The 57,671-nt window shown below is 40.8% G+C and carries 56 protein-coding genes and 1 riboswitch (1 of these 57 running past the window's edge); of the genes, 10 read left to right on the forward strand and 46 right to left on the reverse strand.

Going from position 1 to position 57,671, the window contains the following annotated elements; genetic code table 11:
• Positions 1–104 precede the first annotated feature (104 nt).
• The 5 genes from H0Z31_12145 to H0Z31_12165 all read right to left on the reverse strand — a co-directional run bounded on the left by H0Z31_12145 (position 105) and on the right by H0Z31_12165 (position 4,419).
• Positions 105–953, reverse strand: coding sequence for a sugar phosphate isomerase/epimerase (locus tag H0Z31_12145; GenBank protein ID MBO8178194.1), 849 nt, complete (start codon positions 951–953; stop codon positions 105–107).
• 27 nt (positions 954–980) lie between these two features.
• Entirely contained in the window at positions 981–1,625 is a 645-nt protein-coding gene (locus H0Z31_12150) for an SDR family oxidoreductase (GenBank protein ID MBO8178195.1), read from the reverse strand.
• 30 nt (positions 1,626–1,655) lie between these two features.
• On the reverse strand, positions 1,656–2,600 hold the full coding sequence (locus H0Z31_12155) for an LLM class oxidoreductase (protein MBO8178196.1): 945 nt from the start codon (positions 2,598–2,600) through the stop codon (positions 1,656–1,658).
• Positions 2,601–2,776: 176 nt separating this feature from the next.
• A complete protein-coding gene (gene mnmA / locus H0Z31_12160; protein ID MBO8178197.1) occupies positions 2,777–3,889 on the reverse strand; it encodes a tRNA 2-thiouridine(34) synthase MnmA in 1,113 nt (370 codons plus the stop codon).
• A 101-nt stretch (positions 3,890–3,990) separates the two neighbouring features.
• Positions 3,991–4,419 (reverse strand): Rrf2 family transcriptional regulator, encoded by a 429-nt coding sequence (locus H0Z31_12165; protein ID MBO8178198.1) that lies wholly within the window; start codon positions 4,417–4,419, stop codon positions 3,991–3,993.
• Between the two features lie 202 nt (positions 4,420–4,621).
• Between H0Z31_12165 and H0Z31_12170 the strand changes: the two genes are divergently transcribed.
• From H0Z31_12170 to H0Z31_12180, 3 genes are read left to right on the forward strand one after another with little or no spacing between them, the layout of a single operon-like run.
• Positions 4,622–5,560 (forward strand): MoxR family ATPase, encoded by a 939-nt coding sequence (locus H0Z31_12170; GenBank protein MBO8178199.1) that lies wholly within the window; start codon positions 4,622–4,624, stop codon positions 5,558–5,560.
• A complete protein-coding gene (locus tag H0Z31_12175; protein MBO8178200.1) occupies positions 5,560–6,762 on the forward strand; it encodes a DUF58 domain-containing protein in 1,203 nt (400 codons plus the stop codon). Before H0Z31_12170 ends, H0Z31_12175 begins: the two co-directional genes overlap by 1 nt.
• A complete protein-coding gene (locus tag H0Z31_12180) occupies positions 6,729–7,982 on the forward strand; it encodes a hypothetical protein (GenBank protein MBO8178201.1) in 1,254 nt (417 codons plus the stop codon). The genes H0Z31_12175 and H0Z31_12180 overlap by 34 nt, the downstream gene beginning before the upstream one ends.
• A gap of 46 nt (positions 7,983–8,028) precedes the next feature.
• On the opposite strand, the gene H0Z31_12185 is transcribed toward H0Z31_12180, so the two are convergent.
• From H0Z31_12185 to H0Z31_12200, 4 genes are all read right to left on the reverse strand, one after another.
• A complete protein-coding gene (locus H0Z31_12185; GenBank protein ID MBO8178202.1) occupies positions 8,029–8,823 on the reverse strand; it encodes an SDR family oxidoreductase in 795 nt (264 codons plus the stop codon).
• A 27-nt stretch (positions 8,824–8,850) separates the two neighbouring features.
• A complete protein-coding gene (locus tag H0Z31_12190) occupies positions 8,851–9,153 on the reverse strand; it encodes a hypothetical protein (GenBank protein MBO8178203.1) in 303 nt (100 codons plus the stop codon).
• A gap of 14 nt (positions 9,154–9,167) precedes the next feature.
• The gene (locus H0Z31_12195) at positions 9,168–9,584 is read right to left on the reverse strand and encodes a GNAT family N-acetyltransferase (GenBank protein MBO8178204.1); all 417 of its coding nucleotides are present in this window, start codon (positions 9,582–9,584) and stop codon (positions 9,168–9,170) included.
• 198 nt (positions 9,585–9,782) lie between these two features.
• Positions 9,783–10,418 carry an FMN-dependent NADH-azoreductase gene (locus H0Z31_12200; protein ID MBO8178205.1) on the reverse strand — a complete coding sequence of 212 codons (636 nt, stop codon included), beginning with the start codon at positions 10,416–10,418 and terminating at the stop codon, positions 9,783–9,785.
• Positions 10,419–10,856: 438 nt separating this feature from the next.
• Between H0Z31_12200 and H0Z31_12205 the strand changes: the two genes are divergently transcribed.
• Positions 10,857–11,615: a crotonobetainyl-CoA--carnitine CoA-transferase gene (locus H0Z31_12205; GenBank protein ID MBO8178206.1), complete on the forward strand. Its 759-nt coding sequence runs from the start codon at positions 10,857–10,859 to the stop codon at positions 11,613–11,615.
• An 8-nt stretch (positions 11,616–11,623) separates the two neighbouring features.
• Here H0Z31_12205 and H0Z31_12210 read toward each other — a convergent pair whose 3' ends face one another.
• Positions 11,624–12,499: an alpha/beta hydrolase gene (locus H0Z31_12210; GenBank protein MBO8178207.1), complete on the reverse strand. Its 876-nt coding sequence runs from the start codon at positions 12,497–12,499 to the stop codon at positions 11,624–11,626.
• 554 nt (positions 12,500–13,053) lie between these two features.
• The gene (locus tag H0Z31_12215; GenBank protein MBO8178208.1) at positions 13,054–13,602 is read right to left on the reverse strand and encodes a hypothetical protein; all 549 of its coding nucleotides are present in this window, start codon (positions 13,600–13,602) and stop codon (positions 13,054–13,056) included.
• Positions 13,603–13,976: 374 nt separating this feature from the next.
• Between H0Z31_12215 and H0Z31_12220 the strand changes: the two genes are divergently transcribed.
• On the forward strand, positions 13,977–14,303 hold the full coding sequence (locus H0Z31_12220; protein ID MBO8178209.1) for a YnfA family protein: 327 nt from the start codon (positions 13,977–13,979) through the stop codon (positions 14,301–14,303).
• Positions 14,304–15,488: 1,185 nt separating this feature from the next.
• Here H0Z31_12220 and H0Z31_12225 read toward each other — a convergent pair.
• Positions 15,489–15,815 (reverse strand): hypothetical protein, encoded by a 327-nt coding sequence (locus H0Z31_12225; GenBank protein MBO8178210.1) that lies wholly within the window; start codon positions 15,813–15,815, stop codon positions 15,489–15,491.
• Between H0Z31_12225 and H0Z31_12230 the strand changes: the two genes are divergently transcribed.
• Positions 15,740–16,057, forward strand: a complete 318-nt coding sequence (locus H0Z31_12230) for a hypothetical protein (protein MBO8178211.1) — start codon at positions 15,740–15,742, stop codon at positions 16,055–16,057. The two genes, H0Z31_12225 and H0Z31_12230, sit on opposite strands and share 76 nt — an antisense overlap.
• Before the next feature lie 82 nt (positions 16,058–16,139).
• Here H0Z31_12230 and rlmD read toward each other — a convergent pair whose 3' ends face one another.
• Together rlmD and H0Z31_12240 are read right to left on the reverse strand one after the other, a co-directional pair.
• Positions 16,140–17,504 carry a 23S rRNA (uracil(1939)-C(5))-methyltransferase RlmD gene (gene rlmD, locus H0Z31_12235; protein ID MBO8178212.1) on the reverse strand — a complete coding sequence of 455 codons (1,365 nt, stop codon included), beginning with the start codon at positions 17,502–17,504 and terminating at the stop codon, positions 16,140–16,142.
• Positions 17,505–18,184: 680 nt separating this feature from the next.
• Positions 18,185–19,102, reverse strand: a complete 918-nt coding sequence (locus H0Z31_12240) for a diacylglycerol kinase (GenBank protein MBO8178213.1) — start codon at positions 19,100–19,102, stop codon at positions 18,185–18,187.
• Between the two features lie 242 nt (positions 19,103–19,344).
• Between H0Z31_12240 and H0Z31_12245 the strand changes: the two genes are divergently transcribed.
• A complete protein-coding gene (locus H0Z31_12245; GenBank protein MBO8178214.1) occupies positions 19,345–19,482 on the forward strand; it encodes a hypothetical protein in 138 nt (45 codons plus the stop codon).
• Between the two features lie 201 nt (positions 19,483–19,683).
• On the opposite strand, the gene H0Z31_12250 is transcribed toward H0Z31_12245, so the two are convergent.
• From H0Z31_12250 to aceB, 7 genes are all read right to left on the reverse strand, one after another.
• On the reverse strand, positions 19,684–19,851 hold the full coding sequence (locus tag H0Z31_12250; protein ID MBO8178215.1) for a hypothetical protein: 168 nt from the start codon (positions 19,849–19,851) through the stop codon (positions 19,684–19,686).
• Positions 19,852–20,619: 768 nt separating this feature from the next.
• Positions 20,620–22,050 carry an Asp-tRNA(Asn)/Glu-tRNA(Gln) amidotransferase subunit GatB gene (gene gatB, locus H0Z31_12255; protein MBO8178216.1) on the reverse strand — a complete coding sequence of 477 codons (1,431 nt, stop codon included), beginning with the start codon at positions 22,048–22,050 and terminating at the stop codon, positions 20,620–20,622.
• 13 nt (positions 22,051–22,063) lie between these two features.
• The gene (gatA, locus tag H0Z31_12260; GenBank protein ID MBO8178217.1) at positions 22,064–23,521 is read right to left on the reverse strand and encodes an Asp-tRNA(Asn)/Glu-tRNA(Gln) amidotransferase subunit GatA; all 1,458 of its coding nucleotides are present in this window, start codon (positions 23,519–23,521) and stop codon (positions 22,064–22,066) included.
• Positions 23,522–23,534: 13 nt separating this feature from the next.
• Complete coding sequence (gene gatC / locus H0Z31_12265) at positions 23,535–23,825, reverse strand: Asp-tRNA(Asn)/Glu-tRNA(Gln) amidotransferase subunit GatC (protein ID MBO8178218.1); 291 nt, start codon at positions 23,823–23,825, stop codon at positions 23,535–23,537.
• Between the two features lie 179 nt (positions 23,826–24,004).
• Positions 24,005–24,190, reverse strand: a complete 186-nt coding sequence (locus H0Z31_12270; GenBank protein ID MBO8178219.1) for a hypothetical protein — start codon at positions 24,188–24,190, stop codon at positions 24,005–24,007.
• A gap of 185 nt (positions 24,191–24,375) precedes the next feature.
• The gene (aceA, locus tag H0Z31_12275) at positions 24,376–25,656 is read right to left on the reverse strand and encodes an isocitrate lyase (GenBank protein MBO8178220.1); all 1,281 of its coding nucleotides are present in this window, start codon (positions 25,654–25,656) and stop codon (positions 24,376–24,378) included.
• A 229-nt stretch (positions 25,657–25,885) separates the two neighbouring features.
• Positions 25,886–27,481 (reverse strand): malate synthase A, encoded by a 1,596-nt coding sequence (aceB, locus tag H0Z31_12280; protein MBO8178221.1) that lies wholly within the window; start codon positions 27,479–27,481, stop codon positions 25,886–25,888.
• A gap of 290 nt (positions 27,482–27,771) precedes the next feature.
• Between aceB and H0Z31_12285 the strand changes: the two genes are divergently transcribed.
• On the forward strand, positions 27,772–27,909 hold the full coding sequence (locus H0Z31_12285; protein ID MBO8178222.1) for a hypothetical protein: 138 nt from the start codon (positions 27,772–27,774) through the stop codon (positions 27,907–27,909).
• A gap of 169 nt (positions 27,910–28,078) precedes the next feature.
• On the opposite strand, the gene putP is transcribed toward H0Z31_12285, so the two are convergent.
• The 7 genes from putP to H0Z31_12320 all read right to left on the reverse strand — a co-directional run bounded on the left by putP (position 28,079) and on the right by H0Z31_12320 (position 38,425).
• Entirely contained in the window at positions 28,079–29,530 is a 1,452-nt protein-coding gene (putP, locus tag H0Z31_12290) for a sodium/proline symporter PutP (GenBank protein MBO8178223.1), read from the reverse strand.
• Positions 29,531–30,107: 577 nt separating this feature from the next.
• Positions 30,108–31,652 (reverse strand): L-glutamate gamma-semialdehyde dehydrogenase, encoded by a 1,545-nt coding sequence (gene pruA / locus H0Z31_12295; GenBank protein MBO8178224.1) that lies wholly within the window; start codon positions 31,650–31,652, stop codon positions 30,108–30,110.
• Positions 31,653–32,074: 422 nt separating this feature from the next.
• Complete coding sequence (locus tag H0Z31_12300; GenBank protein MBO8178225.1) at positions 32,075–32,215, reverse strand: hypothetical protein; 141 nt, start codon at positions 32,213–32,215, stop codon at positions 32,075–32,077.
• A 48-nt stretch (positions 32,216–32,263) separates the two neighbouring features.
• Entirely contained in the window at positions 32,264–33,433 is a 1,170-nt protein-coding gene (locus H0Z31_12305; GenBank protein ID MBO8178226.1) for a CamS family sex pheromone protein, read from the reverse strand.
• A 15-nt stretch (positions 33,434–33,448) separates the two neighbouring features.
• Entirely contained in the window at positions 33,449–35,452 is a 2,004-nt protein-coding gene (gene ligA, locus H0Z31_12310; protein MBO8178227.1) for an NAD-dependent DNA ligase LigA, read from the reverse strand.
• Positions 35,453–35,475: 23 nt separating this feature from the next.
• Complete coding sequence (gene pcrA, locus H0Z31_12315; GenBank protein ID MBO8178228.1) at positions 35,476–37,662, reverse strand: DNA helicase PcrA; 2,187 nt, start codon at positions 37,660–37,662, stop codon at positions 35,476–35,478.
• Between the two features lie 70 nt (positions 37,663–37,732).
• Positions 37,733–38,425: a heptaprenylglyceryl phosphate synthase gene (locus H0Z31_12320; protein ID MBO8178229.1), complete on the reverse strand. Its 693-nt coding sequence runs from the start codon at positions 38,423–38,425 to the stop codon at positions 37,733–37,735.
• A 143-nt stretch (positions 38,426–38,568) separates the two neighbouring features.
• Here H0Z31_12320 and H0Z31_12325 point away from each other — a divergent pair, with 143 nt between their 5' ends.
• Positions 38,569–39,105 (forward strand): hypothetical protein, encoded by a 537-nt coding sequence (locus tag H0Z31_12325; GenBank protein MBO8178230.1) that lies wholly within the window; start codon positions 38,569–38,571, stop codon positions 39,103–39,105.
• 115 nt (positions 39,106–39,220) lie between these two features.
• Here H0Z31_12325 and H0Z31_12330 read toward each other — a convergent pair whose 3' ends face one another.
• The 3 genes from H0Z31_12330 to H0Z31_12340 are packed head-to-tail and all read right to left on the reverse strand — an operon-like array spanning position 39,221 to position 42,394.
• Positions 39,221–39,538 carry a hypothetical protein gene (locus H0Z31_12330; GenBank protein MBO8178231.1) on the reverse strand — a complete coding sequence of 106 codons (318 nt, stop codon included), beginning with the start codon at positions 39,536–39,538 and terminating at the stop codon, positions 39,221–39,223.
• Positions 39,539–39,555: 17 nt separating this feature from the next.
• Entirely contained in the window at positions 39,556–40,617 is a 1,062-nt protein-coding gene (locus H0Z31_12335) for a DUF3048 domain-containing protein (GenBank protein ID MBO8178232.1), read from the reverse strand.
• Positions 40,618–40,651: 34 nt separating this feature from the next.
• Positions 40,652–42,394 (reverse strand): adenine deaminase, encoded by a 1,743-nt coding sequence (locus H0Z31_12340; protein MBO8178233.1) that lies wholly within the window; start codon positions 42,392–42,394, stop codon positions 40,652–40,654.
• A gap of 120 nt (positions 42,395–42,514) precedes the next feature.
• Here H0Z31_12340 and H0Z31_12345 point away from each other — a divergent pair, with 120 nt between their 5' ends.
• The gene (locus H0Z31_12345; protein ID MBO8178234.1) at positions 42,515–42,790 is read left to right on the forward strand and encodes a DUF2892 domain-containing protein; all 276 of its coding nucleotides are present in this window, start codon (positions 42,515–42,517) and stop codon (positions 42,788–42,790) included.
• Positions 42,791–42,927: 137 nt separating this feature from the next.
• On the opposite strand, the gene purD is transcribed toward H0Z31_12345, so the two are convergent.
• The 15 genes from purD to H0Z31_12420 form a co-directional block, all read right to left on the reverse strand.
• Positions 42,928–44,226, reverse strand: a complete 1,299-nt coding sequence (gene purD, locus H0Z31_12350) for a phosphoribosylamine--glycine ligase (GenBank protein MBO8178235.1) — start codon at positions 44,224–44,226, stop codon at positions 42,928–42,930.
• An 18-nt stretch (positions 44,227–44,244) separates the two neighbouring features.
• Positions 44,245–45,777, reverse strand: coding sequence for a bifunctional phosphoribosylaminoimidazolecarboxamide formyltransferase/IMP cyclohydrolase (gene purH, locus H0Z31_12355; protein MBO8178236.1), 1,533 nt, complete (start codon positions 45,775–45,777; stop codon positions 44,245–44,247).
• Positions 45,778–46,493: 716 nt separating this feature from the next.
• On the reverse strand, positions 46,494–46,700 hold the full coding sequence (locus tag H0Z31_12360) for a hypothetical protein (protein MBO8178237.1): 207 nt from the start codon (positions 46,698–46,700) through the stop codon (positions 46,494–46,496).
• Positions 46,701–46,843: 143 nt separating this feature from the next.
• Positions 46,844–47,410, reverse strand: a complete 567-nt coding sequence (gene purN, locus H0Z31_12365; GenBank protein ID MBO8178238.1) for a phosphoribosylglycinamide formyltransferase — start codon at positions 47,408–47,410, stop codon at positions 46,844–46,846.
• Between the two features lie 123 nt (positions 47,411–47,533).
• Positions 47,534–48,559, reverse strand: coding sequence for a phosphoribosylformylglycinamidine cyclo-ligase (locus H0Z31_12370; protein MBO8178239.1), 1,026 nt, complete (start codon positions 48,557–48,559; stop codon positions 47,534–47,536).
• Between the two features lie 15 nt (positions 48,560–48,574).
• Positions 48,575–49,987, reverse strand: a complete 1,413-nt coding sequence (locus H0Z31_12375) for an amidophosphoribosyltransferase (GenBank protein MBO8178240.1) — start codon at positions 49,985–49,987, stop codon at positions 48,575–48,577.
• Complete coding sequence (purL, locus tag H0Z31_12380) at positions 49,972–52,197, reverse strand: phosphoribosylformylglycinamidine synthase subunit PurL (protein MBO8178241.1); 2,226 nt, start codon at positions 52,195–52,197, stop codon at positions 49,972–49,974. The genes H0Z31_12375 and purL overlap by 16 nt, the downstream gene beginning before the upstream one ends.
• Complete coding sequence (gene purQ / locus H0Z31_12385) at positions 52,181–52,867, reverse strand: phosphoribosylformylglycinamidine synthase subunit PurQ (GenBank protein ID MBO8178242.1); 687 nt, start codon at positions 52,865–52,867, stop codon at positions 52,181–52,183. Before purQ ends, purL begins: the two co-directional genes overlap by 17 nt.
• Positions 52,864–53,118 (reverse strand): phosphoribosylformylglycinamidine synthase subunit PurS, encoded by a 255-nt coding sequence (gene purS / locus H0Z31_12390; protein ID MBO8178243.1) that lies wholly within the window; start codon positions 53,116–53,118, stop codon positions 52,864–52,866. The genes purQ and purS overlap by 4 nt, the downstream gene beginning before the upstream one ends.
• Entirely contained in the window at positions 53,106–53,831 is a 726-nt protein-coding gene (locus H0Z31_12395) for a phosphoribosylaminoimidazolesuccinocarboxamide synthase (GenBank protein ID MBO8178244.1), read from the reverse strand. The genes purS and H0Z31_12395 overlap by 13 nt, the downstream gene beginning before the upstream one ends.
• Before the next feature lie 85 nt (positions 53,832–53,916).
• Positions 53,917–55,215, reverse strand: a complete 1,299-nt coding sequence (purB, locus tag H0Z31_12400; protein MBO8178245.1) for an adenylosuccinate lyase — start codon at positions 55,213–55,215, stop codon at positions 53,917–53,919.
• Complete coding sequence (gene purK / locus H0Z31_12405; GenBank protein MBO8178246.1) at positions 55,212–56,369, reverse strand: 5-(carboxyamino)imidazole ribonucleotide synthase; 1,158 nt, start codon at positions 56,367–56,369, stop codon at positions 55,212–55,214. The genes purB and purK overlap by 4 nt, the downstream gene beginning before the upstream one ends.
• A complete protein-coding gene (purE, locus tag H0Z31_12410) occupies positions 56,353–56,841 on the reverse strand; it encodes a 5-(carboxyamino)imidazole ribonucleotide mutase (GenBank protein ID MBO8178247.1) in 489 nt (162 codons plus the stop codon). Before purE ends, purK begins: the two co-directional genes overlap by 17 nt.
• Before the next feature lie 117 nt (positions 56,842–56,958).
• Positions 56,959–57,060: riboswitch (purine riboswitch) on the reverse strand.
• Positions 57,061–57,138: 78 nt separating this feature from the next.
• Positions 57,139–57,336, reverse strand: a complete 198-nt coding sequence (locus H0Z31_12415; GenBank protein ID MBO8178248.1) for an NETI motif-containing protein — start codon at positions 57,334–57,336, stop codon at positions 57,139–57,141.
• Positions 57,323–57,671 carry the 3' portion of a DUF2179 domain-containing protein gene (locus tag H0Z31_12420; protein ID MBO8178249.1) on the reverse strand. It continues 182 nt past the right edge of the window, so only the last 349 of its 531 coding nucleotides appear in the window; its start codon lies beyond the right edge, outside the window — the gene reads right to left on this strand; its stop codon occupies positions 57,323–57,325. The genes H0Z31_12415 and H0Z31_12420 overlap by 14 nt, the downstream gene beginning before the upstream one ends.

A 57,671-nucleotide genomic window follows, 5' to 3' on the forward strand; every position in this document is an offset into this window, starting at 1 on the left:
CCATAAAAATCACCCCTTAAAGTAAATGTTGCCCATTAGGGGGTTTTTCAACCTCTACTTTAAGGGGTGCAGTTCATGAACGAGCAGGATGTTTTTATCTTTAGCTATGGAGTTAATTTTAAATCGGCCCAATGTGGGTGGGCTTCTAGTCGACGTTCCATATCTCGGAACGCTTGAAGTGATCGACTTAGCTTACTAAAAGCGTCGCCGCCTTCACTCCAACCTTGGTAACCAATCATTCCCTTATAACCAATCTTTTTTAGCTCTCCAAGTAAGGCAAAATTATCTAACTCTCCGGCATCCAATGGTTCAATCGTGGCGACTCCACCAAAACCGTGTGGATTGCGACGGCTACCAGAAATGTTCACTTGTTTTAAATAAGGAGATACCTTTCTAAGTATTCCTGATAAATCGGTTCCATCGACAGCGTACCAATGGTAGCCACAAAAGACGATGCCGAGATGAGGATGGTTAAGACGCTTACAAAGTCTGACTGCATCTTCATGGCGTTCAACCCAGAAAGATAGGTGGGTGTAAAGTAAAATATCAATGTTTCTTCGTTCGGCAATCTCTAGCGCTTTTTCTAACCACTTCGCGGCGATGTCGTCCCCTTTAGGATCTGAAGGACGGATATGATGTCCGACGGATTGAATCGCGAGTTCAACCGTCGAACATCCCTCCATTATCTCCAACATTTTTAAAATTCCTTTATTTCTTGGATGATCTTCACCTAGTGAAAGGTCTAACACAACGTACACGCCAGCGACGTCTAGACCATATTTTTCCTTTACGTTTTTCAGCTTTTCTACATCTCGCCACCGTTCTCCGTGCCAGACAGATAAATGGGTCGCGTCATACCCAATCTCCTTCAACATTTCACATCGAGCTTCAAAGCTATAAATGCCCATTGAGTTATAGAAAGCAAAATCCATTGCATAAAATGGGTATGCCATATTGTAAAGTTCTCCCTTCTACTGTACTTACAGCGATTTTAACGCTTCAGCAATCTCTGTATCCCCTGACATTAAATCGAATGCTTTTTTATACGTATTTGGTTCATCAAGAGCTTGAACGATTGTTCTTGCTACGTCTTCGCGTGGAATGCTGCCGCTTTTTAAGTTCTCGGCTGCGGTAACGAAGCCTGTTCCTTTTTCATCGCGTAGATAACCAGGACGAATAATCGTATAATTTAATCCGCTATTTATTAACATACGGTCAGCATAATGTTTAGCGACATAATACGGTTTAAGGTTTTCAGGCCAGTTTTCGCGGTTGTGGGCTTGGAATGTGCTTACAATAACAAATCGGTTCACACCTGCTTTTTCAGCAGCTTCCATTGCTTTTACAGCACCGTCTAAATCGACAAGCAATGTTTTATCTGCTCCTGTGTGTCCACCTGAACCAGCGGAGAATACGATTGCGTCACAACCTTTCGCTGCTTCGGCAATTTCATCGACCGTACCTTCTAGATCAGCGAGTACCGCTTCAATTCCTTTTTGCTGAAAAGCCTCAAGTTGTTCTTGTTTTCGAACCATCGCCCGAACCGTGTGTGTTTCATGTGCATGAAGCATGTCCACCACTTGTTGACCTACTTTTCCGTTGGCGCCAATGACTAATACGTTCATCCTTATCCGTCCTTTCTTGTTTTAATAACATCATGATAATGCTGGAAAATGTGGAAGCACATATTCACCTAATTCTTCAATTACTTCTTCTACTGGACGTTGACCATATTTTAAGTTGATGATGACATGGTTTACACCCGCATCTTGTAACGCTTCAAGAAATTCGATCACGAAATTTCGTCCCGTACGGAATCCAAGATGAATTGGAATTGGGACATGATCTGGATCTTCCGCTAAATCAATATATAGTGATTGGGTAAATGGCTTAAATTCGTCTGTTAACGAGCGCCAGTTGTCGATTAATGCTTTTTGGAATTTAAGCCCACGTGGATAGTAAATCCATCCATCACTATGTTCAGCAATCCATTCAGGCGACTGTCCGCTATGACCTGTCACCATCATTGGAATGTCTGACAATTTCGGTTTTGGTAAAATATCTCCGTTTGTTAGATGCACTCGTGGAGAGTCAATAGCAGGAAAATGCTCTTTCCATGATTTTTTTATGACATCAAACGCTTCTCGAAATAGTTCGCCACGATCTTCTGGATTCACAGAGAATGCTGGAAACTCAATTGGACGGTCACCTGTTGCCACACCGAGAATGAGTCGTTCACCAGATAATCTGTCAACAGAAGCTGCTGCTTTTGCCACATGAAGAGGGTGGCGCAACGTTAAAATAATACTTCCCGTTCCTAACGCAATTTTTTCTGTGTGGGCCGCAACATACCCTAAATACGTAAACGGATCATACATTTGCCCCACATCACCGAAATTCGGATCGCGTAATGGCACATCTCTTACAAATAAGGAAGCGAAATTAAGCTCTTCAGCTCGTTTTGCTAACTTCATTTGCTTTTCTATATTCATCTCAGGGACGTCCCCCATATACGATTCAATCGGGAAGAACAACCCTACTGTTAGTTTGTTTTCTTGATACATACGTGAATACCCTTTATGGTTTTTAAATTTTTCCATTGTTACCCCTCCCTAAGAAAAATTAAGTCATAATATTTTTGTTATGCCTCACCTGAAAGCTTTAACGATAATAATGTTAAATAAATGGTATACCCAATCACCGATACATTTCGTCCTGTTAAACATTATTTATTTTTTGTAAAAAACAACTTTATATGATTTCCATAACTATCTTGTTATGATGCGACAGAGGCAATGGCTGCATCGTCTTTCATCACTTTGTCAATAATGGCACTGCCAAGACAAACCTCACCGTCATAAAATACGGCTACTTGTCCTGGAGTAACAGCTTTAACCGGTTTTTCGAATTCTACAAAGGCAGTTTGATCCGGACGAATATGGACACGTACCTTCTGATCTTCTTGACGGTAACGGAATTTAGCTGTACATACAAACGTACCCGGACGAGCCTCCCGATTGATTAAGTTCACATGAGTGGCAATAAGACCGGTGGAGAACAATGCCGGATGGTCTTTTCCTTGAGCAACGAGTAACACATTGTTTTCTAAATCTTTATCGACGACATACCAAGGTTCACCAGTTCCTTTGCCACCGATGCCAAGTCCTTTCCGTTGACCAATGGTGTAATACATTAACCCATCATGAGTACCTAGTACTTCCCCATCGAGGGAACGAATTTCTCCGGGCTTTGCCGGTAAAAAATTCTTTAAAAAGCTTTTGAAATTTCTTTCTCCGATAAAACAGATTCCAGTACTATCTTTTTTATTGGCGGTAATAAGGTTCAATTCTTGAGCGATTTTTCGTACTTCATCCTTCGTTAAATCTCCTAGTGGAAATAGAACTTTGGACAAATGGTCTGCCGTTAATTGGCTAAGAAAATACGTTTGATCTTTATTGGAGTCTTTTCCACGTAGTAAGGTGATTTGACCATTTTCTCTATTGATTCTTGCGTAATGACCAGTCGCGATATAATCAGCATCTAGAGAAAGAGCGTAGTCAACGAAGGCTTTAAATTTAATTTCGGTATTACATAACACATCTGGGTTAGGTGTTCGACCTCGTTTTAGCTCATCCATAAAGTACGTAAACACACGGTCCCAATATTCTTTTTCAAAGTTCACACTGTAGTAAGGAATTCCGAGTTGATTCGCTACTCTTCTTACATCTTCATAATCTTCCGCTGCTGTACATACACCGTCATCATTGGTGTCATCCCAGTTTTTCATAAAGACACCGATGACGTCGTACCCTTCTTTTTTCAATAGGTAAGCTGCCACAGAGGAATCTACCCCACCAGACATTCCGACCACAACTCGTTTTTTCTTCATTCCTATTCACCTCCATAACTGAAATATATTTTGTTACAGTTTTATTTAAAAAAATTTACTGAGCACAACTAACACAAACCAGCATCAGCTGTGCCTTTTGACTAGTCTTCGCTATGAGATTCACTTTGATTGATCTCATCAATAATATCTTGTATGGTCACACCTTTTAAATAGTTTAAAAAGTGCTCTTCTGCATGATGAAAAACGCGAATGAGTATATCTGATAAGTGTTTACCTATAAGACAATTTTCGTTGGAATCAGGGCATTTCGGCACCAGCGTCTCTTCACTGGTAATTTTATATATTTTGTCTAACGTAATATGCTCAGGTTTAGCGTTTAAAGAAAAGCCGCCTTTCGCCCCTTCTTTTGATGTGATAATATTTTCTTTCCTTAATACACTCAAAATTTTTCTTAATCTTACTGGGTGGACCGAAACACTTTGGGAGATATCTTCACTGGTCACTCGTTGGTTTTGCTTTTGGGCTAAATACGCAACGCAGTGAACAGCAATCGAAAAATCGCTATTCATTTGGACCTGCCTCCTAAATGTAATAATAAATATTACAGTTTGTGTTGTCAACTTAAAAAATTATCTATAAATTTTTATTTTAAGGTTCATTTTAACATAATAAACATCAACCTTTATAAACAAACTAAATGCTTTAATTTTACGATTAATACAAATTTTGCTAATATTTAAATATAAATGATGAATAAGGAGCGTCTGGTGTATGTCACTGATCCATAAAATAAAAGCCGAAATGAACAAAGTGTTAGTCGGCAAAGAAAGAGAAATCGAACTGTTACTCATTGCCTTACTCCAAAATGGGCATGTGTTAATGGAGAGTGTGCCCGGGACTGGAAAAACGTTATTAGCAAAAACGTTTGCCCAATGCATTGAAGGCAAATTTAAGCGAATTCAATTTACTCCAGATGTGCTTCCATCTGATGTAACAGGCGTACAATTTTTTAATCCAAAAACATCTGAATTTGAGTTCCGCCCTGGACCGGTTTTAACGAATGTCCTTTTAGCAGATGAAATTAACCGAGCCACCCCTAGAACCCAATCCAGTTTGTTAGAAGTAATGGAAGAAAGGCAATTTACGATAGATGGCGAAACAATAACGTTAGATCCGCCTTTTATTACAATTGCTACCCAAAACCCTGTTGAATCCCAACAAGGAACATTTCCTCTTCCTGCTGCACAATTAGACCGTTTTTTATTTAAAGTACCGTTTTCTTATCCGGAATTTGACGAAGAGCGGTTGATTTTAAAAAGATTTACAAAACAAAATCCGCTTTCCGACGTGGTACCTGTCATTTCATTAAAAGAAATTAACGAACTGTCTAAGCAAGTAAAAGACGTACATGTTTCTGCTGATATAGAAACTTACATTTTAACCGTCACTCGCTATACCCGCGAGTACAAACATATAGAAGTAGGAGCTAGTCCAAGGGCCACTCTCGCCTTATTAAGAGCTGCCCAAGGTATAGCGTTTATTCAAAGTAGAGACTATGTCACTCCAGAAGACGTGAAAATGATGATCCCATATGTCATTTCCCACCGAATTCAATTAACCCCGGAAGCGTCATTAATCAAAACAAACGAACAGGTTATGGAAGAGTTGTTAGAAGAAGTGGATCTCCCAGTAGAATCGAGGGTGAACTAATGCGATGGAAAAGAGAGATTATCGATGATTACTATTTCCATATCTTATCCTTCCTTTTATTTTCAATCGTAGCAACCGCCGGTTTTTTGGTAGCCAATTACATCATTTTTACAATAGGTGTGATAGGAATTACATATTTCTTTATGCACAATTGGTATTTCAAACATGTTGGTAACAAACTCTATTTTGATAACCAAAAGGAGAACATTCGTCTGCTTGTTGATGAAGAAGGCTACTTACGGCTTTCATTTCGCAATGAAGGCGTAGCCATTTTAGGGGCAACGATAAGACTGACACTAAAAGATGTCATTCGACCGACGAAAATGAGTGCGGACCAATATGTTTCTGGAACGATTGAAGTACCCGTTCCCTTTAGCCTTTTGAAAAAAGAAGAAACGGTTATTAAAATACCGATTTTAGGAGTCAAAAGAGGGACGACAAGAATTTTAGAACTTCAAATAAATATTCCTCATTTATTTGGGAGCGGGGAAGTGATTTTGACGTATTCCGATATCATTCAAACACAAATTTATGTGTTTCCGTCTCCAGCTCCTTTTCCAGCTCGTATCGAAAAAAAAGCCATCGGTTTAGGAGAACATCCAACAATAAACTCGCTCTTTGTTGACCGGTTTCAACCGATTGGCACTAGAGATTATATTCGAGGTGACCGTTTTCAAGATATACACTGGAAAACATCCGCTAGAAGGCAAGAATTACAAACGAAAGTGTTTGCCCCTTCGACAAAAATGGAATGGATGTTTGCCATTAACTTATCGGATGGGCGGCACGGCGTAACTAGTCAATTAGAAGACTATATTAAATATACAACCTATTTGATGCAGCAAGCATTGGATAAAAATATATCGTTTTCACTCGTGGTAAATGTTCGTTCGTTTGGCTCAACTCCGTTTTTGTACTTACCTTCAGGGTCTGGCCCGAAGCATTTACAAAAAGCGCTCGAACTTCTATCGATACCATCTAACAACAGTATGACGATTCGATTTTCAATCGTCCTTCAATATGCGTTATTACATCAATTAGTTCCTGCTGTTTTCGTCCAAGCAGGAAAAACAACCGATGAAGATGAGAAGATTCTCTACCAATATAACCATCGAGGAGTCCAGATTTTAACATTACAAGCATTTGAAGATCAAGGAGCAATAGTACCATGGCAACGTTCTTTAAAAATCGCTTCCTCATAAATCTTTTACACATAATTTTAGATATCCTATTCCTATTTGTTACTTTCTCTTATATCGTGAACTACGATCAGCTAATCAACCAATACTTCCCTTTTTCTGTTCTACTTCTAATAGGCTCATCCATTTTTATTGCGTATTCCTTGATTACACGGTCAATGAAGCACTATTTGTTAGTTATTATTTATCTCATCCTACTGTTTGTAGGAATCGCAATATTTTTCACTCATTGGTTGATAACATTGGTTACCCTTATTTTTCTCGTTTGGCGAATAAACAGTTATTTTCAACTAGAGGCAAAGTTGTTTGAAGTAAATGGTGGGTACACACTGCTATTTTACTTAAATCTTGTCGTGGCGATTATAGTCACGGTCTATAAAAATCAAGATCATCTTCTTGCATTATTGTTATTACTTTTTATTTTTCAACTGACCATTATTTCTATAGGCACTATGGTGCAGCGGTTGTTACTGAGTGAAAAGCCACTTTCAAAACTGAAAAAACGAAATGCCTTATCCCTGCTTCTTTTTGGCGGATTCTTTACTTTAGGGGTTGGGCTTTTCATCTTAACTTCTCCGCTAATAAAGTCTGTGTTCATCAAGTTTTTCAGAAAAATATTGCTCGTCATTTCCTATGCAGTAGAAATAATCATTACTTTTATTATTTCTCTTTTACCGAAAGAAAAAATGCAAAGAAACTTAGAGTCACTGAAACTAAAATTACAAGAAGATAACGTGCTTCGACCAGAACAATTTGTCCATCATGAAACGGTCTCCTTTCCGATCGTTGAAATCTTCATTGCGCTACTCGTTGTTGGTATTATCGTGTATTTGATGAAAAAGAGAACGTCTGAACTTATATTTGAAGAAGAAACAACCCTGGTTTCTAGTCAAACCACTAAAAGCATAAACGATTCCCAGCACCCGATCAATCGCTCCATCGTAGAATATTCAATTAGTGTCGGCGAAGTTCGTGAACAAGTGCTGGCATTGGAACAGCTATCCATGAAAGAAGGCCAAGGCCGGAAAAAATTCGAATCCATTCGCGACTGGTTCGAACGAATTGGACTAAACGAAACAGAAGACTTCTTTGAAACGTATGAAAAAGTACGTTATGGAGATGAACTGATACCGATGGAAATGATTGAACAATTCAAAAAACGAGTGAAAGCACTGAAGGATGAGCACTTCTTGGAGCCACAAAAGAATAAGAGGGGAAAGTAGACAAACAGGGTTAGTTCCTTTTCGAGGAACTAACCCTGTTTTTTGATTATAAAATGGATCGCAAAATACCTCCGTCTACCCGTTGTGCAGTACCTGTGATCGGTGAAGCCTGTTCGGAAGCTAAGAATACCACTAGATTCGCTACCTCTTTTGTAGTTGCAAAACGTTTAATTAAAGAGGTTGGTAAGTGTTTCTCAAACAGCTCTTGCTCAAACTGTTCTGTGCTTTTACCTGCTTCTTGAGCTCGATCTGTCATAAAACTTTCCACTTTTTCTGTCTTTGTAGGACCTGGAAGAAACGCATTCACAGTGACTCCGCTTCCAGCTACACTTTCCGCTAATCCCCGTGAAAAGGCTAACAGAGCTGCTTTTGTCGCACCATAGTGGACCATTTCTCCCGAGAAAAAACCGGAAGTGGCACTTGCATTATTGATGACTCTCCCCCATCCTCTTTTCACCATTTCTTTTACATAATGACGACTTAAACGAACAGCGCTCATCAAATTCACCTGAATATATGTATCCCATTCTTCGTCTGTAATGTCAAAAAAAGGTTTCGGTTCAAATATTCCTATGTTATTTACGAGAATATCTGTTTCCGGCCAACATTCGATCATTTTATTGATCCCTTGAGGGCTACTAAGATCAGCCGCTACCCCACTGACGTCAGCCTCTGGAAGTTCTTTTATCAACTTATGCAAAGCTTTTGTCACACTTTGTTCCGTACGACCATTGATAAGAACCGAGCAGCCTGCTTGAGCAAGCGCTTCTGCAATCGCATAACCAATGCCTGAAGTCGATCCCGTAATAACCGCTTTTTTTCCTTTAAGATTTACTATCATAGTTCCTCCTTAATTAACTTGACGATTTTATTGATTCATCAACGCTACCCGAAACGGGAACAATTCCGCTGTCATGATTCCTTCTTTCACAGCTGGATCGTTCTTCATGATCTGATCCGCTTCTTCTAGGCTTTCCACTTCCAAAATAACAATTCCAAAAGGGTCGTAGTTGAGCGTCCTCCCTGCCATGATTACTTTGTTTTCCTTTAACAAGTTTTGCAAGTATGAAAAATGGGTCGAAACAATCGTATTCTCTTTATCGGTCCAATTGTTTTCATCTAAAAGCTTAGGGATGAGTTGTAATTTGTACAGGAACTGCTTAGTTTCCATCTTCGTCCTCCTATCTACCTTGTTTTACGCATAAAATAAAGTTCGCCTAATTCTTCCGTAAAGCCCCATTTCTGATAAAAAGGGATCATCTCCGGCCGACAATACAATTCAAAATGCATTACGTCTTTTAACAAAGGATGATGAAGCACAGAATCCATTAATATACGTCCTAGTTTTTTACCACGATAGCTCTCCTTCACGATGACATCTAGAATCAACGCTTTATAGACATAGTCTGTTAGTACCCTCGTAAAAGCAACCAACTCTTTCGTTTGAAGTTCACATAAACCAATCGTGATATCGGAATTCTCTACCATTCGCTGAACTTCTGACCATTTCCGTTCTTTGGTCCACCATTCTTTTTGGTACAACTGATGTAAACAGCGAATTTGCTCGTTTGTTAGTTTCTCCACTACTTCAAACTCCATTATGTAGGGCCTCCAATTTGTTTGATAAAACCTTATTAATTATTCGATTTTTTTACAATATTACCTTCTGTAAAAGGTTATTTATGAGGTAAAAAATAAAAATGCAGGAACTTGATTAAGCTCCTGCATGGTTCATACACTCGAAGTAGTTGAATGAATAAAAAAAGAGCCTGCATCCTTGTTGGCTCTTTTAGAAAAATGTTAAAACGTATGAGCAACATCTTTTGCTCGTGCAATGGCGTTTTCTTTAATTTCTTGTGCTTTATCAGGCATTGCAGCATGTCCTTCAACAAATAAACCTTCAAAAGAAGGAACTCCAAAGAATTGCATGATGATCCCTAGATAACGATGCCCCATTTCCATTTGAGCTCCTGGACCTTCTGAATAAATGCCTCCACTCGCTTGAATATGTAAGGCTTTTTTATCAGTTAATAGCCCTACTGGTCCTTGGTCGGTGTATTTAAAGGTTTTACCTGCAACTGCAACAGCATCAATATATGCTTTCATGACAGGCGGAAATGAAAAATTCCACATAGGTGTAACAAAAATATACTTGTCCCCAGAAATAAATTGGTCACATAACTCTGAAAGCCGACCAACTTTCGCTTTTTCCTCTGCTGAAAGTTCCTCAAATCCTTTCCCAGATTGAAGTTTCCCCCAACCACTAAATACATCAACATCAATTTGAGGAATATCTTCTCTATATAGGTCAATATGCACTATTTCGTGATCTGGATTAACTTTTTTGTATGTGTCGATAAAGGCTTTTCCTACCGCCATACTGTATGATTGAGTTTCATCATGCGGATGAGCTGTGATATACAATACTTTTGTCATTTTTACCTCTCCTTTTATAAAATGCAGCCATTTTAGTTTGTGAGTTAAACCAAAATTCATACAAATATCTTTAGTTCAGCTGATTGTAATTATGAGACAAACCCGTTTATCCTAAATTGGTACAACCGTAATTCTTGATTAACCATTTAAGAGAAGAACTGCTACAACGTTTTGAAAAAAAGATTAAAAAAAGCAGATGGAAGACCAGAAATCTTTTTCAGATCCGGTCCCATCTGCTTAATTTTTCCTGAAGAAAATTTTTGCTACACACTCTCATGTATTTAATTCTCTAACGAACCAATATCCATTTTTGATAATCTTAGTGCCCCTGACTAAATTGGTCGTTATTTACTTTTTTAAAAAAATGTAACAATATACCCGGTTCCTAATATAATGAATTGCAATCCAAACCAAATAAGAAAAGAGGTAATGTGAAAAATGTCTAAAAAAGAAATTAAACTGAAATCACATCAATCTGGAGAAGAAAAGGATTATAGAAGTCAGATATTAGACTTATTTAAATCATCACCTATTCCTGAAAATGAACTGTTAGATAACTTAGTACTATTCCAAAAAAGACAATCTATTTCAGACTTGTTATTTAAACATGAATTGTATCAAAAGATCCTTGATGTGAATGGAGTTATTATGGAGTTTGGCGTTCGCTGGGGGAAAAATCTAGCTTTATTTGAGTCTTTAAGAGGTATTTATGAGCCATATAATTACAGTAGAAAAATAATTGGTTTTGACACTTTTAGTGGTTTTCCTTCTGTTCATAAAAAAGATGGAAGCGACGATATTGTAGAAGTAGGAGCATACACAGTTACGGAAGGTTACGAAAATTATTTAGAAGCAGTTCTGGATTATCATGAAAAGGAAAGTCCACTTTCTCATATTAAGAAGTTTGAGTTAGTGAAAGGTGATGCGACGTTAACATTAGAAAAATATTTAAAAGAAAATCCTCAAACAATTATTGCTTTAGCTTATTTTGATTTTGATATATATGAGCCAACCAAAAAATGCCTGGAATTAATTAGAAATCACCTCACGAAAGGTAGTATTATTGGATTTGATGAATTGAATCATCCTGTTTTTCCAGGTGAAACGATTGCTTTAAAAGAAGCTTTAGGATTAGATAATTACAGAATTATGCGAACACCTTTCTCACCGTACGGTTCTTATTTAGTGGTAGAATAATGAAGACTTCACTGACTCAATTGCGATACCTTCTGATGTTGTAAAAATCTCAGCATTTCCTGCTCAACTTTCCAATAATGTTCACTAAACCAAATGAAATGACTTTCCGCTTCTGTTGTATATAATATTGAATTCCTTATGTTATTTTTCGCATATTCCGCATGTGAAAAGTCATTTGCTTTGTCATATTTGCTATGAATAATAAGAGTTGGCGCTTCAACTTGTTTGAGATCACCACTTACATGAGTTAAATCATGAATAAATCCTTGCCTTGACCTCAGTGTGCTAACATATGCAATCATTGCTTTTTTCTGAACGTCTGTCATACCCTCAAGGACAACTTTTGGGTGTAACGTTGATAATTTGAAAAGTATCAGCTTTAGTGCAGCGTTCGGCGCAATTTTTTGTAAAAAAAAGCGAACCATTTTCCACATGTATTTTTCTAGTCTCGTTCCATAGATTATTTTTTCCAGCTTCATATTGTTAGGTTCCAGCCCATCTTTCGTTAGTGCACATTGTAAAATGAGTTTATCGACACGATCACGGTAACGGCTGGCAAGTTGCAGCGCCGCTCTCGATCCAGTGGATATACCAACAACATGAACTTGCTGTATACCTAACTGATCTAACAAATCAATCAGAGCATCTGAAAAAGACTCAGCTCTTTCTCCAGTTGACAGAGGTGTATGTCCATAACCAGGTCTTGAAGGAACTAACACTTGGTAACCATTGTGTAAAAAGAAACGTGGCATTAACTCTCCTTCAACCGTTGTTTCACAATGGCAATGTCCACCATGCAAAATTAATACCGTCTCTCCCTTTTGGTCATTCTCAAATAACCGATATTCAATTGCTCCTAATTTCGTTTGACACATCTTCTTCATCACAACACATCCTTAAATGACTATGTTTTCGTAAAAGCTAAACGTACCCCTCTTTATTTCTACTGCTCTCAGCCACATTTTTCGTAGAGGAAGGGACGTAATACATTATTATGCAAGTGAAACAAATATGGAGTTAAACCTTTTATTTATTAATGAATTGGGTGAAAGGGTCATAAAAAGAACTTTGCCTTGAAACGGATTGACGTGTTACTTACGGTTACCGGATTTCCTAGTATCGTTACTGGAAATCCGGTAATTCTTTTTTCATGATCGTAATCGATTACATAAGTTTTAGAACGTTTTTTTGATTAAAGATGAACCTAATGGAAGTGGAGCGTGAGCGTGAAAATAAAAGGATAAAAGAGGAAAACATACGTGTAAGGGAATTGTATGAGCATATTTGATGATAAAAAAAGACCGACACTCGTACGTTTGTCGGTCGTTTCCGTAGCATGCTTATTTACTATCGAATCCCGTTACCCGATAAAGCAATGGATGGTATCTTACGTTGATGAGAGTGCTAATAATCAATCATAGCAAGCGTATAGGGGACTTTAACAGCTTTTGATTTTCTGATAAAGCTCCTGAACGGTCAAGTCGCCAAATTCCGAAAATCCAAATTCTTCGAGTGCCATTGTTTTTTGATTAATTACCGGATACAATCCCTGCCATACACCGACCAGCGTATACATATTCTTTCCGGGAACTTTTTTTAAAAAACAAACGTATTCGCCTTCAGCGATAGGTCCAGAGTAAATTTTATTCAAAGGATCCGTTGGCAACGGGAGTGGCTCGACACCCGTTGTTAACACGCGAACTAAAGCGCCTGTGTTTCCTTTCAAAGCCATTCTGGCATGAAAGGACTGTACGTAATTGACCAGTTTCTTTTCGTTTACCATGTGCGATGTCGGATAATCCTTAAGGGGAGAGTCAAATCTACCGTAAACAATTACATCTGATTGCTTCACCAACTCCTTCGAACTTGTCACTTTTGTAGTATCCACTTTCAAATCAGCGATGTTAACCGAAGCTGCGGATACCAGCGTGCTAAACGAGACGAAAAGAGCCAATACGACAGCCACGACTTTAAATGATGCTTTCATATTCTCACCTCGGTATTAATTGAAATATTCCACTTCAGTCGAAATAGGGAATTGAACAAATTTAGTTTCAAAATTATTTGTAATTTTATTCCTGCTTTCTCTGAATTACATAATTTTACCAACAACCTTCCCCATTCAGCTCAGTAATTTTTTTCAAATGATCCAAAGCTCCTCGTTGTAGACAACTGGCTAAAAACATAAAAAAAGGAAGAAATGGATGTAATCATCATGACTGTGATCCATTTCTTGCCTAAAAATTGATTCCACAAGTGTTAAGTTAACAGTACAAGTGCATTGGTTCTTAGTTCTAACCGCTTAATGTTCTAAAATTTATTGTACAATAGAGTAACTACAATAAATACTGGGGGGTTAATATGTTCTTAGCAATCATTTTATTTTTACTAGCAGGGTTAGCTGAAATAGGTGGCGGTTACTTAGTTTGGTTATGGTTAAGAGAGTCCAAACCATACTGGTACGGTATCGTTGGGAGTATGATTTTAATATCTTATGGAGTCATTCCAACTCTCCAAAACTTCCCTCATTTCGGTAGGATTTACGCTGCTTACGGTGGTGTATTTATCATACTTGCAATATTTTGGGGATGGGTAGTTGATAAAAAAACCCCTGATATGTACGACTGGATTGGAGCATTAGTATGTTTATTAGGTGTATCCATCATGTTGTGGGCACCTAGACACTAAGTCCCAATTTTTTTGACAGCGTTAATGCTGTCTTTTTTATCTACTACCTAGTAAAAGTCCTGTTATTTGTTTACAAACCAAAAAATTCTGAAATTATATCTGTACGTCAAACCTCTTCTAAAACTCCTTTTATCTTTTCTTTTAAAGGCAACTTCTTTGAAGATGAAGAAATTTTAAATTAAGTTCTCCAAAGGTTTATTAACAAAATAGAAACTGAAGGGGCGAAAGATAAAAAATATACTACAATCTCCCCCTTTATATCCTCTTAAATTTATACAGTTTCATCAACTGTATTTTTCAAAATTATCTGCGGGAAACACTCCAAATGTTTTTTGATTTACCTCACAATAAATAATTTACAATCTGGACAATTGGGGTTGGAATACAACCGTTTCATATAACGGTAACAATACTTTAATTTTTGATCATTACTTTAGATATTTGATGTGGATTTGTTAGCCTGTTATCATCTGGAGCAATATAATAAGTCATAAATAATTCTACTCCGTCTTTATCATATTTTTTATAAAACAGAATAAAATTTAATTCCTTATCAAAATGGAAGATTATTAAATTCTGATTTTTTTCTATCATATATATACTAAATTTTTTTCATATTCCTAAAAATAAAAACATTGACACCAACATAAACAAGTATACGTTATCGTAGATAAAAATAAATTTTACCCTTTATTTTTTTCTTTTGGTCTCCATTTTAAATTTGGTTTTTTACCCCAAATTCTATCAAGTCCCCAATACGCTTCATATTTTCTAGTATATATTGTTTCATTAATAGTTAAATCATCTGTAAACCATAGTACATCAATTAAAGCCCATTAACATTAAAATGATATGTATGGTGCCACTTTGCAATCTGTTGTTCCATGTTGATTAACAATCTCATCTCTCCTTTATTAATAAATTAAAGAGAAGATATATAAAAGTGCAACCCTTGTAGAGTTGCACGATAGACATTAATTAATTTTATTAATAAAAAAGTTAATAAATAAATAGAAGATTATCGAGGATATCACAATAAATATAGAGAACACTGAAAAAATAGTTAATTTTTGCTCAACATTATAATCTTCAGTGATGACAAAAATTAATGTGCTTATAATACTAATAATAATATAAATTAAGATACCCAACTTTAATATTTTACTTTTTTTCATTTTACACCTTTTATTTAACTTTAATATAAACACCTAATCCAGCTGGTCCAAGACCAATAAATCCACCTGTTTTTTTCTCTAAATTTAACTCGGCACCATAACTACCAAGTGCAGCTTCGAATCCAGTTTCGAATGTTATACCGTTAAAAGTAAAATCTTTATTAACATTATACTTAACTATTGCAGCCTTTGCACCAACTTTAATACCTTTATTAAATTCTAGTGCAAGATCAGCTGTACCAAGTTGAACACTCCCATTAGCTGCCCCTTTTTTTCCGCTTTCATCGGATAAAACGAGTCTTAGGAAAACATCAATTAAACAAAATAACTGCAGCACAATGTCAAGAGTTTATAAATAAATTGCTAGATGAAGGACTTTCAGAAAGATACATTGAATACATTGAATACATTTATACCGTTTTATATGGCGCTTTGCAAAAAGCTATCGAATGGGATTTAATTATCTGTAATCCTAAAAGAAGTCCAAGTCCGTTTAGGGCATTCGAGCATCAAAACCACTGGGGATATTTATGCTCATGTAACAGATCAAATGAAAGAATTAACAGCACAAAAATTTAACGAATATATGCAAAAAAGAGGCTAGAAATATAAATGTGGTCAATTTGTGGTCAAATTGACTCTAGCCTCCCTGAAATTCTTGTTATTTCAAGCTTAAAAGCGCCACACACTCCACATGCGTCGTATGCGGGAACATATCCACTGGCTGAACTTCTAGCGTTTGGTAGCCGCCGTCTTCGAGGATGCGTAAGTCGCGGGCGAGCGTCGCCGGGTTACAAGAGACATAAACAACGCGTTTTGGTTTCATGGCGATGATCGTTTCTAATAGCGAAGCGTCGCAGCCTTTGCGAGGCGGGTCGACGACGATACAGTCGGCTTGGATGCCTCGTTCGTACCACTGTGGAATGACGGTCTCGGCTTCGCCAACCGCAAATTCGACGTTATGAATGTTATTGAGTTCGGCGTTTCGTTTCGCATCTTCGATGGCTTCAGGAACGATTTCGACACCGTATACTTTTTTTGCTTTTTGAGCTAAAAAGAGCGAAATCGTACCGATGCCACAATACGCATCGATAACCGTTTCTTCCCCAGTTAGGTCCGCATATTCCAACGCTTTTTCGTAAAGTACTTTTGTTTGTTCTGGGTTTACTTGATAGAATGAACGGGCAGATATTGCAAATTTGATATTACCGATGTAGTCGTAAATGTATTCCGTCCCCCATAATACCTTCGTTTTGTCTCCTAAAATGACGTTTGTCCGCTTTGGATTGACGTTTTGAATAATCGATTTGACGTTTGGAATGTTCTCCACAATTTCTTGAACAATTTTCTTTTTAAACGGTAAGTCGTCGGTTCGAGTGACTAGAACAACCATGACGTCCTTCGTTGTGTGTCCATAACGAGCCATAATGTGGCGAATCGTTCCTTTATGCGTTTTCTCGTTGTACGCTGGAATCCCATACTTTTCACAAATCTTTTTTACTGTTTGTACCACGACATCGTTCATTTCTTGCTGGATCAAACATGCTTCCATATCGATAATGTCGTGCGAACGTTTTTGATAAAACCCAGCGACAAGTCCCCCTTCTCTTTCCCCAACAGGGACTTGAGCTTTATTTCGATATCGCCACGGATCGTTCATGCCGAGCACTGGATGAACAACGACGTCTTCAATTTTGCCGATACGCTGTAACACTTCCCGCACGTGCTTTTCCTTTGCTTTCAGTTGTCCGTCATACGACAAGTGCTGTAATTGACAACCACCACATTGTTTGTAGATGGCGCATGATGGCTCCATTCGCTCTGGGCTCGGTTCATATAATTCGATGAGTCGACCATATCCGTACCCTTTGTTCACTTTTACGACTTTCACTTTCGCTTTTTCACCAGGCAGACCGTTCGGAACAAATAACGGGTACCCATCCACTTTCGCGACACCATTTCCATCGTGGGTTAAGTCTTCAAATGTGACATCGTAATATTCATTTTTTTTCACAGGTGCAACCATATCTTTTGGCATCGTGATAACCTTCCTTTTTTAATCAAACGTTTGTTTAAATAAAAGGCAATGTTAAATTTCATTGGTGATTTTTAGCAAGTTGTTCACACGGCGGCGACTCCAGCGGGAACAAGAAGCCGCAAAAACCCTTACTTGAGCGTAGCGAGGGAAGCGGCTTGCCCGCGGAAAGCGTCCGCCACAAGCGTAATGTATAAATATTAACAGCATCATTTAACAGACATTCATGTCAATTGTTTTTGGCACATCGATGAATGAAATAGCAGTAAAAATTATCCACAGTTATTTTAGGGTAAAGCCAGATAAAAAGAAGCTTGATCCCAGATAGAATCGAGGCTAGTTTAGTTAATCAAATGTTTGTATAAAAATCGTAGCTGTCTTTTGCTCTTTTTACAAATCGCTTGACCAAACAATCAAATTCACTTGGATTTATCGGATGAAGATTTTTTATACAAACGTATACTTACACACGAGAAACGTTTAAACAATCATTCATCAAACGTTTGTTTACTTTCTCTAGTGGTTGAAAACGGTGTGAACTCTTGTATTTTCGAACTAAATAAACGTTTGTTTAAAATCGACCATATTGTAACATAACGGACGCCTAAAGGCGAAGGAACAGTTGATTCATAAAATAAACCTTTCTGAACAAATCAGAAAGGCCTCATAAGCTATTCTGTAACACGGTCTTCTGGTCGGATTTGGTCGATTGGGACAAACACTTCGAGATGACGGTATAAGTTTTCAAATTCAGCTGGAAGTAGTCCGCCGAATTCGCCGTCAATATTAAGCTGTACTTTTTCTTTTGAATACACTTTAATATGGTTCGCTTTCGTGTAAATGACGTGCGGATCATTGATATGTTCGCCGCGAATGGCGGATGAGGCAATCCGAATAAATTCCGCTAAGTTCGTTTTCTTTAAAATTAATAACGAGAACAAGCCGTCGTTAATCGACGCATCCGGAGCTAATTTTTCAAAACCGCCGACTGAATTTGTTAAGCCGACGAGGAACAGCATCACTTCGCCTTCATAAAGCTTGCCATCATACTCAATCGTCACTTCGGTCGCTCGAATGGACGGCAGCATTTCAATTCCTTTTAAATAATAAGCGAGTTGACCGAGCATCGTTTTTAACTTACTCGGCACTTCATACGTTAGTTCCGTTAAGCGTCCGCCCCCGGCGATATTAATAAAATACCGGTCATTCATGCGTCCAATATCCACAGGGATGGTGTCGCCTTTAACGATAATATCCGTTGCTGCCTCAATATCACGCGGAATGTGGAGCGCTCGTGCAAAATCGTTAGTCGTGCCGACAGGAATGACCCCTAATTTCGGACGATAGTCTTGTTCGGCTAGACCATTGACCACTTCATTGATTGTTCCATCTCCTCCGGCAGCAATAACAATATCATAGCGACGCTCAACGGCAATTTTCGCTGCCTTCGTTGCGTCCCCCGCTCCAGTCGTAGCATGGGCAGACGTCTCGTAACCGGCTTGTTCTAACTTTTGGAGCACTTCTGGCAGATGCTTTTTAAACAACTCACGGCCTGACGTTGGATTATATATAATTCGCGCTCTTTTCATACCCCATCATCCTATTCTCGTGCTTATTCCACTTTATACATATTACAAAATTCTTCCATCATCATCAATTTTTTTGAAAATTTCACACTAAAAACAGGAAAAACTGGCTAATGCCAGCTTCAACAACCTATATCATCATTCTTTATTTTTCCCTACCCTATCATACCTCTTTTTGTGAAAAAAATCTATTGTCATACTCCATTGTATGAGAGGGTTGTTCATTTTATGAAAGGCTATGTTATATGTCATTGTTGATTTTTAGCAAGTTGTTCACACGGCGGCGACTCCAGCGGGAACAAGAAGCCGCAAGACCCTTACTTGAGCGTAGCGAGGGAAGCGGCTTGCACCTTGCCCGCGGAAAGCGTCCGCCACAAGCGTAATGTATAAATATCAACAGTATCGCTTAACAGAGTCTTATGAAAAAACAACCGTATGAAGTGAGAGCGTCCGTGCTAAGATAAATGTTTGAACATAAAGGGAAGGCAAGAGGTTTATCGTTCGGCTATCTCACTTCATCTTGAATTAAAATTCTGCTTTTTTACTCTTCTACTTTTTAACAATTGTACTTCAAATCTAAAACATTACATAATTTCCGAGTCACATTGGCACTTTGGTGATTGATGAAAGTACGGAAGACGACAGTATAAAGGTTTTTTTCTCATTTGTTGTTGGTGATATCTCCATCCATTTCGATTAATGTCATCCATTTTTTGTTCATATTCTTTCATATACGAATACAAATTAAACATTTAAAACCCTCCTTCCTTCCAATGTCTTCTCACTTGTATCTTATTACCAGCGCTCTTTTGTCGCACCGGTGAATAGAAGGAAGAAAGGCTACTGCTTTCGATTGAAATTCCACTTTAGTAAAATCATCCTTAAACTGATGACAGTCCATCTCTTGGCCCCTTTTTAGAAAAAAAAGGCGTCCCTTTAAAAAGAGGACACCTTTAAAAGATATTTATATTCCACTTGGTCTGGAACCAAATACTAATATTCAGAAAAATTTTGAATTGTCGCTGCTACATTTGTATTCTTAAAATCCCACTACGTTCAGATAAAATGGTGGTAAAGGATGTTTGTCATTGTTACGTATGACATATTTATATCCCACTAAGTTTAGATAGAACCCTATTTTTTAGAAAAGCTCTAATAATAATGCTAGTATCCAAAATTAAGATTTGCTGCACTTTTTTGAATTAGTCAGGATAATCCTTTTAGCAACTTTCTCATACTTGATAATTACTTTCGTTTCTACTTTACCATAAAATACTACTTCTAACATAGTAGAAAACAGTAATTTGAAGAGATGCTTGTCTTCAACGTTTAGAATGTTCCACTTTTAATAAGCCAAACACAATAAAATGATTTGTCGGCTGATAGAATGGAAAAAGTATATCCATTAGCTCAGATAGAAATTACTATTAAAAAGGCTGACCCATAAGTGTCCGAGCTCACGTCAGTTCTACTGCATTGTGAGGTTGAACACTTTGATTTTGGGTCAGCTTTCTTTATGATTATCGTTTATTCATTTCCTCAATAAGTAGCTTGTTTACCATTGGCGGGTTTGCTTGGCCTTTTGTGGCTTTCATGACTTGTCCGACTAGGAAGCCAAGGGCACGGTCTTTTCCGTTTTTGAAGTCTTCGATCGATTGTGGGTTCGCATCCAATACTTCAAGAACGATTTTGCGAAGAGCGCCTTCGTCGGAAATTTGGACGAGACCTTTTTCTTTAACGATTGTTTCTGGGTCTCCGCCTTTTTCGACAAGCTCTTTAAACACTTTCTTCGCGATTTTAGATGAAATCGTTCCTTTTTCAATCAGCTTAATAAGTCCTGCTAAGTTCTCTGGTGTTAAGGCGATTTCGTGAAGCTCTTTTTGCTCCGCGTTTAAGTATGCAGATACTTCACCCATGAGCCAGTTCGATGCTTGTTTCGGATCGGCTCCTTTTTCGACCGTCGCTTCAAAGAAATCGGACATTTCTTTTGTCAGTGTTAAAATTTTCGCGTCATACGCTGGTAAGCCAAGCTCTTCGATGTAACGTTTTTGACGTTGGTCTGGAAGTTCTGGAATTTCGGCACGAACGCGTTCTTTCCATTCGTCGTCAATGTGAAGCGCTACTAAGTCAGGCTCTGGGAAGTAGCGATAGTCTTCGCTTCCTTCTTTCACACGCATTAAAATCGTTTTACCAGTTGCTTCGTCAAAGCGGCGCGTTTCTTGGCGAATGACGCCACCGGATAATAAGATTTGTTCTTGGCGCTTTTGCTCGTATTCTAATCCTTTACGAACAAAGTTAAAGGAGTTTAAGTTTTTTAATTCGGTTTTTGTACCGAATGTTTCTTGACCGATTGGGCGAAGCGAGATGTTCGCGTCACAGCGAAGGGATCCTTCTTCCATCTTACAATCGGACACACCCGTATATTGAATGATCGATTTTAATTTTTCTAAGTACGCGTACGCTTCTTCAGGTGTACGGATGTCTGGTTCGGAGACGATCTCAATGAGCGGTGTTCCTTGACGGTTAAAGTCAACAAGAGAATATCCTTCGCCAGAGTGTGTTAATTTACCCGCATCTTCTTCCAAATGAAGGCGCGTAATGCCGATTCTCTTTTTCTTTCCGTTCACTTCGATCTCGATCCAACCGTTTTTACCAATTGGTTGGTCGTATTGAGAGATTTGGTACGCTTTCGGGTTATCTGGATAGAAATAGTTTTTACGGTCGAATTTCGTATCCGTTGCGATTTCACAGTTGAGCGCCATCGCTGCTTTCATCGCGTACTCCACCGCTTTTTTATTTAACACTGGCAACACGCCAGGATAACCAAGGTCGATTACGTTTGTATTGGTGTTAGGTTCCGCTCCGAAATGGGCTGGAGCAGGTGAGAAAATTTTCGACTCAGTTTTTAACTCGACGTGGACTTCAAGTCCGATGACCGTTTCAAAGTTCATTCGTTTTCACCCCTTACAGCTCTGGTTTTTGTTTATGGTAGTCAGTCGCTTGCTCAAACGCATGAGCTACACGATATACCGTGCTTTCGTCGAAGTGTTTACCAATAATTTGTAAGCCTAATGGTAATCCGTTTGCAAAGCCGCATGGAATCGAAATCCCTGGAACTCCCGCTAAGTTCACTGGGATCGTTAATATATCGTTCGCGTACATCGTTAATGGATCATCGATTTTTTCGCCAATTTTGAACGCTGGTGTTGGCGTGGTTGGTCCAATAATGACATCGTATTTTTCAAATACATCTTCAAAGTCTTTTTTAATGAGGGTACGTACTTGCTGCGCTTTTTTATAGTAAGCATCATAGTAACCAGAGCTTAATGCAAACGTACCAAGCATAATCCGACGTTTCACTTCATCGCCGAATCCTTCTGCACGAGTTTTCTTGTAAAGGTCGATTAAGTTTTCTGCATCTTTTGCTCGGTAACCGTATCGAATACCGTCAAAGCGAGCTAAGTTCGCAGACGCTTCCGATGATGCTAATAAGTAATATGTAGCTACACCGTATTTCGAATGTGGAAGCGATACCTCTTCCCAAGTTGCTCCAAGTCCTTCTAACACTTTTAACGCGTTTAATACCGCTTGACGAGCCTCTTCGCTAACCCCTTCACCAAGGTATTCTTTTGGTACGGCAATTTTTAAACCTTTAATATCACCAGTTAATGCACTGACGTAATCAGGCACGTCAATGTTTGCAGAAGTGGAATCGTTCGGATCGAGTCCAGCAATTGCTTGAAGTAAGTAGGCGTTATCTTCAACAGTACGAGTAATTGGTCCGATTTGGTCTAAAGAAGAAGCAAAAGCGACAAGTCCGAAACGAGATACGCGTCCGTATGTAGGTTTTAAACCAACGACACCACAGAAAGCTGCTGGTTGGCGGATGGAACCACCTGTGTCGGAACCTAGGGCAAACGGAACTTCTCCCGCAGCCACCGCTGCAGCTGATCCTCCGGAAGAACCACCTGGTACCGTTTCTAAATTCCAAGGGTTATGCGTTTTATGGAAGCCAGAGTTTTCCGTGGAGGAACCCATAGCGAATTCGTCCATGTTTAACTTACCGATTGTAATCGTTTCGGCTTCATGGAGTTTATTCATTACCGTAGCATCGTAAATCGGGTCAAAGTTTTCTAAAATTTTACTTGCACAAGTGGTGCGTAACCCTTTTGTCACGATGTTATCTTTAATACCGATTGGCATACCGAACAGCAAACCTTTAGGCTCGTCGGTTGCTAATTTTTCATCTAATTGCTTCGCTTTTTCGCGTGCGCGTTCTTCGTCTAACGTAAGAAACGCCTTTACTTTATCTTCTACTTCATGAATGCGTTTATATGATTCATCGACTAAGTCAGATACGGAGATTTCTTTTTTAACTAAGCGTTCATGAAGCTCTGAAACTTTATAATCGAAAAGAGACATCCAGTTTCCCTCCTTACTCTAAAACTGATGGAACCTTTATTTGGCCATCTTGATGGTCTGGTGCGTTCTTTAATACTTCTTCACGTGGTAAACCTGGTTGTGGTACGTCTTCACGCATCACGTTTTTCATATCAAGCACGTGAGAAGTTGGTGGAACATTGGTTGTATCTAATTCATTTAATTGCTCAGCAAACGTAATGATCGCATCTAGCTGTTGCTGGAACTTCGCAGCTTCTTCTTCCGTAATTGCTAAGCGCGCAAGATGGGCGACGTGTTTTACTTGGTCTAATGAAATTCTGGACATGTGCTTCACCTCCGATTTTGGTTCGAACAATAACAATATTATTGATAATATCAAAACAACGCGCTTGTAGGCAATAAACCTTCCCTTCCATCATTGCCATAACCATGTTTATTTTATCACATGTGTACATAGATTGGATGAACGAATCGTTCATGCTTGAACAAGAGAATGAGCATATTTTATTTAGAGTTCTCCCAGCTTTTATTTGCAGTTGGAACCGAATTTTTTGCAGTTTCTACATCAGCTTTTGCACTTTTCACCGTTTCTTTTGCGGTTTCTACATCGGCTTTTGCACTTTTCACCGTTTCTTTTGCAGTTTTTTCGTCGGCTTTTGCACTTTCTGTTACTTGGTTCAGTTTCAGCATTGTGCTTGTACTTTACACGACCTGGTTTACACTTTCGGACATTTGGCTTGCACTTTCCGCCACCTGGCTTGCACTTTCGGACATTTGGCTTGCACTTTCCCGCCACCCGGTTTACAGTTTTCTATTCCAAATACAAAAAGCCCTTCGATTTGAAAAATCAAAGGGCTTTTGTCATCTTAATGAACTTAGACCTCTACAAATTGCTCTTCTTCGGTAGAGCCTTTCAGAGCCGTTGTCGATGAAGTGCCACCCGAAATGACCATCGATACTTCATCAAAATAGCCAGTTCCAACTTCACGCTGATGCTTCGTTGCCGTGTAACCGTATTTTTCGCTCGCAAATTCGGCTTGCTGTAATTCGGAGTAGGCAGCCATCCCTTGTTCTTTGTATTTGCGGGCTAATTCGAACATGCTGTAGTTGAGAGCATGGAATCCTGCAAGAGTAACAAATTGGAATTTGTAGCCCATCTTTCCGAGTTCTTGTTGGAATTTAGCAATCGTTTCGTCGTCTAATTTCTTTTTCCAGTTAAATGAAGGCGAGCAGTTATAGGCTAACAGTTTGCCAGGGAACTTTTCATGAATCGCTTCAGCGAACGCTTTCGCTTCTTCGAGATTTGGTTCGGATGTCTCACACCAAATTAAATCGGCATATGGCGCGTATGCTAATCCTCGGGCAATCGCTTGGTCTAAGCCAGCTTTTGTGCGGTAAAAGCCTTCTGGTGTCCGCTCACCCGTAATAAACGGTGCATCGTATGGGTCAATATCGCTCGTAATTAAGCTAGCAGCATTTGCATCCGTGCGGGCAATTAATACGGTTGGAACTCCCATCACATCCGCAGCGAGACGTGCCGAAATTAAGTTTTTCACCGCTGTTTGTGTCGGAAGCAACACTTTTCCTCCGAGATGCCCACATTTTTTCTCCGAAGATAGTTGGTCTTCAAAATGAACACCGGCCGCTCCTGCTTCGATCATCGCTTTCATTAATTCAAAGACGTTTAATTGTCCGCCAAACCCAGCTTCTGCATCTGCAACAATTGGCGCGAACCAATCGACGGAGTTATCCCCTTCTAAATGGTGAATTTGATCGGCACGCTGCAACGCTTGGTTAATACGCTTCACAACGTGAGGAACACTGTTTGCCGGATACAAGCTTTGGTCCGGATACATTTGCCCAGCTAAGTTTGCATCGGCTGCAACTTGCCATCCGCTTAAATAAATGGCTTTAAGACCTGCTTTGACTTGCTGCACCGCCTGATTTCCTGTTAACGCTCCAAGGGCATTAATGTAATCTTCTTCATGAAGCAGCTTCCACAGTTTTTCCGCTCCTCTTTTCGCGAGCGTATATTCAATATCAATGGACCCCCGTAATTTGATCACATCTTCTGCTGTATACGGACGCGTAATTCCTTTCCACCGTTCTTCCATCTCCCACTGTTCTTGTAATTTTTGAATACGTTCGTCTTTCATTGTTCATTCTCCCTTCAAATTTCATATTTTTATAGTTAAAAATGGGTTTATGATACGTATTTCATGGTGTAGTGATCTATTGGTGAAGATTGAATGCAGTTCTGAGGAGTGTATTGTAGGAATTATCAGTTTATTTACCAAAGCAGCACTTTACTTGCTCGAAATCACAATTTTTTTCTTCTGACCCCCGTGAAAGGAACACCCAACCTCTATTAACCAGGCCCATCTTTTATAAAATTTCGTAACCTGGTATTGTTAAAAAGTCGACAAAATCATCATTTAAAATGAGTTCGTCAAACAGTTTACTCGCCTCTTCAAAACGCCCTTTTTCATACGCTTCATCGCCAATTTCTTGCCGAATCTTTGCAAGTTCTTCTTCTTTCCATTGCTGGTACAGTTCTTTCGTTACTTTTCGTCCATCATTGAGCGTTCCTTTTGGATGGCGAATCCATTGCCATAGTTGAGCCCGAGAGATTTCTGCTGTTGCCGCATCTTCCATTAAGTTGTGAATCGGTACGGCCCCTCTTCCAGAAAGCCAAGCGGCAATATAACGAATTCCAACATCAATATTTAAACGAACGCCTTGTTCGGTAATTTCGCCCTTAGGTACTTCAAGTAAGTCTTCCTCTGTTACTTCTAAGTCTTCCAGCCGTTTCGTCCGGATTTGGTTAGGCTCTTTCATTTCTTTATTAAATACATCCATCGCCACAGGAACTAAGGCCGGATGGGCGACCCATGTGCCGTCGTGACCATCACGTGCTTCCCGCTCTTTATCCAAACGTACCTTTTCAAAAGCGATGCGATTTTTTTCTTCATCCCCTTTAACCGGAATTTGGGCGGCCATTCCCCCAATCGCCGGTGCTTGCCGACGATGGCATGTTTTAATTGTTAGTAATGAGTACGCACGCATAAACGGTACGGTCATCGTCACTTGCGAACGGTCTGGTAATAACACATCTGGTTGATTTCGCAATTTCTTTAAGTAACTAAAAATATAGTCCCAGCGACCACAGTTAAGTCCGGCAGAATGTTCTTTTAGTTCGTACAAGATTTCGTCCATTTCAAAAGCCGCCATAATCGTTTCAATCAGCACCGTCGCTTTGATCGTACCTCGTGGAAGACCAATGTACTTTTGCGCATACAAAAACACATCGTTCCACCAACGAGCTTCTAGATGACTTTCTAGCTTCGGTAAGTAAAAATAAGGACCAGACCCCTTTTCTATAAGCCGGCGGGCATTATGGAAAAAGTACAATCCAAAATCTACTAAACTAGCGGATATCGGCTGTCTGTCAACGGTGATATGTTTTTCTTCTAAATGTAAGCCGCGCGGACGAACGACTAATACCGCAGGATTGTCATTGAGTTTGTACACTTTCCCTTGCTCGTTCGTAAACGAAATCGTCCCCTCAACGGCATCACGTAAGTTTACTTGCCCTTGGATAATGTTTGACCATGTTGGTGATGTCGCATCTTCAAAACAAGCCATAAACACTTTGGCCCCAGAGTTAAGAGCATTTATAATCATTTTCCGGTCAACTGGACCGGTAATTTCCACTCGTCGATCTTTTAAATCTTCAGGTAACGGTGAAATCACCCAATCGCTTTTTCGAATCGACTCTGTTTCTGGTAAAAAACGTGGAAGCTCTCCTCGATGGATGGCCTCTTGTCGTTCCTTTCGCCGTTGTAACAGTTCTTTTCTTTGTGGACCAAATCGACGTTCCAGTTGTTCGATAAATTGCAGCGCCTCATCTGTTAAAATACTTTCATAACCTGCTTTATTGTCTGCTTCAATATGAATACCTGCCGTTTCCGATAATTTCATAACTCCACCCCTTTGCCTTTGTTATAAAACAGCTTTATTAAATTTATTAGTATTATATAACAGAACAACAAAAAGTGAAATAATTTTTCAGAATTTTCGTTCGACAAATTCTGCGTGTCCTATAGTTTAAGAGAAAAGACACCTTTGATATACCAGTTGTACTCGTAAGTAATTGCACGGACGGTACTAGAAAGAGCCGTATTTCTATAAGAAGCAAATAGAATACGCTAACAGAATAGCCAGTTTTGAATTTCCATCCATTTAACCATTTAAATTTTAGGCTATGTTATATGTCATTGTTGATTTTTAGCAAGTTATTCACACGGTGGCGATCCCAGCGGGAACAAGAAGCCGCAAGACCCTTACTTGAGCGTAGCGAGGGAAGCGGCTTGCAACTTGCCCGCGGAAAGCGTCCGCCACAAGCGTAATGTATAAATAACAACAGTATCGTTTAACAGACACCCATGCCAATATAAAATTGGCACATGATATTTGAAATAACAGCAAAAGTTATCCATAGGTATTTCAGGGTAGAGCCAAATTTTAAAATATAAAAAAACGCTTGGACAGTTAAAAAACTATCCAAGCGTTATTTCATTATGCTTTTGCTTTTTCAAATTCTTCTTGGATTTCTTCCGAAGGTGCTTCTGTTAGTAAGCTGAAAATAATGATCGCTAGTGTACATACAATGAATCCTGGAACAATTTCATATAGGTCATATAAGCCGCCTTCAAGCTGTTTCCAAATCACAACGGTGGCCGAACCTGATACTAATCCTGCTAGTGCCCCCCAGCGATTCATCCGCTTCCAGAATAGGGATAAAATAATGACAGGTCCAAAGGCCGCTCCGAATCCACCCCAAGCATAGCTGACAAGGTCAAGGACGGAGCTGTCTGGGTTGCTCGCTAACACAATCGCAATTAACGCAATAACAACTACCGAAATCCGTCCAACCCATACTAATTCTTTTTCGGATGCATTTTTTCGGAAAATCGCTTTATAAAAGTCTTCAGCAATCGCACTAGAAGATACGAGTAACTGTGAGTCAATCGTACTCATAATTGCTGATAAAATCGCGGCTAGTAAAATACCAGCTACCCATGGTTGAAATAGCACTTGAGTAAAGTCCATAAAGACGGTTTCTGCGTCTGCTAATGGCTTGTCAGCAAAATAGGCGATACCGGCAAAACCAGTAAATACAGCTCCTAATAAACCGAAAATCATCCACACCATACCGATTAATCGAGCCGTTGGCACATCTTTTTTAGACTTTAGTGCCATAAAGCGAGTAATAATGTGCGGTTGACCAAAGTAACCTAATCCCCAAGCCATGGACGAAATAATTCCCATTGCTGTCATACCTGCAAAAACGTCTAACGCTTCTGGATTCACGGAAGCTACTTTTTCCACTACAACTCCAAATCCACCAAGCTCCACAATGGCAGCTATCGGAACAATGAGGAGAGCCGCAAACATTAATAATCCTTGGAAAAAGTCGGTCCAGCTTACCGCTAGAAACCCACCTAAAAATGTATAAGAAATAATGACGATTGCACCAATCCAAAGAGCGGCTGTGTAATCAAGACCAAACGAGTTTTCGAATAATTTTCCTCCCGCAACCATTCCGGAAGAGGTATAGAACGTAAAGAATAATAAAATAACAAAGGCAGAAATAATTCGTATTAATTTTGAATCATCACGGAAACGGTTTTCGAGATAATCAGGAATCGTTAGTGAGTTTTTCGCTACTTCCGTATACGTACGAAGACGCTTCGCTACAAACTGCCAGTTTAGATAGGCACCAAGGGAAAGACCGATACAGATCCAAATCGAATTTAATCCAGCTGCATACGCTGCCCCAGGCAGTCCTAACAGCAACCAACCACTCATATCTGATGCCCCAGCGCTTAACGCGGCAACTCCAGGGCCGAGACTACGTCCACCAAGAATATAATCAGATAAGTTCGAAGTCATTCGATAAAACCATAAACCGATGGCCAACATAGCGGCTAAATAAACAATAAATGTGACAAGCGTTGCTGTTGACATCATACCCTATTGTTCGCTCCTTTCCGTGAAGTACGTCACGACACTAAGCAAAATAATGCCTAGCATTGGGCCAAACACCCAAAATAACGTAGATGCTGATAACATCTTCCCACCCCCATGAATATTTTGTAAACCCTTGTATGGAGTTCCAATATTTTGCATAAAATTTGTATATTCAACCTTTCGATTGAAAGGGTTTACAACATCGATATTATAGAATTTCAAAACTAATTTTATTCATTGTATACTAGTAAAATAATATATAATTATTCAATTACTCTTATATTATAATCGAAATCGGAATGAATAAAAATATTTTGTTAGCATTTTCGAAAAAATTTTTTGTAACTTTTTAATTTTACAATATTTTTATAATAAAATTATTGAATCGAATATAAATTGTTTATCTTATACTTAACCTCTAGGTAGAGAAATTGTTTGTAAAAGTTTCATATAGGTCGCACGTATTGAGGAAACTTGTTCGCTAAGGAGTTGGAAAGTGCTTAGTATTCGATAGGAATGTGTTTTACACAAAAGGGACAGCCCTCGTACAAAGACTGTCCCTATCAAACCTTGATTAAAGCATTTCCGAAGTTGTCTTCGCTTGCATGTGTAAGATTAAGTAGTCTGGGCCACCGGCTTTGGAGTCTGTACCGGACATATTGAAGCCACCGAACGGTTGGTAACCAACGATGGCACCTGTACAACCGCGGTTGAAGTAAAGGTTTCCGACATGGAAGTCTTCACGTGCTTTTTCGATGTTTGCACGGTTGTTGGAGATTACTGCTCCTGTTAAGCCGTATTCGGTGTTGTTCGCAATGTCAATCGCATGATCGAAGTCTTTCGCTTTTGTAAAGGCCACGACTGGTCCGAAAATTTCTTCTTGCATGATGCGCGCCTCAGGATCCACATCCGCAAAGACCGTTGGCTGGATAAAGTAACCTTTTGAGTCGTCCCCTTCGCCACCTGTCATGAGTTTGCCTTCTTGTTTTCCAATTTCAATGTAGTTCATGATTTTGTTGAAGGCGCTTTGGTCGATGACTGGACCCATGAATGTGCTTTGTTCTGCTGGGTTTCCGACTTTTAGTTCTTTTGTTAATTCGACGACGCGGTTTAATACTTGATCGTACACGTCTTCGACGATGACCGCACGAGAGCATGCGGAACATTTTTGTCCAGAGAAGCCAAACGCTGACGCTACGATGGATTGAGCTGCTAATTCTAGATCCGCGTCTTTGTCGACAACGATTGTGTCTTTTCCGCCCATTTCCGCAATAACGCGTTTTAACCAAATTTGGCCTGGGTTCACTTTCGCTGCACGCTCGTAAATGCGAATACCAACATCACGAGAACCGGTGAAACTGATGAAACGAGTTTTCGGATGATCCACTAAGTAGTCCCCGACTTCGGCCCCGCTACCTGGGATGAAGTTTAGAACACCTGCAGGAAGACCTGCTTCTTCTAATACTTCGACAAATTTATAAGCGACAACCGGAGTGGCACTTGCTGGTTTTAATAGCACAGTGTTACCTGTCACAAGGGATGCCACTGTGGTACCGGCCATGATCGCAAACGGGAAGTTCCATGGGGAAATGACCACACCGACACCTAATGGAATGTAATTAAATCGGTTAAATTCACCCGGACGGCTTTCCACTGGAATTCCGTCTTTTAATTTCAACATTTGACGACCGTAATACTCCATGAAGTCAATCGCTTCCGCTGTATCGGCATCGGCTTCTTTCCATGGCTTACCTGCTTCTTTTACAAGTAAAGCAGAAAACTCATGCTTGCGACGACGAACGAGCGCAGCCGCTTTAAATAAAATATCTGCACGCACTTCTGGTTTTACTTTTTTCCATGTTTGGAACGTTTCGTACGCCACGTTCATCGCTTTTTCCGCGAGTTCTTTGTTCGCTTTAGAAACGCGACCGATCACTTCTTCTTTGTTCGCTGGGTTGATCGAAACGATTTTGTCTTCTGTTGTCACGCGCTCGCCACCGATGACTAGCGGATAATCTTGACCTAAATAACTTTCAACAAGCTTTAATCCTTCCTGGAACGCTCGCTTATTCTCTTCTTTCGAAAAGTCCGTAAACGGTTCGTGTTTGTACGGGATCATCCCATTCCCTCCTATTCAGTAAACGTTTTCAATACATTTTTCATTCTATCATGGATTGTTTTTGTTCATCAATTTTCGAAAGATTGGCATTTTTATAGCAAAAATCCGGTACTGACTTCCGGGGAGTCAGTACCGGTTTTTCCTTTGATGTTGCGAAGAGATGTGCCTATCGGTCCGCTTTTGTGTCCTATGTGCCAATCTAGATGTCTTATAAGCCTTTTTCATCTTCTAAATGCGCCAATTCCAATATCCTATGTACCAAACCCGTATGCTAATGATACCTGAAAACCAACACTTTTTCTTTATCAGCAAGGCTCTACCCTGAAATAACTGTGGATAACTTTTGCTGTTATTTCATTTATCGATGTGCCAATTATTATTGGCATGGGTGTCTGTTAAACACTCATGTTGATATTTATACATTATGCTTGTGGCTGACGCTTTCTGGCGGGCAAGCCGCAAGCCGCTTCCCTCGCTACGCTCAAGTAAGGGTCTTGCCTGGCTTCTTGTCCCCGCTGGAGTCGCCGCCGTGTGAATAACTTGCTAAAAATCAACAATGACATATAACAGAGCCTTCTCAAAAAAAGATGACCGCATTATGCAGCCATCTTTTAATCGTATATGTGTACAAACGGTTCATTTTCGTTTGGTTTGCGGACTATTAAGGCTTCAGGCCCTGTAACAGACGTTACATTGACTTCAACATTCAAATATGGCGGAAAATGGTCCATCACGAGGCCGGTGACGTATTGCGTAAAGCCAATGGTTTCGCCTTTTCCGTAAAACTGAATCGGAATTTCAATTTTTAAATCTTGAAGTTGGTCATTGACATAAAAACCACGACCAACGACTCCGTTGTAATTCGGGAAGTATTCTTCTACGTCATCTTTAAAATTCACAAAAATCGTATAGTCTTCTCTTTTCTCTTTTTCTGCTTCTGAAGATGGGAATAAATAATATTTTTCGTTAACTTCTTCCCACTTATCAATCTTCGAACTGTTATTCGATACGTACGTATAGGCAAAAAAGTTACCAGGTACGACGGAATTTTTTCCTTTTTGTTCGTATAAAGCAATCACAATTGGAATATTAGATAAACCGTCCATTTGACGAAGGCGTTTGAGGACTTCGTCTGCTATTTTCTTTCCTTGTTCGACTACTTTTTCATGGGGAATGTCGACGGTAAACGTTGGTCCATATTGAATTTCTTGATAATAATGGACCGAGTTTAACGCAAGACCAATAACCACTCCACCTAACTTGACGGTATCTTCATCGCTTTTGATTAAATAATTATGCTCTAATATATGAGCTAAATAGATTGGATTTTTTTCATTCTGCTCAGCAATGGTCCCTTTTCCGTCATTCGGAGGGTTTAACCCAAGATTTTTTTCTGGATCTATTTTTTTCGCTTTTAGTTCCTGCTCTGTATATTTTCGATTTAACCAGGCGTTGATAGTTGAACGGTCTAAATATTGTCCCTCTTGGAAAAAGTAATCTTCCGTCGAGAATACATTTTGCGCAATTCTCATTAGCCCTGTTTCAAACTCGGCTATATCGTAACGAGTATTTAAGTTTCCAACAACGACCCCACGAGATTGACTCGGTTTAAATGGTAAAATCGTCCGATAATATTGATTAGAAATATTGTAATTCGGGATTATCGCTGTTTCTTTTGTTTTATCTTCTTCCTGAATCACTTCGTCTTGCTTTTCAAACTTAGGAGCACAGCCTCCTAAAAGAAGAAGGGAGACTAGTGCACCGTAAATGAAACGCTTCATGTGTACCTGCACCTCTTATCGGTTAAGTTCTTCGAGCAGCTTCTCCTCATCCCAAACTTCAATGCCGAGTTCTTGTGCTTTTTTCAATTTCGAACCGGCATCGGCACCAGCGATGACAAAGTCGGTTTTTTTGCTCACACTGCTGGCTACTTTTCCACCTAATGCCTCAATTTTTTCTTTGGCTTCGTTTCTTGTTAACTGTTCGAGCTTTCCTGTTAATACGACGGTTTTTCCAGCAAATACGGATTCCACTTCACCTGCTTGCACCGGTTTTGGTCCGGTGTACGTCATGTTGACCCCAGCGGACTGGAGCTTTTCGATCAATTGTTTTGCTTCTGGTTGGGCAAAGTACGTCACAATTGAATCCGCCATTTTCTCCCCAATTTCATGGATAGCTGTTAATTCTTCAAATGTCGTATTCATGAGACGGTCCATTGTTTCAAAGTGTTGCGCTAACGTTTTTGCCGCTTTAGCTCCAACGTGACGAATACCAAGACCAAACAAGAGCCGCTCCAGTGAATTGTTTTTGGATGCTTCAATGGCGTTGATTAAATTGGTCGCCGATTTTTCTCCCATTCGTTCAAGCCCGAGCAGCTGTTCTTTTTTCAAGTAGTAAAGGTCCGCCACATCGTGAATAAGCTGTTCTTTAAAAAGAAGCGCAATGACTTTTTCACCAAGGCCGTCGATATTCATCGCATTCCGTGAAACGAAATGGATGAGGCCTTCCCGAATTTGGGCCGGACATTTTGGATTTATACACCGCAGCGCGACTTCCCCGTCTAAACGAACCAGCTCGCTGTCACACTCCGGACAATGTGTGGGCATGTGAAATTCTTGTTCGTTTCCTGTCCGTTTTTCCGTTAACACATTAACGACTTCCGGGATAATATCGCCTGCTTTTTTGACCACGACATGGTCGCCGATTTTAATATCTTTTTCGCGAATTAAATCTTCGTTGTGTAGCGAAGCTCGTTGTACGGTAGTACCAGCTACGCGAACGGGCGCTAAAATCGCGGTTGGAGTAATGACCCCTGTCCGACCGACGCTAAGTTCAATGTCTAAAAGTTGCGTCACCACTTCTTCGGCAGGGAATTTGTACGCAATAGCCCAACGCGGACTTTTCGCCGTTGTACCGAGCTGTTGCTGCTGCTCTAAAGAGTCAACTTTAATAACAATGCCATCAATGTCATACGGTAAGTGAGGTCGCTTTTCTAACCAGCTATCCACATACTCAAGTACTTCATCAATATTCGCGCACACTTTCCGCTCTTTATTCGTTTTAAAGCCGAGTTCTTCTAATAAGTCCAATCCTTCGCTATGGGAGGTGACTCCAGTATCCCCGACATCAGCTATTGAGTAAAGGAAGATATCTAAGTTACGAGAAGCCGCGATTTTCGGATCGAGCTGTCGTAATGAACCAGCCGCCGCGTTTCTCGGATTCGCAAACGGCTCTTCCCCTTTCGCCCGCTTTTGTTCGTTTAATACTTCAAACGAATGTTTCGGCATAAAAGCTTCACCGCGGACTTCAATGGTAACATCACGTTTGAGGCGAAGAGGAATGGACTTAATCGTTTTTAAGTTTTCCGTAATATCCTCCCCTGTCGTTCCGTCACCTCGTGTCGCTCCTTGAACGAACACCCCGTTTTCATAGCGAAGTGAAACGGCAAGTCCGTCGATTTTTAATTCACAAACATAGCGAACGTTGCCGACCGCTTGCCGAACGCGTCGATCAAAATCGCGTAAATCTGCTTCGTTAAACGCATTACCGAGGCTTAGCATCGGGATTTTATGCTCCACTTTTTTAAACGCGTCTAATGGTTCCCCTCCTACTCGCTGGGACGGAGAGTCCGGCGTTTTTAATTCTGGATACTGCTTTTCGATGTCGATCAGTTCTTGTAACAGACGATCGTATTCTGCATCCGGAACAGAAGGTCGGTCTAACACATAATATTCATAATTGTACTGGTTTAATAATTCGTGTAGTTCCCGTACACGTTGTTCAGCTTGTTGACGATCCATTCGAATCTTCTGCCTCGCTTTCTTTATACTTTCTCGATTGGGGCAAATTTCGCTAACAGACGTTTAATTCCAAGACCAGGGAAAGCAATATCTAATTCCAGTCCCTCACCTTCACCTTTCACGCTTACAACCGTACCGACGCCCCATTTTTTATGTTCGGCTTTATCTCCGACTTTCCACTCTTGTTCCTCGCCACCTGTAGGGCGTAACACTGGTCGTCTCGTTTGCATGCGTGGAGACCCAAATGAAGAGGAGCGTTGTTCTTCCCCGACACGCTCAATGAGCTCCTCAGGAATTTCATCGATAAAACGAGAAACTGGGTTCATATTCGTTCGTCCGAAAAGGGTGCGCATTTCCGCATTCGTTAAGTACAGTTCTTCTTCTGCACGCGTAATTCCAACATAGGCTAAACGGCGCTCTTCTTCCATTTCCTCTTCTTCCATTAGGGAACGGCTATGTGGGAACACGCCTTCTTCCATACCCATTAAAAACACAACCGGAAACTCTAATCCCTTCGCTGCATGCAGCGTCATTAAAATCACGGCATCGGATGAATCTTCTTCTTTTCCAAGCTCGTCAATATCGGCAATGAGCGCTAAATCCGTTAAAAAGGCGATTAAGCTTTTATCTTCGTTGTTTTCTTCAAAGTTTTTCGTGACGGATAAAAACTCTTCAATGTTTTCTAAGCGGCTTTGTGATTCCAATGATTTTTCTTGAATGAGCATCTCCCGATAGCCAGACTTGTCTAACAAGTCGTCGACAAGCTCCGTGACCGATAAATACTCTTGCATTTGCGTAAAACTTTGAATGAAGTCGCGAAACTCAATCACCGCTTTTGTAATTTTCGGGCTTAACCCGATAAAGTCCGCTTCTCCTATCGCTTGGAAAAGAGAAATGTCATGCTCTTGGGCGTAGCGGGCAATTTTATCGAACGAAGTCGACCCAATTCCGCGCTTCGGAACATTGATAATCCGTTGTAAGCTAATATCGTCATCTGGGTTCGCTACTAATCGTAAGTACGCCAAAATATCTTTAATTTCTTTCCGGTCGTAGAATTTAATTCCACCAACGATGGAGTATTCGAGGTTCGATTTTAAGAGCACTTCCTCCATGACCCGTGACTGGGCGTTCGTTCGGTACAAGATAGCGATATCAGATAATTTTCGTTTCCCGCTGTCTACAAGCTCCTTAATTTTCTTCGCGACAAATTGCGCTTCGTCTTGCTCATTGTGCGCTCGGTAGTATACAATTTTTTGACCTTCCGGATTTTCCGTCCATAAATTTTTCGGTTTACGATTAACATTGTTTTTAATCACTTCGTTTGCTGCATGAAGAATCCGTTTGGTCGAACGATAGTTTTGCTCGAGTAAAATGACGTTTGCATGGGCATAGTCTTTTTCAAAGGATAAAATGTTAGAAATATCAGCGCCACGCCAACGGTAAATCGATTGATCCGAATCCCCCACCACGCATAAGTTTTGGAAGCGAGATGCGAGCATTTTGACCAACATATATTGCGCTCGGTTTGTATCTTGGTACTCATCGACGTGAATATATTGGAACTTGCGCTGATAGTACTCCAATACTTCCGGCACGCGTTGGAACAAGTGAATCGTCGTCATAATTAAGTCATCAAAATCGAGTGCATGGTTTTTGCGCAGCCGTTTTTGATACTCCGTATACACATCGCTCACAATCGTGTCATAATAGCTTCCCGCTTGCTTAGCAAACTCTTCTGGGGTCATAAGCTCGTTTTTGGCACTGCTAATCGTTCCAAGAATCGTTCGTGGGTCAAATTTTTTCGGATCAATATTTTTGTCTTTTAAAATCCCTTTAATGACAGACTGTTGGTCGGTCGTATCTAAAATCGTAAAGTTGCGATTAATCCCTATACGGTCAATATCGCGACGTAAAATGCGTACACACATAGAGTGGAACGTCGAAATCCAAATTTCTTCCGCTGCTCCACCTAAAAGGGCTGCAATCCGCTCTTTCATCTCCCGGGCCGCTTTATTCGTAAACGTAATAGCTAAAATGTTGTACGGATTGACCCCTTTTTCAACCATTAAGTAGGCAATCCGATGGGTTAGCACACGCGTTTTTCCACTTCCTGCCCCTGCCATAATTAATAGCGGTCCTTCTGTCGTTTTGACCGCCTGTTGTTGCTGTGGGTTTAAACCGTTCAACAGTCGTTCAGTAAGAAATTGCATGAATGGTACACCACCTATACAGAACATTTGTTCTTATTATAAACGATATGTCTTGTACATTTCATGATTTTTAATCCATTGATTTTACGGCTTTGACCGTTGCTAACGCTTGGTCTAAATCTTCGTACACCACGTTTCCAACGACAACGACATCCGCATATTGGGCCATTTCTTCAGCTTGTTCCGGTCCTTTTATGCCGCCACCGTAAAATAAGGTAGTTTCAGTCAACGTTTGTTTCACTTCTTTTACAAGCTCGACATCACCGTAAGAGCCGCTATATTCTAAATAAAATATCGGCATCCGGAACATTTTTTCCGCCATCATCGCGTAGCCAAGGACATCTTCCTTAGTGAGTTCCGTGTTTGCGCCTGTTAATTGGGCTGCTTTACATTGTTCATTTAAAATACAATAACCTTCTACAACAATTTCATCCCAGTTCATTAATTCTCCGTACTCTTTGATAGCCGCATGGTGCAGCCCTTTAAACCATTCGGAACGATCCGTGTTTAAAACCGTTGGGATAAAATAAAAATCAAACCCTGGGGTAATGGATTCGATATTGGATACTTCTAACACACAAGGTACCGTATAGCGACGAATCCGAGCCATTAAATCAAGCACGTTCTCTAACGTTACACCATCTGAACCGCCAACTACTATCGCGTCGGTTCCTGACTCGCACACTTTTTCTAAAGCTTCATCTGAAATGGATTTATTTGGATCGAGTTTAAAAACATGCTTCCACTCGCGAATATCGTACATACCTTTGTCCTCCATTACTTTTTTCCATTACACCATTATAGCATTTGTTGACCTGTTCAAAAAGAAACGATAGGAACACTATGAAAAATGGATGTAACTTCCTTTATTCACTTCCGTCTATCTCTATAAGGAAGGTGAAGAAATTGAAAAAATGGTTGATTGTTGTTTTGGTCACTTTCGGTTTAGTTGGATGCCGTTTTTCTTCTGAACCTGTTGTAAAATCAACTGATGCTGATCCTATAGTCATTCAAGATACGATAAACGGGTTAAATTTTTATGTTGAACTTAATAAAGATACGTTTTCTAAAGGGGAAGAAATTCGTGTCAAGGCAAAAGTGACAAACGAGCGGGGAACTACACTCACTCATGTCATTGGAAGTTCGTCATGCCCGACCCCAATAAAAATCCTTATTACCAAACCAGATGAAGGGTACCAATTACTTGAGAAAGGAACTGAAAATTTGGTATGTACGGATGATTACGGTTGGGGTCCTTTTAAACCTAATGAAACCTTAGAAATGGATGCTGTTTACGTTCAAAAAATAAGAAATTCTCCTTCAAAAAAAGAGGCACCACGAGGAACATATGAAGTCAAGGTACTCGTAACAGAGATTCTTGATGTTTCTTCTTTGGAAATTACCCCTATTGCGATAAATACAACGATATCTCTTGTAGAGTAAATGTACATCATATTTTTTACTTCGGATGGAAGCGTAAATTATCTATTGTGTACTTTAATGAAAGGTGAGAATCTATGAAGAAAACAGGTGCTTCTTAGTGAAGCACCTGTTTTTCTTATTCTTCGGTTTTTTCTTCTTTGTTTTCTTTTTCCAAACGATCTAGAACAAGGGCATAGGCATCATTTCCGTAGTTGAGACAACGTTTGACACGAGAGATGGTTGCCGTGCTAGCCCCTGTTTCGGTTTCAATTTTATGATAGGTGTTCCCTTCACGTAGCATGCGAGCTACTTCTAATCGTTGGGACAACGATTGGATTTCATTCACTGTGCATAAATCGTCAAAAAAGCGATAGCATTCTTCTAAATCTTTTAAGGAAAGAATTGCTTTAAATAATTGGTCTAATTCTCTCCCACGTAATTTGTCTATTTGCATCACACATACTCCTCTTTTTAATTGGTTTCAATCGTCTCATACGATACAAAGTCTATTAATGATGGAACGATATGAATCCACGTCTTACCAGGGGCAAATGCCACCTTTTGACCGTTACGTACTGGTACAATTCGTCCTTCATCGTTCATCCATTGAACTTTTTCTAACACCCCTTCGCGAATGAGAAGGGCATTTCCTCCCGAAAATAAGTTAATATCACGACGGCCGGCATTGTCAACTACTTTATGATCTGTTTCGATAATAAAAATATTGTCAATTAATACCGGTTCATTTGTCTCTCGGTCGGCTGTTAACACCCCATCAGATATTCGCGTATATTTTCCCATTTCTTGATTATACTCATACACGCTCGTAAACGTTGGGTTTTTATAATAGGAAACCATCACAGACGGAGCCGGTTGTCCAGTTAGTGTCTCTACTTCTTCTTCCGTTAAATATGGTAAAGCCTCTGGGCTGCGATTTAAATCGAATTGTAATTTCGTTGCTCCTTTGACGATACTGTCATACGTAATGTATGAATTGTGCGGTGCTACTCGTGAGGAGTCACGTTTAAAAAGCGTTCCATCGTATTGTATACCATTCATGTTGTCGATGTATCCACTTTCGAGCATTTGACGCGCTTCAGGGCTATAGCCGTGTGCAATATATATACTGTCGTATCCTTTGGCCAGCTCAATGAAATAATCGCGTGAGCTACGGACAGGTCCAAATTTTTCCGGCATTTCGCTTTGGTAAATGGCTAAAAAACGAGTTACGTCTCCTTCCGCTAATACCTCGTAGACGATGTCGGCTTTATGTAAGCCTGTTTGCGGCCTGGCTTTCGGATGATTGTTAATCGTCACGGCAATGGAGCGTTGCGCTATTTCTTCCTTTGCTGGTAACCCTGTTAAAGGGTAAACATAGGTCACTTCTTGTTTAACGGCTTCAACATTTGTCGTATCTTGCTCCTCGGTTTCTTCTACTGGCTCTGTTGTCACCGTTGTCGGCTCTTGTTCATCACTACACCCGACTAATAACGTAGCGACTACGGTCGTAGCCATCATTTTTTTCACCCACATGATTGACACCTCTATTTTCTTTCTCTTTATCATTTTAACGCATTATAGAAGGAAAGAGAACTGTCTTTTTCATTACGTCATACATGCCCATTGGTGTCACTCGGATATACGGCAAATGCGTGGAAGAAAAGAACAACAAGTTATAAATAGGATCTTCATGTTGATAGCCTCGTTCTTTCAAAAGCTTCACAAGTTGTTTTGTCTGTTGAATAACCTCTTCCATCCTTTGATCGGACATGACCCCACCAAGCGGAAGCGAAATTTCATGAACAATCTTTCCGTGCTCTGCTAAAACGATGCCCCCTCCCATTTCTTTCATTCGGTTAAACGCAAGAAGAATATCTTCTTTTCGCTTTCCCAGAATAATCAGGTCACCTGAATTTGAATACGAAGATACAAATCCACTCACTGAAGTGGCAAATCCTTTCACAAGCGTATTGACATGCCATTTTCCATGTCTGTCAACTAGCATTAAAAAGCTTTCGTCATGCTCCATCGATAATTCATCACCTGTGGCATCTAGCGAAATCGAGTACGGTTTGGTGATGACGGAATTGACCATTTCAATTCCAAACGGCATCGAAAAATGTAGGTCGTCATAGGATAGTTCCCAATCAAGCGAGAGCTCTTTCAAGCCGATGTTCTGCCACTCTAAATCTGGCCATTCGCCACATGGGGCTCCGTTTCGTTTCACCCAGTGCCCTTTTGCTAATACATGCACAGGTGTTGGCAACTCTTCACTCTCTAGAAAATTAATATGAGCAATTCGCCCAGTAGCAATCATTCCGTACCAATGATCGATTCCGTAATAGCGGGCCACATTATATGAAGCCATTAAATACGCATCCATTGGATCTACTCCATGTTCAATGGCAATAGCAATCATTTTGTCCAGCAAGCCTTGCTCGTAAAAAATCGGAGTAGAGCCATCGGTCGTAAACATGATGGAGCTATAGTCTTCAATCGGATATTGCTTCATTTCTTCTAATAACTTTGGTAAATCAGGGCGAATCGAGGAATATCGCAACGATACGGTATACCCTTGCATTAATCGTTTCCATACGTCTTCTCCTGTCATCGCTTCATGATCCGCATCGGCACCGAACAGCATCATTTTAGCTAACGTCGTTTCAGAGGCACCCGGAAAGTGACCTTCGATTCGTTTTCGAAGACGTTTTGCTTCCTGTAACCAAAGAAGCATTAAGTCGTCACCTGCCAACAAGCGTGGCCAACCAGTAAGCTCGCCCCCTTGAAGGACAAGGTCATGCTCAAGCCAAGACTTGATGTCATGGTGATTAAAAACTTGATCCTCTTCTTGTAAAACGGTCTGTGGGTCAAAACGGCACCACCAATACATCGATACTGGTAACTGTTTTAATTCTTCTAACAAAGAAAACGCTTTCTTTTTTCCGGATAATAAAAACAACATTAAGTTGTCATTGATGAGGGTCGTTGTCCCCGTTTGCGACGCATATCGGGCTAACGATTGGGGATTATATAACTGAAACGGATGGGCATGTGGCTCAATATAACCCGGGACTAAAACGTACGATTGGCAATCGACAACCTCCGTCGATTCCAAATTACTTGGAAGTTCGTTCCCAACATACACAATCCGATCCTGGTAAATCCAAATATGTCCATTCACCCATTGCTTTAATTTTGCATGTAAAAAACGGGCATTTTTTAACAATAAAGATGGGGACTTTTTCCCTTCAATGACTTCGATTTGTTCACGAATTTGTTTCGATTTCCATTTCAGTTGACGTTCTGGCATAAAGACATTCCCCCTAAAGGAAGGTACACAATCGTTTTTTACTATCCTACCATATTTTGTGTTTTAACGCATGAAAGTAGCTTGAATTTTTTATAAAAAATTTGTAAGGAGGAAGAATTCATGAAAGTAAAGCAGAATATTGGAATATTAAACGCTCTATGTCGTATAACGGCTGGACTTACCATTTTATCATGGGCCACCGCGAAAATGGTGAAGCGACCATGGCGAGACGGGTATCATCTTTTAATCGCGATGTTAGGTGCCATGAAGGTTGGAGAAGGTATATTAAAATATTGTCCACTAACTGCACTATATGAAACCTATCAGCCAGCATCGAATACGAAAAAAGAACACAACGAAGAAGCTGTGCCTGAAGCACCATTTAATCCTTCGTAAATTGTAGATGTAAAAAATTAAAAAAGGTCAGACAAGTGTCTGACCCCACCTTTATAAAAAGGGAGATGATGTGATGTTTTTAGAATATGTGACCGATATGTCCTATGTGCTTATCTCATTAATTGGTGGGATTATCGCTATTTTGTACGTATATATCCGTCGTTCGAGAAAGAACCGAACATAATCCCTTTGTTGCCGATATCTCGGCGGAAAAAGACGTTATCTTGGGCAACTTTTTCTAATTCTTGATAAACCTTTTGTTGAGCTTCAGCAATTGTTGTCCCTTTTCCAGCGACTAAATACAAACGTCCTCCGTTGGCTACCCAATTGTCGTGTACATCTTTTTTCGTCCCTGCATGGAACAAATCTACGGTTGTGGAGATGTCTTCTAATCCAACCAGCGGAAATTCTTTTTCATATGAACCAGGATATCCTTTTGCAGCGACAACAACCCCAACAACTGCTTGTTTCTCCCATTCGATGGTGACCGGCTTGTTTTCTAACACATGCATGATGACTTCCACTAAATCGGATTTCATTCGCGGTAACACCACTTGTGTTTCTGGGTCTCCGAAACGAGCATTAAATTCGATAACTTTTGGACCATCCGCCGTATTCATTAACCCCGCATACAAAATACCTGTAAAAGGTCGTCCTTCTTTAACAAGTGCTTGAGCCGTTGGCAGTAAAATATCATTTATGGCGGCGTCCACAACCGATTCCAGAATGTGTGGGACAGGAGAATAAGCACCCATTCCTCCCGTATTCGGACCTTCATCGTGATCAAACGCTCGTTTATGGTCTTGGGCAATCACCATTGGATACACCGCTTCTCCGTGGACAAATGCCATGAGGGAAAATTCTTCTCCTTGTAAAAACTCCTCGATAACGACGCGAGTAGAGGCATCACCAAATTTTCCATGAATCATCATTTCTTCTAAGGCTTTATACGCTTCTTCTTCCGTCATCGCCACGACGACACCTTTTCCGGCAGCAAGTCCATCCGCTTTAATCACAATCGGCGCACCGTGTTGTTTTATATAATTTTTTGCTTCTTCAAAGTGGTCAAACGTTTCATACTTCGCCGTCGGGATGTTGTATTTTTTCATTAACGCTTTTGCAAACGACTTACTACCTTCAATGAGAGCGGCTTCTTTTGTCGGACCAAAAACACGGATACCCGCTTGTTGGAATTGGTTAACAATCCCCTCCAATAGTGGATTTTCTGGACCGACGATGACTAACTCGATATGCTGTTCTTTGGCAAATTGGATAAGCTGTTCATGCGCTGTTTCTTCAATCGGAACTAACGTCGCATCAAGCCCAATTCCCGCATTTCCTGGCGCGCAAAAGACCGTGTCGACGTTCGGACTTTCGTTTAATTTTTTACAAATCGCATGCTCACGGCCGCCTCTTCCAATGACTAATACGTTCATGGATATCCCCCTCATTTATTAGTGTTTAAAGTGGCGCACCCCGGTAAAGACCATTGCAATGCCATACTCATCCGCCTTTTTAATAGAGTCTTCGTCGCGGATGGAACCACCAGGTTGGATAATTGCCGTAATACCTGCTTTCGCTGCTGCTTCGACCGTATCGTCCATTGGGAAAAATGCGTCCGAAGCTAAAATGGCTCCTTTCGCCAGTTCGCCTGCTTGTTCAAGGGCAATGCGGGCCGCTCCTACCCGATTCATTTGTCCTGCTCCCACTCCAAGCGTCCGCTCGCTATTCGCCACCACAATCGCATTCGATTTCACATGTTTGACAACTTTCCAGCCAAGCTTTAGCGCTTCCCACTCTTCTTCGGTCGGCTCACGTTTCGTCGGAATGTGAATGTTGGCATCTTCTAACGTATAGGCATCCATATCTTGCACTAATAAGCCCCCTTCAATGGAAGTGAGCATCGGCTCTTTTTTTGCTTTCAAATCAAAGTCCACCGTTAGTAGGCGTAAGTTTTTCTTTGATGTAAGAATGGTAAGTGCATCTTCGGTAAAGTATGGTGCAATAATAATTTCCAAAAAGATTTCATGTAGTTTTTCAGCGGTTTGGCGATCCACTTCACGGTTAAAGGCAACGATTCCACCAAAGATGGACACCGGATCCGCTTCATACGCACGAACAAACGCTTCAAAGCTATTTTCACCAATGCCTACGCCGCATGGATTCATATGCTTCACCGCGACGGCTGCTGGTTCTTTAAATTCTTTAACAATTTGTAGCGCGGCATCTGCGTCATGAATGTTATTGTAGGATAATTCTTTTCCGTGAAGCTGTTTGGCACGAGCAATGGAAAAAGAAGAGCCTAGAGGTTTTTTATAAAACGCTGCTTTTTGATGCGGATTTTCTCCGTAGCGTAGCGTTTGCTTTAATTCATACGTAAACGTTAGCGATTCTGGATTTTCTTCTCCGACTAGCTCGGTCATATATTGAGCAATCATCGCATCGTAGGCAGCGGTGTGACGGAATACTTTCGCAGCAAGGGCTTTACGAGTAGATAACGACACCGAACCATGCTCATCAAGTTCTTGAATGACTTGTTGATAATCGTTAGCGTCTACGACAACCGTTACATGGGCATGGTTTTTCGCCGCTGCCCTAAGCATCGTTGGGCCGCCAATATCGATATTTTCAATTGCTTCTGCTTCGGTTACATCTGGTTTCGCAATCGTTTGTTGAAACGGATAAAGGTTCACGCACACTAACTCAATCGGTGTAATATTTTGTTGTTCTAATTGTTCAAGGTGCGTTTCATTATCGAGTTTCGCTAGCAATCCTCCGTGAATGGCTGGATGTAACGTTTTGACCCGTCCTTCTAAAATTTCAGGGAATCCCGTCACCTCTTGAACACCGATCACCGGGACTCCGTTTTCTTCTAACATCTTTTTCGTTCCACCTGTCGAAATAATTTCAAACCCAAGACGAACGAGTTGCTTAGCGAAATCGATGACACCCGTTTTGTCTGACACACTAATTAACGCTCGTTTCATATCGTATTCCTCCCATGACTGTTTGTTTGACTGATTCATTGGGATGGTTCCTCATCTTCATTTCGATTGTCCTGAATGCAAAATTGACCATAAATCGGATTTTTGCTCATATTCTTGATGGTTTCCCTTAAATTGAAGATTTTTGCTCATAATTTTGTTATTTTTTCCCGCAAACCTAAAATGTTTGCTCGTAAACTAGGTGTTTTTCCCATAATAAATACGTTTTTTTCCGTAAACCTAGAATGTTTGCTCTTAAACTCGTTGTTTTCCCATAAAACTAAATTTTTCGCTCATAAATTCGGTTTTTTTCCGTAAACCTAGAATGTTTGCTCTTAAACTCGTGTTTTCCGGTAAACCTAAATGTTTGCTCATAATTTCGTTATTTTTTCCCGCAAACCTAAAATGTTTTCTCGTAAACTAGGTGTTTTTCCCATAATAAATTCGTTTTTTTCCGTAAACTTAGAATGTTTACTCTTAAACTAGGTGTTTTCCCATAAACTTATTTTTTGCTCATAAATTCGGTTTTTTTCCGTAAACCTAGAATGTTTGCTCTTAAACTCGTTGTTTTCCGGTAAACCTAAATGTTTGCTCATAATTTCGTTATTTTTTCCCACAACCCTAAAATGTTTGCTCGTAAATACTTATTTTTTCCCATAAACTTAAATTTTTTGCCCATAATTTCGTTATTTTTTCCCACAACCCTAGAATGTTTGCTCTTAAACTCGTTGTTTTCCCATAAAACTAAATTTTTTGCCCATAATTTCGTTATTTTTTCCCACAACCCTAGAATGTTTGTTCATATACTCGTTGTTTTCCCGTAAACCTAAATGTTTGCTCATAATTTCGTTATTTTTTCCCGCAACACTAAAATGTTTGCTCATAATTTCGTTATTTTTTCCCGCAACACTAAAATGTTTGCTCATAAACTAGGTGTTTTTCCCATAAAACTAAATATTTTTCTCATAAATTAATTATTTTTTCCCATAACCCTAAAATGTTTGCTCGTAAATACTTATTTTTTCCATAAACCTCCAAGTTTGCTCTTAACCTTGAAGGTTTTCGAACGTCACCTTGAAAATAGTTGTTGTAACACTTGCGGATACAACTCATGTTCAATGGCGTGAATTTTCTTGGCTAATGTCTCCCGTGTTTCCCCTTTGTCAATGTTGATCGCACGTTGGGCAATGATCGGCCCCGTGTCCATCCCTTCATCGACGTAATGAATGGTCACGCCGCTGACCTTTACGCCCGCTTCAAGCGCTTGACCGATCGCATCTTTACCAGGAAACGCCGGTAACAAGGATGGGTGAATATTCACAATCTGCTCTGGATACGCCTGTAAAAGAGTCGGTCCAATTAAGCGCATATATCCGGCGAGTACGAGAAATTCGACTTGCTCCTGACGTAATCGCTCCAAAATTTCGGATTCAAATGCCGCCTTACTTTCGTATTGTTTAGGCGAAAAAACAAATGTCTCAATTCCTTCTCGCTGTGCCCGTTCTATCACATACGCTGCTGGTTGATCACAAACTAATAATCTTACATCCGCTTGCAATGTTCCTTCTTTCACTGCATCGACAATCGCTTGAAAGTTACTTCCACTTCCCGATGCAAAGATGGCGATTTTTTTCATCGTCCGCCTCCAAGTTAAAAAGTTTATCCCGTTCTAACGAGTACTAAGACTCCCACTTCAATACTTAGGTCAGTAAGAACCCGATTCGTTCAACTAACCATCAGTACTGAAGGAATTTTCACTTTATCGTATTTCTACTCCATTACCTTCGATGACTCGTCCAATCACATATGCTTGCTCCCCTTGTTCATAGAAGAACGATAAAAGTTCATCCACCTCTTGTTCTTCCACGGCAAGCACCATACCAATCCCCATGTTAAAAATGTTGTACATTTCATCGTGCGGAATTTGTCCGTACTTTTCGATCAATTGGAAAATTGGTAACACCGGCCACGTTCTTTTTTCAATCTGGGCTCCACACCCATCCGGCAACATACGTGGAACGTTTTCAACAAAGCCACCCCCGGTGATATGGGCCATCCCTTTAATCCGGAATTTCTTTAGCACAGCTAAAATCGGCTTTACATAAATTTTTGTCGGTGTTAACAAAGCATCCCCAAGTGTTGTTCCTAGTTCATCCACATGTTTATCAAGCGTGTAGTGATGGTCGTTTAGAAATACTTTCCGTACAAGTGAGTACCCATTGCTATGAATACCGCTAGAGGCTAGGCCGATTAACATATCCCCCTGTTGAATCGATTGACCGTCAATTAGTTCCGAACGCTCACAAGCTCCGACCGCAAACCCCGCGATATCATATTCATCTTTATCATACATGCCAGGCATCTCCGCTGTTTCCCCACCGATCAATGCACAACCTGCTTGTTCACACCCATCCGCAACTCCTTTAACAATTTGTTCAATTTTGGCAGGGTTCGCTTCACCTACAGCTAAATAGTCTAGGAAAAATAATGGTTCCGCTCCTTGTACGACAATGTCGTTGACACACATTGCGACACAATCAATCCCGATCGTATCGTGTCTGTCTAGGAGGAAAGCGAGTTTCAGCTTCGTTCCTACTCCGTCGGTACCGGAAACAAGCACTGGCTCCTTATATCGAAGTTGGGATAAATCAAACAACCCGCCAAAGCCGCCTAACGCACCGATAACCCCTGTTCGTTTTGTTCGAGCGACATGCTTTTTTATGCGAGAAACGGCTTCGTAGCCCGCTTCAATATTTACCCCGGCCTGTTTATATGCGTTTGCCATGCACAATCCTCCTCATTAACATTTTTCGTAAGGCAGAACCGTATCTGGATAAATTTCGGTTGGGTATTTTCCGATAAAACACGCTAAACATTGACCTCGGAACTCGCCTTCGTTTGGTCGGCCAATCGCTTTTAACAATCCTTCGACACTAATAAACGTTAAGGAGTCAGCTCCGATAATTTCTTTAATTTCTTCAACGGAATGATTAGCAGCAATTAATTCTTCATGGGTCGATGTATCAATTCCGTAAAAACAAGGGTGTTGAATCGGTGGAGCACTAATACATACGTGTACTTCTTTTGCTCCCGCTTCTTTTAACATTGAAACAATACGTTTACTTGTCGTTCCGCGAACGATTGAATCGTCAACCATGATGACGCGTTTTCCTTCTACCACTCCGCGAACAGGAGAAAGTTTCATTTTCACCCCTTGTTCGCGCAACGATTGAGATGGTTGAATAAACGTTCGGCCCACATATCGATTTTTAATTAACCCCATTTCGTATGGAATGCCGGATGCTTCCGCATATCCAATCGCCACAGAGATACTGGAGTCCGGTACACCCGTTACCACGTCCGCTTCAATCTGCGCCTCATGCGCGAGTTGCTTCCCGAGATTTTTTCTTGCTGTATGAACGTTAATCCCATGGATGTTGCTATCTGGGCGTGAAAAATAAATATACTCCATTGTGCAAATCGCACTCGATGTAGAAAGGGAAAATTTTTCCGAATAGAACCCTTCATCGTTAATAATGAGAAGCTCCCCAGGCTCCACATCCCGTTCAAACGTAGCCCCAACGATATCAAAAGCACACGTTTCCGACGATACGCAATACGCATCGCCGATTTTTCCAATCGAAAGTGGCCGTAATCCGTTCGGGTCAAGAGCCACCATCAGTTCGGTTTCGGTCATGATTAAAAAGGCATAAGCACCCTTTAACATCGTTAACGCGTTTTTCACCCGGTCCTTTAATAACGGAAATCCACTTCGTTTAATAAGATGGGCTAATACTTCCGTATCGGACGTTGTTTGAAAAATGCTCCCTTGGCGTTCCAATTGGTGTTTTAACGCCGTCGCGTTCACTAAGTTACCATTATGAGCTAACGCGAGGCTTCCGCTTTGAGAGTGAAATAGGAGGGGCTGGACGTTTTCATACCCTCCGCCCCCCGCTGTCGCGTAACGAACATGACCGATGGCTGCTTTTCCCTGTAACTCTTCTAATTTATCAGCAACGAAAACTTCTGTTACAAGTCCTTCCCCTTTGATCCCTTTTAACACTTTTCCGTCTGTGACGACAATGCCGGCCCCTTCTTGACCACGATGCTGTAAACTATGCAACCCGTAATAGGTGAGTTGAGCCGCATTGGAATGGCCCCAAACACCAAACACTCCACACTCTTCATTTAGTCCTTTTATTTCAGCAAGCATGGGATGGCTCCTTTCCACACTCCTTCAAATTCCGCTACGCTACCGCTAATCACTTGTTCTCCAGAACGGGTCATAATCGAGAATTCAGGAGTGTCCGTCACTTCTCCAATGAACTGTGCATCTTCTACTAAACTTTCAAATTGCTCTTGATACGACTTTGGTACAGAAACGATAAAGCGAGACTGGGTTTCGGCAAATAAATCCGCCACAATATCGTCGCCTGGTAGTGTTACGTGCACGCCAAGCCCTTTCGTTCCGAAGGTGCACTCCGCAAGCGCAACGGCCAATCCTCCTTCGGCCACGTCGTGCGCAGAAGCAACATAACCACGTCGAATCGCTTCAAGCAGTTGCTTTTGGCGTTTCTCTTCAATCTCCAAGTCAAGCGCTGGCGCTTTACCGAAGATGCGCCCTTCTTTCATTTTTTGTAATTCACTTCCACCGAACTCAGGCTTTGTTTCCCCAATGACGTAGACAAGGTCACCCGCTTGTTTAAACGGTTGTGTAGTAATGTGGTTGATATCAGAAATTAACCCAACCATACCGACTACCGGTGTTGGATAAACAGCTGTTCCATTCGTTTCGTTATATAAAGAAACGTTTCCGCTAATAACCGGTGTGTTAAGCGCGCGACATGCTGCACTCATTCCGTCAACCGCTTTTTCTAACTGCCAGAAAATCTCCGGCTTTTCTGGATTCCCGAAGTTCAAACAATCGGTAATTGCTAGGGGTTCGGCTCCCGAACAAACTACGTTTCGGGCAGCTTCAGCAACGGCGATTTTCCCACCCATTTCCGGATCTAAGTAAATGTAGCGGGAATTACAGTCCGTCGTCATAGCTAACGCTTTGTTTGTGCCGCGAATACGAATGACCGCTGCGTCTGAACCTGGACAAACGACCGTATTCGTCCGAACTTGATAATCGTATTGGTGGTACACCCACTCTTTACTTGCAATCGTCGGTTGTTTTAATAAGTCGATCAATGTTTGCTTGTAATCATTAACTTGAGGCACATATGGCGCCATTTGTTGAAACTCTTGATAATAGGCTGGTTCCTTGGATGGCTTATGGTAAACAGGTGCGTCTTCTGCTAACGCATCCACTGGGACTTCAGCGACGACTTCTCCTTGATGGAAAAGGCGGAGCATTTGATCATCGGTAACTTTTCCAATCGCGACCGCTTCCAAGCCGTATTTGGAAAACAGGTCAATCACGTCTTGTTCCCGACCTTTTTTTACGACAATGAGCATACGCTCTTGCGATTCGGAAAGCATCATCTCATATGCCGTCATCCCCGTTTCGCGTTGCGGGACAAGATCTAAATTCATCTCAATCCCAGAGCCAGCTTTACTTGCCATCTCAGCAGATGAACTTGTTAACCCAGCCGCTCCCATATCTTGAATACCGACAAGAGCATCCGATTGAACGAGCTCAAGGCACGCTTCCATTAACAGCTTTTCCATAAATGGATCTCCTACTTGGACAGCAGGACGTTTTTCTTCAGAGCTTTCGTTTAACTCCTCGGAAGCAAACGTTGCTCCGTGAATTCCGTCGCGCCCCGTTTTCGCACCGACGTACATCACCGTATTTCCTACCCCGTGTGCCTGCCCTTTTTTAATATCTTGATGATTAATTAAACCGACACACATCGCATTCACTAACGGGTTGCCTTCATAGGACGGATCGAATTGAACTTCTCCTCCGACTGTAGGAATACCAATACAGTTTCCGTATCCAGCAATTCCTGCTACGACTTCTTTAAAGAGATACTGAACACGAGCAGAATCCAATTCTCCAAAGCGTAGAGAGTTGAGGAGCGCAACAGGTCTTGCCCCCATTGAAAATACGTCGCGTATAATGCCGCCGACACCTGTAGCTGCCCCTTGGTAAGGTTCAATCGCAGATGGATGGTTGTGGCTCTCAATTTTAAATACAACCGCTTGATCGTCTCCAATATCAACGATGCCCGCTCCTTCTCCCGGTCCTTGTAGTACTTTTTCTCCGCTTGTTGGAAACTTCTTTAACACTGGTTTGGAATTTTTATAACTGCAATGCTCTGACCACATCACTGAAAAGAGACCAGTTTCTGTATAGTTAGGGAGTCGGCCTAAAATTTCTTCAATCATTTGAAACTCTTCATCCGAAAGCCCCATTTCCCGATACAGTTTTTCTTCTTTAATTTGTGTTGGATTCGGCTCAAGCTTTAACAACATGTGATTCCCTCCAATGTTTCACAATAGATTGGAACAGCTTTAATCCGTCTCGACTGCCAAGTAACTGATCGACCGCTCGTTCAGGATGCGGCATCATCCCTAACACATTTCCACGTTCGTTGATAATCCCTGCAATATTCGCTACACTCCCGTTTGGATTTTCTTTCGCATACGTAAAGACGATTTGCTTGTTCTTTTTTAATTGTTCTAGCGTTGACTCATCACAGTAGTAATTCCCTTCCCCATGAGCAATCGGGATGATGATTTCTTCTCCTTGCTCGTATTGAGCTGTAAACATCGTTTCGTTATTTTCGACTGTAAGTGTGACCGGTTTACAAACAAACTGTAAATGGTCATTTCGTCTCATCGCCCCTGGTAGGAGGCCGGCTTCAAGTAAAATTTGAAATCCGTTACATACCCCTAACACCGGTTTTCCTACTTCCGCTGCTTTAATGACTTCCTTCATCACATTTGAAAAGCGAGCAATCGCCCCAGAGCGCAAGTAGTCTCCGTACGAAAAACCTCCCGGAAGCAGAATTCCGTCGTAGTCATCCAAATTATCAGCATCGTGCCAAACGTATTCGACTTCTTCCCCGAGTTCGTCTTTAATCGCATGATACATATCCACATCACAGTTAGAGCCTGGAAATACGATTACGGCAAATTTCACTGACCAACACACTCCTCAATTTCGTAACGGTAGTCTTCAATGACCGGATTTGCTAATAAGCGATCACACATTTCACGAACGACTTCCTCAACGTCACGATCAGATTTTTTTAACGTCAGCTCCATATATTTTCCGATTCGCACCTCTTCTACTTCCGTGTACGACATGCTGTGTAACGAGTTTTTCACCGCTGTTCCTTGTGGATCTAATACACTTTCACGTAACGTGACGAAAATTTTTACTTTGTACATGTTTCTGTTCCCCCTAATCGATTCAAAATTTCTTCGTAAGCTTCCGTTAAAGTGCCTAAATCTCGACGAAAGACGTCTTTATCTAACTTTTGATTTGTTTCTTTGTCCCAGAGACGACATGTATCTGGTGAAATCTCATCGGCTAGTAAAATCGTTCCGGCAGCATCTTTTCCAAACTCTAACTTAAAATCTATTAATCTAACGTTTAATTTCGAAAATAATTGCTTTAATACATCATTTACACGGAACGCTTGTTGCTTGATCAGCTCTAGTTCTTCTTTAGTGGCAATGTTTAAAATGTCGATATGTTCGTCTGTGATTAACGGGTCTCCTAAGTCGTCATTTTTGTAATAAAACTCAATAATTGGGCGTTTCAGCGTTATCCCTTCTGCTATACCAAGACGCTTTGCTAAACTACCCGCTAACACATTACGAACAACGACTTCTAACGGAATAATCGTCACACGTTTGACAAGCTGCTCATAATCGGATAGTTGCTTGATAAAATGATTGGCAATTCCTTCTTCTTGTAATCTTCCGAAAATAACGCTTGTAATTTGATTATTTAACGCACCTTTCCCTTGAATAACCGCTTTTTTCTCCCCGTTGAAGGCGGTCGCTTCATCTTTGTACTCGACCCATAGCACTTGATCTTCTGTTGTCGCAAAAATTTTCTTCGCCTTTCCTTCGTAAAGAAGCGCTTGTTTTTCCATCGAGCGAACCTCCATATTAGGAAAATTAGAAATCTTCTGTCTAAAAATTTTAGGGGTGGAAGGGGAGAACCCCTTCCTGTCAACATTAGTCGTTTAAACCGAGGCGTTCAAAGATGGTGTCGACATGTTTTAAATGATAGTTGTAATCAAAACAATCATCGATTTCTTTCTTCGAAAGTTTCGCCGTAATTGTTTCATCTTGCTCAATTAACTGACGAAACGGAACTTGTAATTCCCACGCTTTCATCGCATTTGGTTGAACCGTATCATACGCTTCTTCACGTGTCATTCCTTTGTCGATTAAAGCTAACAGCACTCGTTGAGAATAAATAAGACCTAACGTTTTTTCCATATTACGCTTCATATTTTCTGGAAAAACAGTTAAGTTTTTGATGATATTTCCAAAACGGTTAAGCATGTAGTTTAAAGCGATCGTTGCATCCGGTAAGATGATCCGTTCAGCAGATGAATGCGAGATATCTCGCTCGTGCCAAAGTGGGACGTTTTCATACGCTGTCATCATATAGCCTCGAATGACCCGAGCCATACCGGTCATATTTTCTGAACCGATCGGATTCCGTTTATGCGGCATCGCTGAAGATCCCTTTTGGCCTTTGGCGAAAAATTCTTCCACTTCGCGTGTTTCACTTTTTTGTAGTCCGCGAATTTCCACTGCAAACTTTTCAATGGACGTGGCAATTAAGGCAATTGTAGCTAAGTAATGCGCATGGCGGTCCCGTTGCAACGTTTGCGTGGAAATAGGTGCTGGTTCTAAGCCAAGTTTTTCACACACATACGCTTCTACAAACGGGTCGATATTGGCATATGTTCCAACCGCACCGGAAATTTTTCCGACTTGAACCCCTTTAGCCGCTTGTTTAAAGCGCTCTAGATTGCGCTTCATTTCTTCATACCAAAGAGCTAACTTCAGTCCAAACGTTGTCGGTTCGGCATGCACTCCGTGGGTGCGTCCCATCATGACGGTATATTTATGTTCCTTCGCTTTTTGACGTAAGATCTCTATGAAGTTTTCTAAGTCTTTTAATAAAATTTCGTTGGCTTGTTTTAACAAATACGAAAGGGCTGTATCAACGACATCTGTTGAAGTAAGTCCGTAGTGAACCCATTTGCGTTCTTCTCCTAATGTTTCAGAAACCGCTCGAGTAAACGCAACAACGTCATGGCGCGTTTCTTCTTCGATCTCTTTTATACGAGCGACGTCAAACGACGCGTTTTCGCGAATTTTTTGGACGTCTTCTTTTGGAATCACTCCAAGTTCTGCCCAAGCTTCACACGCTAAAATTTCTACCTCTAACCAAGCGCGGAATCGATTTTCTTCTGTCCAAATCGCTCCCATTTCAGGTCGAGTATAACGTTCAATCATGCTTTTTTTCCTCCGATTCTTTCTTTCATCCAAATTTGACTTTGATTAATTTCTTCTAGTGTTCGATCCACATCGTCTGTTAAAACGGTAATATGGCCCATCTTTCGATTCGTTTTCGCTTCCTTTTTTCCGTAAAGATGGAACGACCAATGTGGATAGCGACCAATTCGCTGAATAGCTTCCTCCATATGTTGCCCTAATACATTGACCATAACGGCCGGTTTCAGTAAGGTTGTGTCCTTTAATGGCCAATTACAGATGGCCCGAATATGTTGGGCAAACTGAGAGGTGGCACAAGCTTCAATCGAAAAGTGCCCTGAATTATGAGGCCGTGGTGCTAACTCGTTAATAAGGACCTCGCTATCGGATGTAATGAACATTTCCACTGCAAGCGTACCGACCAATTGTACATAGTCCGCAATTTTTTTCGCTTCTTGAATTGCTTGCCATTGTAAATGTTCGGAAATACGGGCAGGAACAATGGTCTTATGCAAAATATTGTTCACGTGAATGTTTTCAGCGACTGGTAAAACGGTTGTTTCTCCGTTTGTTGACCGTGTTACAATGACGGAAATTTCTTTTTCAAACGGTACCCATTTTTCTAATACACAAGGACCATGCTCAAGAAGTTGCATAGCTCTTTTTACGTCCGATTCTTCACGAATCACGACTTGACCTTTTCCATCGTACCCACCAGTCGCCGTTTTTAACACCGCTGGAAATCCAAGTGTAGATATGTGCAACTCCAAGTCTGCATCCGTATAGATCGCTTGGTATGGTGCTACGTTCGCTCCCGCTTTCACGATAGCTTCTTTTTCATAAATTCGATGTTGGGTAATTCGAATTAACTCCGCTCCTTGAGGGACGTAACTGATGGTTTGCAGCCATTTAAGTGATTCATAATCAATATTTTCAAACTCATACGTAATCACATCACTGACATCTGCTAATTGCTTTAATGCGTTACGGTCCGAAAACGAAGCGGTAATTTCTATATCCGCCACTTGTCCGCAAGGGGAGTCAGTGCTGGGATCTAACACAGCTATTCGAAAGCCAGCTTCCTTAGCTGCTAGTGCCATCATTCGGCCAAGCTGACCGCCGCCGATAATCCCGATCGTTTGGCCAGGGAGAATCGTTTTAGCCAAGTTGATCACTGCTTTCTAATACGGTTTGTTTAATCTCGTTTCGGCGGTTTTCTAAGCGATTAGCTAATTCGATATTATTAATGGCTAATATTTGTGCGGCCAATAAACCAGCATTGACTGCACCTGCTTTGCCAATCGCAACCGTCGCCACCGGAACACCCCCCGGCATTTGAACAATTGAAAGGAGGGAATCTAAGCCATTTAACGCTTTGGATTGAACTGGCACCCCGATGACAGGTAGGGTCGTTTTCGCTGCCACCATCCCCGGCAGGTGGGCCGCTCCACCAGCACCAGCAACAATGACCTGAATGCCCCGTTCTTTCGCTGTTTCGGCATATTCAAACATGTAGTCAGGTGTTCGATGAGCCGAAACCACCTTTTTCTCGTACGGAATGTTCAGCTCTTCTAAAATATCGCAACAATGTTTCATTGTATCCCAATCCGAAGTACTTCCCATGATGACTCCAACTTGCGGTACCATACTCATCCCCCTATTGTGATCCTCGTTATTCCAACAAAAAACCAGGTCGCCTTTTCTATAAGAGAAAGCAGACGACCTGGGATGAGAAAAGGGCATAAAAATCCCTAAACATACGTCCAGATAATCTCTTTCCCTCATAGTCCGATCATTTACGGTGATCGGGTAGATACTTATGGGCCATATTCCCATGATTATATGAGGGTTATCATTTTGTCACTCTCATCTTACCAGTCTTAGCTTTACATTGTCAACCAAAAATCGAACATTAGTAAAATCAAGAAAATAAATGTTCGGATTTTACGTTACTTTTTTCCCTTCAAAGACGATTTTTCGACCAATTGGTACGATTTCTTTTACTCCTTGTTGAATTACTTCCTGAAAAATAGGTTCTTCCATCCGTCGAATGGGGGTATATCCTTCTATTTTCATTCGTTCTAAGCATTGATCAATCGTTTCATGTTCGAGTACTTCGAATCGTTTCTTATTTTTGCTCATTTTTCAACTTCCCTTTTTTTACAGTCTTTACCCAGAAACCTCCGTAAATCGTTTTCGGCTCATACGAAATGATGAAGGCTTTCGGATCCAGCTCCTTGATCGTCTGGTATAAGTTTAGCTCATATTTGCGCGGAGTTAAAATGGACAGGGCCATTCGATCTCCTTCTAACCCTTGTGCTTGCCAAGTCGTCACTCCATACCCTTTTGTTCGCAATTGCTTCGGTAAATCCACATCATATTCTCTCGTAATAACATTAACCGTAATATAACCAAGGGCAAGCTTTTCCTCGATCTTCATTCCAACAATGACACCTAAACCATATCCAACAGCATAC

This window comes from Bacillus sp. (in: firmicutes) (assembly GCA_017656295.1).
Lineage (GTDB): Bacteria > Bacillota > Bacilli > Bacillales > JACDOC01 > JACDOC01.

Coding starts and splice junctions, on each gene's coding strand:
- H0Z31_12145 (MBO8178194.1), bottom strand. CDS start 953: ATGGCATACCCATTTTATGCAATGGATTTTGCTTTCTATAACTCAATG.
- H0Z31_12150 (MBO8178195.1), bottom strand. CDS start 1,625: ATGAACGTATTAGTCATTGGCGCCAACGGAAAAGTAGGTCAACAAGTG.
- H0Z31_12155 (MBO8178196.1), bottom strand. CDS start 2,600: ATGGAAAAATTTAAAAACCATAAAGGGTATTCACGTATGTATCAAGAA.
- mnmA (MBO8178197.1), bottom strand. CDS start 3,889: ATGAAGAAAAAACGAGTTGTGGTCGGAATGTCTGGTGGGGTAGATTCC.
- H0Z31_12165 (MBO8178198.1), bottom strand. CDS start 4,419: ATGAATAGCGATTTTTCGATTGCTGTTCACTGCGTTGCGTATTTAGCC.
- H0Z31_12170 (MBO8178199.1), top strand. CDS start 4,622: ATGTCACTGATCCATAAAATAAAAGCCGAAATGAACAAAGTGTTAGTC.
- H0Z31_12175 (MBO8178200.1), top strand. CDS start 5,560: ATGCGATGGAAAAGAGAGATTATCGATGATTACTATTTCCATATCTTA.
- H0Z31_12180 (MBO8178201.1), top strand. CDS start 6,729: ATGGCAACGTTCTTTAAAAATCGCTTCCTCATAAATCTTTTACACATA.
- H0Z31_12185 (MBO8178202.1), bottom strand. CDS start 8,823: ATGATAGTAAATCTTAAAGGAAAAAAAGCGGTTATTACGGGATCGACT.
- H0Z31_12190 (MBO8178203.1), bottom strand. CDS start 9,153: ATGGAAACTAAGCAGTTCCTGTACAAATTACAACTCATCCCTAAGCTT.
- H0Z31_12200 (MBO8178205.1), bottom strand. CDS start 10,418: ATGACAAAAGTATTGTATATCACAGCTCATCCGCATGATGAAACTCAA.
- H0Z31_12205 (MBO8178206.1), top strand. CDS start 10,857: ATGTCTAAAAAAGAAATTAAACTGAAATCACATCAATCTGGAGAAGAA.
- H0Z31_12210 (MBO8178207.1), bottom strand. CDS start 12,499: ATGAAGAAGATGTGTCAAACGAAATTAGGAGCAATTGAATATCGGTTA.
- H0Z31_12215 (MBO8178208.1), bottom strand. CDS start 13,602: ATGAAAGCATCATTTAAAGTCGTGGCTGTCGTATTGGCTCTTTTCGTC.
- H0Z31_12220 (MBO8178209.1), top strand. CDS start 13,977: ATGTTCTTAGCAATCATTTTATTTTTACTAGCAGGGTTAGCTGAAATA.
- rlmD (MBO8178212.1), bottom strand. CDS start 17,504: ATGGTTGCACCTGTGAAAAAAAATGAATATTACGATGTCACATTTGAA.
- H0Z31_12240 (MBO8178213.1), bottom strand. CDS start 19,102: ATGAAAAGAGCGCGAATTATATATAATCCAACGTCAGGCCGTGAGTTG.
- H0Z31_12245 (MBO8178214.1), top strand. CDS start 19,345: ATGTCATTGTTGATTTTTAGCAAGTTGTTCACACGGCGGCGACTCCAG.
- H0Z31_12250 (MBO8178215.1), bottom strand. CDS start 19,851: ATGTTTAATTTGTATTCGTATATGAAAGAATATGAACAAAAAATGGAT.
- gatB (MBO8178216.1), bottom strand. CDS start 22,050: ATGAACTTTGAAACGGTCATCGGACTTGAAGTCCACGTCGAGTTAAAA.
- gatA (MBO8178217.1), bottom strand. CDS start 23,521: ATGTCTCTTTTCGATTATAAAGTTTCAGAGCTTCATGAACGCTTAGTT.
- gatC (MBO8178218.1), bottom strand. CDS start 23,825: ATGTCCAGAATTTCATTAGACCAAGTAAAACACGTCGCCCATCTTGCG.
- H0Z31_12270 (MBO8178219.1), bottom strand. CDS start 24,190: ATGCTGAAACTGAACCAAGTAACAGAAAGTGCAAAAGCCGACGAAAAA.
- aceA (MBO8178220.1), bottom strand. CDS start 25,656: ATGAAAGACGAACGTATTCAAAAATTACAAGAACAGTGGGAGATGGAA.
- aceB (MBO8178221.1), bottom strand. CDS start 27,481: ATGAAATTATCGGAAACGGCAGGTATTCATATTGAAGCAGACAATAAA.
- H0Z31_12285 (MBO8178222.1), top strand. CDS start 27,772: ATGTCATTGTTGATTTTTAGCAAGTTATTCACACGGTGGCGATCCCAG.
- putP (MBO8178223.1), bottom strand. CDS start 29,530: ATGTCAACAGCAACGCTTGTCACATTTATTGTTTATTTAGCCGCTATG.
- pruA (MBO8178224.1), bottom strand. CDS start 31,652: ATGATCCCGTACAAACACGAACCGTTTACGGACTTTTCGAAAGAAGAG.
- H0Z31_12300 (MBO8178225.1), bottom strand. CDS start 32,215: ATGTCATTGTTGATTTTTAGCAAGTTATTCACACGGCGGCGACTCCAG.
- H0Z31_12305 (MBO8178226.1), bottom strand. CDS start 33,433: ATGAAGCGTTTCATTTACGGTGCACTAGTCTCCCTTCTTCTTTTAGGA.
- ligA (MBO8178227.1), bottom strand. CDS start 35,452: ATGGATCGTCAACAAGCTGAACAACGTGTACGGGAACTACACGAATTA.
- pcrA (MBO8178228.1), bottom strand. CDS start 37,662: ATGCAATTTCTTACTGAACGACTGTTGAACGGTTTAAACCCACAGCAA.
- H0Z31_12320 (MBO8178229.1), bottom strand. CDS start 38,425: ATGTACGATATTCGCGAGTGGAAGCATGTTTTTAAACTCGATCCAAAT.
- H0Z31_12330 (MBO8178231.1), bottom strand. CDS start 39,538: ATGCAAATAGACAAATTACGTGGGAGAGAATTAGACCAATTATTTAAA.
- H0Z31_12335 (MBO8178232.1), bottom strand. CDS start 40,617: ATGTGGGTGAAAAAAATGATGGCTACGACCGTAGTCGCTACGTTATTA.
- H0Z31_12340 (MBO8178233.1), bottom strand. CDS start 42,394: ATGCCAGAACGTCAACTGAAATGGAAATCGAAACAAATTCGTGAACAA.
- H0Z31_12345 (MBO8178234.1), top strand. CDS start 42,515: ATGAAAGTAAAGCAGAATATTGGAATATTAAACGCTCTATGTCGTATA.
- purD (MBO8178235.1), bottom strand. CDS start 44,226: ATGAACGTATTAGTCATTGGAAGAGGCGGCCGTGAGCATGCGATTTGT.
- purH (MBO8178236.1), bottom strand. CDS start 45,777: ATGAAACGAGCGTTAATTAGTGTGTCAGACAAAACGGGTGTCATCGAT.
- H0Z31_12360 (MBO8178237.1), bottom strand. CDS start 46,700: ATGAGCAAACATTTTAGTGTTGCGGGAAAAAATAACGAAATTATGAGC.
- purN (MBO8178238.1), bottom strand. CDS start 47,410: ATGAAAAAAATCGCCATCTTTGCATCGGGAAGTGGAAGTAACTTTCAA.
- H0Z31_12370 (MBO8178239.1), bottom strand. CDS start 48,559: ATGGCAAACGCATATAAACAGGCCGGGGTAAATATTGAAGCGGGCTAC.
- H0Z31_12375 (MBO8178240.1), bottom strand. CDS start 49,987: ATGCTTGCTGAAATAAAAGGACTAAATGAAGAGTGTGGAGTGTTTGGT.
- purL (MBO8178241.1), bottom strand. CDS start 52,197: ATGTTGTTAAAGCTTGAGCCGAATCCAACACAAATTAAAGAAGAAAAA.
- purS (MBO8178243.1), bottom strand. CDS start 53,118: ATGTACAAAGTAAAAATTTTCGTCACGTTACGTGAAAGTGTATTAGAT.
- H0Z31_12395 (MBO8178244.1), bottom strand. CDS start 53,831: ATGGAAAAACAAGCGCTTCTTTACGAAGGAAAGGCGAAGAAAATTTTT.
- purB (MBO8178245.1), bottom strand. CDS start 55,215: ATGATTGAACGTTATACTCGACCTGAAATGGGAGCGATTTGGACAGAA.
- purE (MBO8178247.1), bottom strand. CDS start 56,841: ATGGTACCGCAAGTTGGAGTCATCATGGGAAGTACTTCGGATTGGGAT.
- H0Z31_12415 (MBO8178248.1), bottom strand. CDS start 57,336: ATGAGCAAAAATAAGAAACGATTCGAAGTACTCGAACATGAAACGATT.